Origin of the sequence: Turicimonas muris (genome assembly GCF_002221595.1) — a bacterium.
Classification (GTDB): Bacteria; Pseudomonadota; Gammaproteobacteria; order Burkholderiales; family Burkholderiaceae_F; genus Turicimonas; species Turicimonas muris.
The window spans coordinates 1-57,671 of record NZ_NHMP01000011.1 but is presented as its reverse complement, the minus strand read 5'-3'; the positions used below and the strand labels follow the sequence as shown (position 1 = coordinate 57,671).

At 44.7% G+C, this 57,671-nt stretch carries 49 protein-coding genes, 1 tRNA gene and 1 pseudogene (1 of these 51 running past the window's edge); 16 read left to right on the top strand and 35 right to left on the bottom strand.

From position 1 onward, the window contains the following. From ADH67_RS12130 to tnpA, 6 genes and pseudogenes are all read right to left on the bottom strand, one after another. On the bottom strand, positions 1 to 689 hold the 5' portion of the coding sequence (locus ADH67_RS12130; protein WP_066593590.1) for a helix-turn-helix transcriptional regulator. The gene continues 307 nt to the left of window position 1, outside the view; 689 of the gene's 996 nt are visible here — the first part of the coding sequence; the start codon lies at positions 687 to 689; its stop codon lies beyond the left edge, outside the window. A gap of 180 nt (positions 690 to 869) precedes the next feature. Next, complete coding sequence (gene thrC, locus ADH67_RS12125; RefSeq protein ID WP_066593592.1) at positions 870 to 2,294, bottom strand: threonine synthase; 1,425 nt, start codon at positions 2,292 to 2,294, stop codon at positions 870 to 872. Beyond that, a complete protein-coding gene (locus ADH67_RS12120; protein ID WP_066593594.1) occupies positions 2,294 to 3,604 on the bottom strand; it encodes a homoserine dehydrogenase in 1,311 nt (436 codons plus the stop codon). Before ADH67_RS12120 ends, thrC begins: the two co-directional genes overlap by 1 nt. Before the next feature lie 261 nt (positions 3,605 to 3,865). Further along, positions 3,866 to 5,053 (bottom strand): annotated as a pseudogene (alaC, locus tag ADH67_RS12115) (alanine transaminase); the annotation flags it as partial. 178 nt (positions 5,054 to 5,231) lie between these two features. Continuing rightward, on the bottom strand, positions 5,232 to 6,902 hold the full coding sequence (locus ADH67_RS12110; RefSeq protein ID WP_066593604.1) for a PhoH family protein: 1,671 nt from the start codon (positions 6,900 to 6,902) through the stop codon (positions 5,232 to 5,234). Between the two features lie 67 nt (positions 6,903 to 6,969). Beyond that, positions 6,970 to 7,383, bottom strand: coding sequence for an IS200/IS605 family transposase (gene tnpA / locus ADH67_RS13830; RefSeq protein WP_066593606.1), 414 nt, complete (start codon positions 7,381 to 7,383; stop codon positions 6,970 to 6,972). Position 7,384: 1 nt separating this feature from the next. Here tnpA and ADH67_RS12100 point away from each other — a divergent pair, with 1 nt between their 5' ends. After that, entirely contained in the window at positions 7,385 to 8,713 is a 1,329-nt protein-coding gene (locus ADH67_RS12100) for an RNA-guided endonuclease InsQ/TnpB family protein (protein ID WP_066593608.1), read from the top strand. 13 nt (positions 8,714 to 8,726) lie between these two features. On the opposite strand, the gene ADH67_RS12095 is transcribed toward ADH67_RS12100, so the two are convergent. Beyond that, positions 8,727 to 9,212, bottom strand: a complete 486-nt coding sequence (locus ADH67_RS12095; RefSeq protein WP_066593610.1) for a DUF456 domain-containing protein — start codon at positions 9,210 to 9,212, stop codon at positions 8,727 to 8,729. Between the two features lie 7 nt (positions 9,213 to 9,219). Continuing rightward, the gene (gene dnaB, locus ADH67_RS12090; RefSeq protein WP_066593611.1) at positions 9,220 to 10,626 is read right to left on the bottom strand and encodes a replicative DNA helicase; all 1,407 of its coding nucleotides are present in this window, start codon (positions 10,624 to 10,626) and stop codon (positions 9,220 to 9,222) included. A gap of 650 nt (positions 10,627 to 11,276) precedes the next feature. Between dnaB and ADH67_RS12085 the strand changes: the two genes are divergently transcribed. From ADH67_RS12085 to ADH67_RS12075, 3 genes are all read left to right on the top strand, one after another. Beyond that, a complete protein-coding gene (locus ADH67_RS12085; RefSeq protein ID WP_158212645.1) occupies positions 11,277 to 12,104 on the top strand; it encodes an AraC family transcriptional regulator in 828 nt (275 codons plus the stop codon). Positions 12,105 to 12,233: 129 nt separating this feature from the next. Continuing rightward, positions 12,234 to 14,534 (top strand): molybdopterin-containing oxidoreductase family protein, encoded by a 2,301-nt coding sequence (locus ADH67_RS12080; protein ID WP_084081503.1) that lies wholly within the window; start codon positions 12,234 to 12,236, stop codon positions 14,532 to 14,534. Positions 14,535 to 14,536: 2 nt separating this feature from the next. After that, positions 14,537 to 15,079 (top strand): 4Fe-4S dicluster domain-containing protein, encoded by a 543-nt coding sequence (locus tag ADH67_RS12075; protein ID WP_066593616.1) that lies wholly within the window; start codon positions 14,537 to 14,539, stop codon positions 15,077 to 15,079. A 46-nt stretch (positions 15,080 to 15,125) separates the two neighbouring features. Here ADH67_RS12075 and ADH67_RS12070 read toward each other — a convergent pair whose 3' ends face one another. Further along, a complete protein-coding gene (locus ADH67_RS12070; protein ID WP_066593618.1) occupies positions 15,126 to 15,842 on the bottom strand; it encodes a potassium channel family protein in 717 nt (238 codons plus the stop codon). Between the two features lie 10 nt (positions 15,843 to 15,852). After that, the gene (locus tag ADH67_RS12065) at positions 15,853 to 17,700 is read right to left on the bottom strand and encodes a TrkH family potassium uptake protein (RefSeq protein WP_084081504.1); all 1,848 of its coding nucleotides are present in this window, start codon (positions 17,698 to 17,700) and stop codon (positions 15,853 to 15,855) included. A 527-nt stretch (positions 17,701 to 18,227) separates the two neighbouring features. On the opposite strand from ADH67_RS12065, the gene ADH67_RS12060 reads away from it, so the two are divergent. After that, a complete protein-coding gene (locus ADH67_RS12060) occupies positions 18,228 to 20,018 on the top strand; it encodes an IS1634 family transposase (RefSeq protein ID WP_066593622.1) in 1,791 nt (596 codons plus the stop codon). Positions 20,019 to 20,036: 18 nt separating this feature from the next. Here the strand turns inward: ADH67_RS12060 and rplI are convergent, their stop codons facing one another. From rplI to rnr, 6 genes are all read right to left on the bottom strand, one after another. Further along, positions 20,037 to 20,486 carry a 50S ribosomal protein L9 gene (gene rplI, locus ADH67_RS12055; protein WP_066593624.1) on the bottom strand — a complete coding sequence of 150 codons (450 nt, stop codon included), beginning with the start codon at positions 20,484 to 20,486 and terminating at the stop codon, positions 20,037 to 20,039. 14 nt (positions 20,487 to 20,500) lie between these two features. Beyond that, positions 20,501 to 20,773, bottom strand: a complete 273-nt coding sequence (rpsR, locus tag ADH67_RS12050) for a 30S ribosomal protein S18 (protein ID WP_066593626.1) — start codon at positions 20,771 to 20,773, stop codon at positions 20,501 to 20,503. Positions 20,774 to 20,775: 2 nt separating this feature from the next. After that, complete coding sequence (locus tag ADH67_RS12045; protein WP_066593628.1) at positions 20,776 to 21,069, bottom strand: primosomal replication protein N; 294 nt, start codon at positions 21,067 to 21,069, stop codon at positions 20,776 to 20,778. Between the two features lie 14 nt (positions 21,070 to 21,083). Continuing rightward, positions 21,084 to 21,506 carry a 30S ribosomal protein S6 gene (gene rpsF / locus ADH67_RS12040; protein ID WP_066593631.1) on the bottom strand — a complete coding sequence of 141 codons (423 nt, stop codon included), beginning with the start codon at positions 21,504 to 21,506 and terminating at the stop codon, positions 21,084 to 21,086. A gap of 126 nt (positions 21,507 to 21,632) precedes the next feature. Continuing rightward, positions 21,633 to 22,373 (bottom strand): 23S rRNA (guanosine(2251)-2'-O)-methyltransferase RlmB, encoded by a 741-nt coding sequence (gene rlmB / locus ADH67_RS12035; RefSeq protein WP_066593634.1) that lies wholly within the window; start codon positions 22,371 to 22,373, stop codon positions 21,633 to 21,635. A gap of 17 nt (positions 22,374 to 22,390) precedes the next feature. Beyond that, entirely contained in the window at positions 22,391 to 24,712 is a 2,322-nt protein-coding gene (gene rnr / locus ADH67_RS12030) for a ribonuclease R (protein WP_255202400.1), read from the bottom strand. 312 nt (positions 24,713 to 25,024) lie between these two features. On the opposite strand from rnr, the gene ADH67_RS12025 reads away from it, so the two are divergent. Both ADH67_RS12025 and ADH67_RS12020 read left to right on the top strand, forming a co-directional pair. Further along, a tRNA-Leu gene (locus ADH67_RS12025) sits at positions 25,025 to 25,111 on the top strand. Positions 25,112 to 25,423: 312 nt separating this feature from the next. Next, complete coding sequence (locus tag ADH67_RS12020) at positions 25,424 to 26,710, top strand: C40 family peptidase (RefSeq protein WP_066593638.1); 1,287 nt, start codon at positions 25,424 to 25,426, stop codon at positions 26,708 to 26,710. A 65-nt stretch (positions 26,711 to 26,775) separates the two neighbouring features. Here the strand turns inward: ADH67_RS12020 and ppk1 are convergent, their stop codons facing one another. From ppk1 to ADH67_RS12000, 4 genes are all read right to left on the bottom strand, one after another. Beyond that, on the bottom strand, positions 26,776 to 29,145 hold the full coding sequence (gene ppk1, locus ADH67_RS12015; RefSeq protein ID WP_066593640.1) for a polyphosphate kinase 1: 2,370 nt from the start codon (positions 29,143 to 29,145) through the stop codon (positions 26,776 to 26,778). Between the two features lie 218 nt (positions 29,146 to 29,363). Beyond that, the gene (locus ADH67_RS12010; RefSeq protein ID WP_066593647.1) at positions 29,364 to 30,413 is read right to left on the bottom strand and encodes an FUSC family protein; all 1,050 of its coding nucleotides are present in this window, start codon (positions 30,411 to 30,413) and stop codon (positions 29,364 to 29,366) included. A gap of 129 nt (positions 30,414 to 30,542) precedes the next feature. After that, the gene (moaD, locus tag ADH67_RS12005; protein ID WP_066593650.1) at positions 30,543 to 30,800 is read right to left on the bottom strand and encodes a molybdopterin converting factor subunit 1; all 258 of its coding nucleotides are present in this window, start codon (positions 30,798 to 30,800) and stop codon (positions 30,543 to 30,545) included. Further along, positions 30,801 to 31,547, bottom strand: coding sequence for a HesA/MoeB/ThiF family protein (locus tag ADH67_RS12000; RefSeq protein WP_066593651.1), 747 nt, complete (start codon positions 31,545 to 31,547; stop codon positions 30,801 to 30,803). A 170-nt stretch (positions 31,548 to 31,717) separates the two neighbouring features. Between ADH67_RS12000 and ADH67_RS11995 the strand changes: the two genes are divergently transcribed. The 3 genes from ADH67_RS11995 (at position 31,718) to ADH67_RS11985 (ending at position 34,064) form a co-directional block, all read left to right on the top strand. Beyond that, entirely contained in the window at positions 31,718 to 32,485 is a 768-nt protein-coding gene (locus ADH67_RS11995) for a basic amino acid ABC transporter substrate-binding protein (RefSeq protein ID WP_066593653.1), read from the top strand. Positions 32,486 to 32,604: 119 nt separating this feature from the next. Then, a complete protein-coding gene (locus ADH67_RS11990) occupies positions 32,605 to 33,309 on the top strand; it encodes an amino acid ABC transporter permease (protein ID WP_236578591.1) in 705 nt (234 codons plus the stop codon). Then, positions 33,306 to 34,064, top strand: a complete 759-nt coding sequence (locus ADH67_RS11985; protein WP_066593657.1) for an amino acid ABC transporter ATP-binding protein — start codon at positions 33,306 to 33,308, stop codon at positions 34,062 to 34,064. Before ADH67_RS11990 ends, ADH67_RS11985 begins: the two co-directional genes overlap by 4 nt. Before the next feature lie 260 nt (positions 34,065 to 34,324). Here the strand turns inward: ADH67_RS11985 and ADH67_RS11975 are convergent, their stop codons facing one another. Beyond that, a complete protein-coding gene (locus tag ADH67_RS11975) occupies positions 34,325 to 35,836 on the bottom strand; it encodes an FAD-dependent oxidoreductase (RefSeq protein ID WP_066593662.1) in 1,512 nt (503 codons plus the stop codon). Positions 35,837 to 36,009: 173 nt separating this feature from the next. On the opposite strand from ADH67_RS11975, the gene ADH67_RS11970 reads away from it, so the two are divergent. Continuing rightward, on the top strand, positions 36,010 to 36,840 hold the full coding sequence (locus ADH67_RS11970; protein WP_066593665.1) for a Crp/Fnr family transcriptional regulator: 831 nt from the start codon (positions 36,010 to 36,012) through the stop codon (positions 36,838 to 36,840). A gap of 128 nt (positions 36,841 to 36,968) precedes the next feature. Here ADH67_RS11970 and panC read toward each other — a convergent pair whose 3' ends face one another. Genes panC through ADH67_RS11940 form a run of 6 tightly spaced genes read right to left on the bottom strand, consistent with a single transcriptional unit; the run spans position 36,969 to position 42,184 of the window. After that, positions 36,969 to 37,829: a pantoate--beta-alanine ligase gene (gene panC, locus ADH67_RS11965; protein WP_066593677.1), complete on the bottom strand. Its 861-nt coding sequence runs from the start codon at positions 37,827 to 37,829 to the stop codon at positions 36,969 to 36,971. A gap of 11 nt (positions 37,830 to 37,840) precedes the next feature. Beyond that, a complete protein-coding gene (gene panB, locus ADH67_RS11960; protein ID WP_066593679.1) occupies positions 37,841 to 38,656 on the bottom strand; it encodes a 3-methyl-2-oxobutanoate hydroxymethyltransferase in 816 nt (271 codons plus the stop codon). Positions 38,657 to 38,671: 15 nt separating this feature from the next. Continuing rightward, complete coding sequence (gene folK, locus ADH67_RS11955; protein ID WP_066593680.1) at positions 38,672 to 39,178, bottom strand: 2-amino-4-hydroxy-6-hydroxymethyldihydropteridine diphosphokinase; 507 nt, start codon at positions 39,176 to 39,178, stop codon at positions 38,672 to 38,674. Beyond that, complete coding sequence (gene pcnB / locus ADH67_RS11950; RefSeq protein WP_066593681.1) at positions 39,175 to 40,800, bottom strand: polynucleotide adenylyltransferase PcnB; 1,626 nt, start codon at positions 40,798 to 40,800, stop codon at positions 39,175 to 39,177. Before pcnB ends, folK begins: the two co-directional genes overlap by 4 nt. Continuing rightward, positions 40,797 to 41,522 (bottom strand): HAD family hydrolase, encoded by a 726-nt coding sequence (locus tag ADH67_RS11945; RefSeq protein ID WP_066593690.1) that lies wholly within the window; start codon positions 41,520 to 41,522, stop codon positions 40,797 to 40,799. The genes pcnB and ADH67_RS11945 overlap by 4 nt, the downstream gene beginning before the upstream one ends. Before the next feature lie 2 nt (positions 41,523 to 41,524). Next, complete coding sequence (locus tag ADH67_RS11940) at positions 41,525 to 42,184, bottom strand: HdaA/DnaA family protein (protein ID WP_066593692.1); 660 nt, start codon at positions 42,182 to 42,184, stop codon at positions 41,525 to 41,527. A 207-nt stretch (positions 42,185 to 42,391) separates the two neighbouring features. Here ADH67_RS11940 and ADH67_RS11935 point away from each other — a divergent pair, with 207 nt between their 5' ends. Beyond that, positions 42,392 to 42,832, top strand: a complete 441-nt coding sequence (locus ADH67_RS11935) for a DsbC family protein (protein WP_066593694.1) — start codon at positions 42,392 to 42,394, stop codon at positions 42,830 to 42,832. Positions 42,833 to 42,924: 92 nt separating this feature from the next. Here the strand turns inward: ADH67_RS11935 and ADH67_RS11930 are convergent, their stop codons facing one another. From ADH67_RS11930 to ADH67_RS11895, 8 genes are read right to left on the bottom strand one after another with little or no spacing between them, the layout of a single operon-like run. Then, a complete protein-coding gene (locus tag ADH67_RS11930; RefSeq protein WP_066593696.1) occupies positions 42,925 to 43,992 on the bottom strand; it encodes a 4Fe-4S binding protein in 1,068 nt (355 codons plus the stop codon). Beyond that, entirely contained in the window at positions 43,989 to 46,208 is a 2,220-nt protein-coding gene (locus tag ADH67_RS11925; protein ID WP_066593699.1) for an FAD-dependent oxidoreductase, read from the bottom strand. The genes ADH67_RS11930 and ADH67_RS11925 overlap by 4 nt, the downstream gene beginning before the upstream one ends. Continuing rightward, a complete protein-coding gene (locus ADH67_RS11920) occupies positions 46,195 to 46,839 on the bottom strand; it encodes a 4Fe-4S dicluster domain-containing protein (RefSeq protein ID WP_066593706.1) in 645 nt (214 codons plus the stop codon). The genes ADH67_RS11925 and ADH67_RS11920 overlap by 14 nt, the downstream gene beginning before the upstream one ends. Before the next feature lie 7 nt (positions 46,840 to 46,846). Further along, a complete protein-coding gene (locus ADH67_RS11915) occupies positions 46,847 to 47,491 on the bottom strand; it encodes a TorD/DmsD family molecular chaperone (protein ID WP_066593708.1) in 645 nt (214 codons plus the stop codon). 30 nt (positions 47,492 to 47,521) lie between these two features. Then, positions 47,522 to 48,346 (bottom strand): hypothetical protein, encoded by an 825-nt coding sequence (locus ADH67_RS11910; protein WP_066593709.1) that lies wholly within the window; start codon positions 48,344 to 48,346, stop codon positions 47,522 to 47,524. A 12-nt stretch (positions 48,347 to 48,358) separates the two neighbouring features. Continuing rightward, complete coding sequence (locus tag ADH67_RS11905; RefSeq protein ID WP_066593710.1) at positions 48,359 to 48,952, bottom strand: 4Fe-4S dicluster domain-containing protein; 594 nt, start codon at positions 48,950 to 48,952, stop codon at positions 48,359 to 48,361. Continuing rightward, the gene (locus ADH67_RS11900) at positions 48,952 to 51,654 is read right to left on the bottom strand and encodes a molybdopterin-containing oxidoreductase family protein (protein ID WP_066593711.1); all 2,703 of its coding nucleotides are present in this window, start codon (positions 51,652 to 51,654) and stop codon (positions 48,952 to 48,954) included. The genes ADH67_RS11905 and ADH67_RS11900 overlap by 1 nt, the downstream gene beginning before the upstream one ends. 47 nt (positions 51,655 to 51,701) lie before the next feature. Further along, on the bottom strand, positions 51,702 to 52,754 hold the full coding sequence (locus ADH67_RS11895) for a porin (protein WP_066593713.1): 1,053 nt from the start codon (positions 52,752 to 52,754) through the stop codon (positions 51,702 to 51,704). A 416-nt stretch (positions 52,755 to 53,170) separates the two neighbouring features. On the opposite strand from ADH67_RS11895, the gene ADH67_RS11890 reads away from it, so the two are divergent. From ADH67_RS11890 to ADH67_RS11875, 4 genes are all read left to right on the top strand, one after another. Further along, positions 53,171 to 54,160 (top strand): LysR family transcriptional regulator, encoded by a 990-nt coding sequence (locus tag ADH67_RS11890; protein ID WP_066593719.1) that lies wholly within the window; start codon positions 53,171 to 53,173, stop codon positions 54,158 to 54,160. A 240-nt stretch (positions 54,161 to 54,400) separates the two neighbouring features. Then, positions 54,401 to 54,610 (top strand): hypothetical protein, encoded by a 210-nt coding sequence (locus ADH67_RS11885; protein ID WP_066593721.1) that lies wholly within the window; start codon positions 54,401 to 54,403, stop codon positions 54,608 to 54,610. Between the two features lie 104 nt (positions 54,611 to 54,714). Beyond that, complete coding sequence (purM, locus tag ADH67_RS11880; protein WP_066593723.1) at positions 54,715 to 55,746, top strand: phosphoribosylformylglycinamidine cyclo-ligase; 1,032 nt, start codon at positions 54,715 to 54,717, stop codon at positions 55,744 to 55,746. Between the two features lie 173 nt (positions 55,747 to 55,919). Further along, the gene (locus tag ADH67_RS11875) at positions 55,920 to 57,431 is read left to right on the top strand and encodes an alanine/glycine:cation symporter family protein (RefSeq protein ID WP_066593726.1); all 1,512 of its coding nucleotides are present in this window, start codon (positions 55,920 to 55,922) and stop codon (positions 57,429 to 57,431) included. The last annotated feature ends 240 nt before the right edge of the window (positions 57,432 to 57,671 follow it).

Sequence of the window (57,671 nt, the reverse complement as noted above, 5' to 3'; positions counted from 1 at the left end):
GCCTGCATGTCCACGATTCGAACATCTTTCATACGATGAAGAGCAAAATGCCGCAGTTCGCCGCTCCCAACGTACTCACAAACTAGATAAAGCCGCACTTCCTGCTGGACTAGTCCTAAGGGAGAGACTCGAACCTGCTTATCTTTTCCGTCACTAGTGGTGTAACTGATGTCAAGCTGTTTGCCTTCGAAAAGTCCGGCAGCTACTTCATTGAAGATACGAGTGAGGATCTTCGGAGGCATCATGGGAATGGAGCCGGAGACAACCGCAACCTTATCCAGCCATTTTTGACGGAGCTTGTCTTCGCTGCCCCGGCCTGGATCGTCTGACTCAGAAAACAAATAATCTAGAGAATTACTAACTTCAGGTGGAAGCTGATACTTTAACTGCTCTTTGGCAAGGTTAAGAAGCAGTTTGGCGTTGTTGTCCAGCCTTAAGGTTTCAAGGCTGGTGACTGTTTTCGTCCTTCTATATCCGAACGGCTTTGAAGAACTATCACACATGATTCCGCAATCGGCCTCAACCAACTCTTTCAAATACCGCTGAAAAGTCCGTTTGTTAACGGTGAATCCGGAATTTTCCAGAACTGTCAGCAGCTCTGTGCTAGATATTTTTCGATCAGAGGGGATCCTTTTCAGAATTTCTAAAAGAAGCCTTACTTCTCCGGCTCCTGTAGTGGTTCTTGCCATATTTTCTTGTCCGAATTTGGTTGCTGAGGATATTTTACCTGGCCTATTGATCGTTTAGGTGGGTATACGCTTTTAGCGCTAGGAACTCCTGGAAAAACCCATATTCCGGATCCGCAAATAAAAACTCCCGCGATAACTCCTTCAAGGCTTCATCAACGAGAGTTTTGTCTACCGTTCAAATTAGGTGTTCTGTTCAATGAATTCTTTAACTAATTGAACATTTGCCGGCATATCCACGACCTTTTGCGGCTTTTCCGATATGCCTTCATATCCGTTAGGAACCGGGGGTTCAAAGCCCACTGCCTCAACGATAGTCTTTCCGAATTTGGCCGGAAGAGCGGTTTCAAGACAAATTGTTTTGACGCCGTCAATCTTCATCTTGTAGGCGGCATTTAAGCCATCTGCCGTGTGAGGATCAACCAAAAACTGATGTTCGTACCAGCTCTTTCGGATTCTCTCGATGCGTTCCTCATGAGTGCTGCGGGCAGAGCAAACTCCGCTAGCCTTTACACGCTCCCATTCGGGGCCATCCAACAAGAATTCACCTTTGGTCTTCAATTCATTCCAAAGTTCGCAAACTCTTTCCGGATCTTTGCCGCAGATGTCGTACACATAACGTTCAAAATTGGACGCTTTGGAAATATCCATGGATGGAGAACTTGTCACGTAAGTATGAGCAGAATCTCTGACCTTATAGCGTCCGGTCTTGAAGAACTCGTAAAGAACATCATTCTCGTTAGTCGCGACGATAAGTTGTCTAATCGGCAAACCCATTTGCTTAGCAATCCAACCGGCTAAAACGTCACCGAAGTTTCCGCTTGGAACAGAAAAAGCCACTTCTTCGTCTTCGTTTTCAGCAGCCTGAAGCCAGCCGCTGAAGTAATAGACGACCTGTGCAGCGATACGGGCCCAGTTAATGGAGTTAACGGTTCCGATGGAATATTTGGTTTTGAATTCCAAATCAGCCGAAACAGCTTTCACGATATCCTGAGCGTCATCGAAACTTCCTTCGACGGCAATATTGAAGATGTTGCCATCAAGCAAAGAATACATCTGAGCTCTTTGGAAATCACTCATACGGCCTTTAGGAGACAGCATGAATACTTTGATACCTTCACGGCCTCTCATCGCATATTCAGCTGCGCTGCCGGTATCTCCGCTCGTTGCACCGAGAATATTGAGCTTTTCCTGACGTTTAGACAAAACGCATTCAAACAAGGCGCCGAGATACTGCATTGCCATGTCTTTAAATGCCAATGTCGGTCCGTTGGACAACTCAAGAATGCCGACTTCTTTGTCAAGCCAGACTAGAGGAACAATCTTCGAAAAATCAGTTCCCTCTCTGCCGTGGTCATAAGTTTCCGACGTATAAGTAGACTCGCAAAGATGCGCAATTGTTGAGCGGTTCATGTCTTTGGCAAACAAGGCGGTAACCGCTGTTGCCAATTGAGCATAGTTCAAACCTCTCCACGACTTCAGAGTTTCTTTAGAAACCTGAGGATATTGGACGGGCACAAAAAGTCCTCCGTCCTTGGCTAGACCTTGGAGAATGATCTCCGTATAAGTAGCGGCAGGAACGCCGCCTCGTGTAGAAACGTACTGCATTAGTGAAGTTCCTCTTTACGCAGCAAGACAATTGGTCCGCGAACACTGGAAAGTTCCTGCATGGTTCTGATAGCCTTTTGAACGTCAGCTTCCTTAGTGGTATGAGTCATCATGATGACTTCAGTCTGATGAACCTTCTGAGGAGCTTCTTTCTGGATCAAGGACTCAATGGAAATCTTGTTGTCCGCGATGATTCTAGTGATTTCAGCCAATACGCCCGGTTTGTCTTCCACGGGAATTCTCATGTAATAAGAGCAGACGGTATCGCCGAAATCAGCCCATGGATTAGCGTTATGTTTTGAGTCAACGGTCGGCATCTTCGGTCTTTCAGAGACGTCAACGGAAGCTGTACGGGCGATATCAATCAAGTCTGCAATAACGGCGCTTCCCGTAGGTTCGCCGCCGGCACCTTTACCGTAGTAAAGAGAACTTTCTGCTGCATCGCCTTTAACGACAACAGCGTTCATTGCTCCTTCCACATTAGCCAGAAGTCTTCTGTTCGGCACCAAAGCGGGATGAACACGGACTTCAACGCCGTAATTCGTATTCTTGGTGATACCGAGCAGCTTGATTCTGAAACCGAGCTCTTCTGCATACTTGATATCTTTGGCTTCAAGCTTGCTGATGCCTTCAATATGAACTTTCTGCATATTGACAGGCACTCCGAAGGCAATAGCTGCCAAAAGCATGATCTTGTGCGCAGTATCGATACCCTCGATATCAAAAGTTGGATCTGCTTCCGCATAGCCTAACTGCTGTGCTTCTGCCAACACGTCTGCAAAACTTCTTCCGGTATCACGCATGGTGGAAAGAATGAAGTTGCAGGTGCCGTTGATGATGCCGGCAATCCATTTAACATCGTTAGCGGCAAGACCTTCTCTCAAACCCTTAACGATAGGAATGGAACCTGCGACGGCAGCTTCAAATGCTACGTTGACGCCCGCCTTCTCGGCAGCAGCAAAAATTTCATTACCGTATTCAGCCAAAAGAGCTTTGTTAGCGGTAACAACGTGCTTGCCTTTGGAAATGGCTTCAAGAATAAGAGAACGAGCCGGCTCAATGCCGCCCATCACTTCGACCACAACGTTGATGTCGGGATCGTTGACAATGTCTTTCCAATCGGAGGAGACGATAACGTCTTCAGCAACGAGCGGAACGACTCTGGCGGTATTTCTGGCAACGACTCGCTTGACGGAAATATCCGTACCGGATCTTTTAACGATCAAGTCCTTGTTTCTTTGAAGAACATCGTATGTTCCTTTACCCACATTGCCGAAACCGGCAAGACCAACTTTAATTGAAGTTGCCATTCTCAGTTATCCTTATTTCTTTGAAGATTTGGAGGTTTTTGCTGGTTTTGCCGCCTTTTCCTTTGCTTTCTTTGCTGCAGGCTCTGCTTTAGCGACAGTAACTTTTTTGCCTTTTTTCTTTAATCCTTCAGACTTAGTTGTAATGTGCGGAACTTCTTCCGGCTTAAGCGTAACTTTTGGTTTTGCGTTAGCTTCAGCTTCAGAAGGCATATGAGCGCCTTTCCAGCGGCGAGTAACGCTCTGACGCTTATGAGAAGCGGTTTCAAGCAAACCGTCTTCAATAAACATCTTCTTGATGCCGCGCAATGCCTGTCTGATACGGTCAACATTTTCAATCAGAGCAATACGGACAAAGCCCTCTCCGTATTCACCGAAACCGACGCCGGGAGAAACGGCAACTTTAGCCTTGTCCAACAGATGGTTTGCGAACTCAACGCTGCCCATCGGTTTGTAATGATCCGGCAATTCTGCCCAGATGTACATAGAAGCCTTCGGATTTTCGACCATCCAACCGATTTCGTGAAGGCCTTTAACCATGACGTCTCTTCTGTGTTCGTATTCTTTTCTGACCTCTTCAACACAATCCTGAGGGCCGTTCAAAGCTTCGATAGCACCAACCTGAATAGGAGTAAATGTTCCGTAATCGTGATAGCTCTTAATTCTTGTTAGAGCGGAAACCAATTCTTTGTTTCCGACCATGAAACCGATACGCCAGCCGGCCATGTTGTAGCTCTTACTCATGGTGAAGAATTCAACGGCAACATCACGGGCACCCGGAACCTGCATAATGGAAGGGGCCTTATAGTCGTCATAAACGATATCGGCATAAGCCAAATCATGAACGATGTAGACGCCGTACTTCTTAGCCAAAGCAACCAATCGCTCGAAGAAGCTGATATCAACGCACTGAGCGGTCGGATTGCTTGGGAAACCTAAAATCATCAGCTTAGGTTTTGGAGTCGTTTCAATAACAGCTTTCTCAAATTCGGCAAAGAAGTCTGTTCCCGGGGCCATCTTCACGCTGCGGACGTCAGCACCGGCAATAATTGCACCGTAGATATGAATCGGATAGCTTGGGTTCGGAACCAAGATAGTATCGCCTCTGTCCAAAGTGGCGAGCATCAAGTGAGCAATACCTTCTTTAGAACCAATCGTAACAATAGCTTCTTTATCCGGATCAAGATCCACATCAAATTTGCGCTTGTACCAGTCACAAATAGCTTTTCTCAAACGAGGAATACCTTTAGAAGCAGAGTAGCCGTGGGTTCCCGGACGCAGAGCTACTTCAACGAGCTTATCGACAATGTGCTTAGGAGTGTCTCCGTCAGGATTTCCCATGCTCAAATCGATAATATCTTCTCCTCTGTGTCTTGCCGCCATCTTCTTCTCATTAGTGATGTTGAAGACATAAGGAGGAAGACGTTTAATACGCGGAAAATCATTATTCATTTAAGGATCCTTCGATTTTTTGATTACCTGGACCTGCGTCCAATCCATTGAGATCTTATGAATTTACCATTATGAGAGATTCAATAACGTGAATTGGATGGATTTTCAACGAGCAGGCAAAAGAAAACGGATCCGAGAAAATTTTCACGGATCCGCTTTCTTTTGAATTGAAAGAACTTTACAAGACGTCAGTTGCGTAATCTGCAAGTCTTGAACGTTCGCCTCTTTGCATAGTGATGTGACCGGAGTGTTCCCAACCTTTGAAGCGGTCAACAACATAAGTCAAACCGGAAGAACCTTCGGTTAAATAAGGCGTATCGATCTGAGCAATATTGCCTAAGCAGACGATCTTAGAGCCTGGGCCTGCACGCGTGATCAAAGTCTTCATTTGTTTCGGGGTCAAGTTCTGAGCTTCATCGATAATGACAAGTTTGTTCATGAAAGTGCGCCCTCTCATGAAACTCATAGATTTAATGCGGATTCGAGAACGAATCAAATCATTGGAAGCCCTCCGGCCCCATTCGGAGTCGTTAGCGCTGCCTCTGTTGAGAACTTCAAGGTTGTCGTCGATAGCGCCAAGCCACGGAGTCATCTTCTCTTCTTCAGTACCCGGAAGGAAACCGATATCTTCTCCGACGGAAACCGTCGCGCGAGTGACAATAATCTCATTGAAGCGTCTCATTTCCATTGTCTGGGTCAAAGCAGCCGCTAAAGCCAAAAGGGTCTTGCCGGTACCGGCCTGCCCTAACAAGGTCACGAAATCAATTTCCGGATCCATCAAAAGGCTTAAAGCAAAACCTTGCTCACGGTTTCTGGCCGTAATTCCCCAAACGGAATTTTTCTGGGAAGTGTAGTCAGGAAGGACTCTAACGATCGCAGTGTTTCTGTCTACACTCTTAACCTGGCCATAGAACGGTGTTCCTTCTCCCTCGTGCCAAATAAATTCATTGACAATGAAGGAAGAGACAAGTGGTCCGGTAATTTCGTACCAGGTATAACCGTCTTGCTGCCAAGATCTCAAATTCTTTCCGTGAGCTTCCCAGAAGTTTGCCGGCAGCTGTTTTGTACCGCTGTAAAGAATGTCGCTGTCTTCAATCATCTTGTCGTTGAAGTAATCTTCAGCTTCAAGATTGAGAGCTGCGGCTTTCAGACGCATATTAATATCCTTAGAGACAAGGATAACTTGCTCGGACGGACGGCTTTCCTTTAATCCTCTGACGACGGCCAAAATTTGGTTATCTGCCTTTCCTGCCGGAAGCATCGGAAGCTGAGTAGAAAAAGGCGTCGTTTGAACGTAGAGTCTGCCGAGACACTCTTTACTGCCGAGCACGGAAAGAGGAATGCCTTCCTCAATCGGACCTTCAAGATGCTGAAGAATTGCATCCAACGTTCTGCTGACCTGTCTGGCATTGCGTGCCACATCGGTCATGCCGCTCTTATGGTTGTCAAGCTCTTCCAACGTAATCATCGGAAGATAAACGTCATGCTCCTCGAAACGGAACATACTTGTCGGATCATGAAGAAGGACATTGGTATCCAAAACATAGAGCTTGCGTCCCTCAGAGGCCCCGGCTTTGCTGCGTTTCAGTTTTGGCTTGTGAGCGTTTTCAGACAAAGATGGAACAGGAGCAGCCTTGACAGCTTTTTTAGCCGCACGGGCAACGACTTTCTTTTCTGTGCTCTGAGCAGCTTCAGTCATAACTTCCGCTGTTTGAGCAGTTACCGGCTCTACAGTGCTCTTGGCCTTAACCGTTCTTTTTCTTTTTGGTTTTTCCTGCTTAATTTCAAGCTGAGCCGGAATATCTTTAACAATTGAACCCGGTTTTGTTGGTGCTGAAGGTAATGGCATATTTTTTCCTGTTTTTAACGAAAGACCCCGGAATTCCGCAGGCTTCAGCCTGCGGATAGATAGGGGCTTAATTGTTTGTAGGGCATTTTTGTTTCTGAATGTATTTCTCAATGACTTGTGTCGGGGCTCCATCGCCCACAGAAATCACGCAGTAACTTCTCGTCCAAAACCTCTTTCCCCATAGGTAGTGACGAATTTGTTGACTGAACTCTTGTCGAATTTTTCCAGAGGAGACAGATTTTAGAGTCCTCACTAAATCTGAAATTCTTACTGAAGGAGAAATTTCCACCAATAAGTGAACGTGATCCGATTCCCCCGAAAATTCTCGAAGTTCATCATTATAGTCTTGGCACACCTCTTTGAAGATTTCACCCATTCGTGTCAAAATGGACTCCGAAATCACCTTTTTTCTATAAGCAACGACGAAGACGAGATGAATTCTCAGATTGAAAACGCAATGTGCTGAAGAAGAGAAATCCATAATGCCTCAAAGAGTAGAACGAATTATTATCAACCGTAGCCATCCCAACTGGACGGCAAGCGCTCGTTTGTGCTCATTAGCCAGGAAGCTGGGCAATTGTGCTTCATATATCTTACGTCATCGTCTTTTCGATAAGAAGGCTCCGTATACCCGAGCAGAGCTTGATCGAGCATTGCGAGAACAATACCCTCAGGATTACCGAGCAATGCCTTCGGCAGCTTCGGCTCAAAGGCAAGGTCAGATTGTTGTCAAGCAGTTCAAGTCCTTTGCCAAAGCGTCTGCGGAGTATAAAAAGCATCCGGAGAAATTTTTAGGTAAACCAAAACTGCCTGGCTACCGAAACAAATATCGTACATTTTGCGTGGGAAGAAACGGCTATAAGATTGAGAACCATCGCCTGATTATTACGGGAGCCGATACAGTCGGCTTCAATCCGATAATAGTCAGGAGTTGTTCGAATCAGTCGTTCAACGCAAAAGCTACAGGCAGTTTAGCGGGAGACTTGAGAATTATCCCCAAAGGAAACAGTTTCGTTGTAGAACTGACCTATCAAATTAAGGAGAATGAGAGAACAGTCTCGTTGAATCGTCAAGAAGCAGTCTGTATTGATTTAGGCGTCAATAACTTCGCAGCTATCGTATCGACCAAACCCGGAACAAGACCGATTTTGGTTAAAGGCGGGTTTTTGAAAATGCTCAATCAAAGCTACAACAAGCGTGCAGCTCAACTACGATCCAAGGGACATTTGAAACATCTGGCATCAGTATCGTTCAAACGACAGAGAAGAATTGATGATGCCTTGCACAAAATAAGTCGGACCATTATAGATTTTTGCGTATTACAAGACATCGGTCGTATCATCATTGGGAAAAACAAATTTTGGAAGCAGTTGAGTAATATGGGTCGAAGAAATAATCAGAACTTCGTAAATCTTCCGCATTCCAAATTGATCGAACAGCTTATCTATAAAGGTCAGGAGTACGGAATAGAAGTCAGTCTAGTTTCTGAGAGTTACACATCCAAAGCAAGTGCTTTAGATTTTGACGATATACCGGATTATGAGAAGGGAGTAAAGAAAACTTTCAGTGGTAAACGTATCAAGCGAGGCTTATATCTGACTAAACAAGGGGTACAAATTAACGCTGATACGAATTCTGCCATAAATATTGGACGCAACGAACTCGGGGATGAGTGGCTGAAAAAGTTGCTCGGACTCGATGAGGGTGTTTTTGTGAACACGCCCACGGTGTTTCGAACTCCTTATGGAGAGAGAAGATCGTTAGAAGCCGGAGTACGCTCCGGAGAAGCCGCAGACTTCAGTCTGCGGTAGTTCACTATTTCTTTTAGATAAACCAGGCAGCAATCAAAATCCCGACCATAGTGAAAGCCAAACCAAGCTTGACTACAGTGCCGATTATCATCCCGATCCAAGTGGCAACTCCAACCTTGCCGCTTCTGATCATATCCTGATGGTCAATGAATTCGCCGATTGCCGCCCCAATTAAAGGCATAAAAAGCAATCCCCAAAGACCAGTAAAAATTCCAACGAAAGTTCCGATCATGGAACCGATAATTCCAAGTTTCGTTGCCCCCGCTTTCTTTGCCCCGAGTGACTGTCCGACCCAATCAATAATCAGGCCGATAACCGTCAGTACGCCGATAATGACAATTGGAGTGACTCCAATTTTTTGATAATCATCAATGTATCCGGCCAGCCAAGCTCCGAAGAAAATCATCGGCAAACCCGGAAGAGCCGGAATAATAGTGCCGGCCAATCCGACAATGATCAGCAGCACGGCCACTATCCATAAAATAATGCTAAGCCACATATTCCTTTTAATCCTGCGGTTGGTACTCTTCTTGGTACCCGTATGCTTTACTCTTGAATCGAGTAAATTCTCCTTCGAAGATCATACCTATTGTGCCGGTAGGGCCGCTTCTTTGTTTGCCGATAATGAGTTCAGCATCTCTTTCATTTCCTTCGACTTTGTTATAAACACAGTCTCTGTATAAGAAAAGGATCAAGTCAGCATCCTGTTCGATAGCACCGGATTCTCTCAAGTCGCTCATCATCGGTCTTTTATCCCCGCGTTTTTCCAAATCACGGTTCAGCTGAGACAAAGCCATAACAGGGACTCCCAGTTCTCTGGCCAGGGCCTTGAGTCCGCGGGAAATCGCACTGACTTCAACCGCACGGTTTTCTGACATAACTCCCCCGCTGGTTGCGCTGGCCAACTGCAAATAGTCAATGACGATAAGGCCTAATTTGCCGTAACGGCTCTTAAGTTTTCTTGCACGAGAACGGATGTTCATCACTGACAAGTCATTGCCTTGATCAATAAGCAGGTTGAGATCTTTCATGGTTTGGACGCCATTGTAGAAACGGCCCCATTGGTCTGCATCCAAACGTCCGGTTTTAAGATTGTCCTGAGGAATTTCTGCAAGACAGCTGATCATACGGTTAGCGAGCTGATCCGCACCCATTTCCAAAGAGAAAATCCCGACCGGCAAACCGTCCAATGCCACTTGAAGAGCAACGTTCAAAGCAAAAGCTGTTTTGCCCATGGCAGGACGACCTGCAACAATAATGAGTTCACCATCATGCATACCGTCGGTCATCTTATCCAGATCGGCAAAACCTGTTCGAATACCTCTGAACTGGCCCTCCGGAACCGGATTTTCCATCAGTTCCTTGAGCTGTTCTTCAAGAGTTTTAAGAGCTGCACCTAAAGAAATAAAATCGCCTGAGCTTCTCTCCAGATCTTCCGAAATAGCCAAAACCTTTGCTTCGGCCTGATCCAGTAAGTCCTCGGCCTGCAATCCTTCAGGAGTAAAGGCTTGGGCAGAAATTTCTGATCCTACTGAAATTAATTTTCTTCGGATAGAACGATCTCGAAGAATTTCTGCGTAGCGAATTAGGTTAGCAGAACCGGGAGAATAGTCGGCCAGACGATTGAGGTATTCAATTCCACCGGTCTCTTTCTCCTGATTCATCTCTTTCAGACTGTCAGCAACGGTAATGACATCTGCAGGATGATCATTTTCGACAAGTTTAAGGATGTGTTCGAAAATGAGCCTATTGCCGTAGTCATAGAAGTCGTTGGCATTGATTTTGTCAGAAATGATATCCAGGGCACTGTTGTCGACCAACAATGCGCCGAGGATACTGTCTTCAGCCTCTTTTGAGAAAGGAGGAAGTCTCAGTTCTTTTAATTCATTAGCAGGTGCAGACGGATTTTCCATTTAAATACCTTATAACTACTTCTTTTTATAAAAAACAACTAACCTGTCTCAACCTTCCGGAAGAGACCTGATTTCACTTCATAGCTTACTGACGGATCTTACAATTTCAGCCACCAAAGAATGACAAATGGGCTGTCATCGTTAAGCGATTTTCTTTGAGTTTTGTCGAATGATTTGGAAGTGGAACAGGATCATACATCTACAAAAAAACAAAGTCTTTCTGAGCGTTATTTTTGGGTTTCCACGGGAGCTTATTTCTTCCTCTAGTTTTCATAAGAAAACAGCTGAAAGACTTTTATTCAAGAGTTTTTTTAACGTGGACTTCAGCAGACTAAAATCCGCTGTAATCCAATCTTACACTCTAGGAAAATATCTGTTTCCTTCAGTTCAGCTGAATCAAAGGCTAATAAGATAATCGGTTGCGATTACAATGAATAATAATCTCCACTTTAGATAAAAATTCACTTCCTTTCAAGATAATGAAATCTAGTCCGAGTTCAAAATCCAATTGTCGAGGAGAAACCTCTGACCGGCTCCATAAAACAGAAAATCCTTTCTTAGAATTTCTGGAGAGCATAAGACATAATCTCATATCTTTTAATCTTCTTGAATGCCGTCAGAACACAAACCACCATTTCAAATATAAGGTTTTGCAGGAAAAAATTAGCCTGGGAGTTATCAACCGCATTTCTTGTGATGCATGCAACTTAAGCTTCCAAGCCAAATCTTTTGAGATTCAGAACCATTGCCTGTTCTTCATTTATATCTTCCGAGGAGACTGCGAGATTGCGGAAGGTAACCAGTCCCCGGAAGATATCCGAGAAGGAGAATTTGTCTTTTACGAGGCACTTCAAAAAATTACTATCAAAAGTGATAAACGAGTCGACTTCATCCTGGCTCTTCTATCCGAACCCTATGTATTGACTCACACGAAACATGATCCGGAGCTCTACTGCGGAAGAATTTTCAAATCCAAAAGTGCAGCAAACAAATTATTTTCTTCTGTCTTGACGACCACCTTCAAATCCCTTCCTTTCCTCCCGCTAGATACGCATGAATTAGTGCTTGACGGTCTGTTCTCTTACCTTCGTCCCAGTTTCAAAGAGCTGGAAGTCAATACTGCTTTGACGACTCAAACGCATCTAGACTTTCTGTGGTACAAGGGAAACGAAGTGATAAGAAGAAGATTCAAAGATCCATCTCTTCAACTCAGCGATATCGCCGCCGAACTAACCGTGTCAAAACAATATCTCTCGCAAGCCTTCCGCCAACGAGGAACTACTGTTCACAAACAATTAATGGGTTTCCGCCTAAAACGTGCAAGCGTAATGTTGAGTGAAGAACATTGCCGGCATTTTTCAGTGGAGGAAATAGCAAAAAGAAATGGTTTTAAGCAGGTTTCTCACTTCTCTCGTCTATTTAAAGAAGAGTTCGGAATAACTCCTTCAGAAAAAAGAAACCAATCCGTTTTTTACTAAATTTTATTCTTGTATAGATAAAGGCTTTTTCTCTTTAAGATAAATAAATACAGATATTCCTTATTAACCATTACATCGTTTTCTCCTACACTAATTCTGCAGACTTTCTGCTTAAACCAAGGAAAGACGATGAAAAAACTACCCAAAATTAATCGTCGCGACTTTCTCACCCTCTTCGGGCTCACCTCTGCAGCAGCGGGTTGCCCGGCGATGGCCAGCGCGATGCAAGCCTCCGATCCAGATAAGCAATATAAAACTTTCCAGGCAACCTGCTCAATGGAATGTCTCCACTGCAATTTACGTGCTTATGTAAAAGACGGTGTAATTGAAAAAATTGGAAATGCAAATGCCTTTGACGGAAAACCTTGTGCTAGAGGTCTTTCTCGAATCAAATGGGTTTACGCCAAAGACAGAATTCTTTATCCGATGAAGCGTGTTGGAGAGAGAGGAGAAGCTAAGTTTGAAAGAATCTCCTGGAATGAAGCCCTAGACACCATCGCAGCAAAAATTAAAGAGGCTATCCAAAAAGGAGGCTCGGAGTCTTTGCTCTTTACGTCCGCCTCTGGAAATATGGACAGTCTATTCAATCCTTCTCAGGTTGCCTTCGGTAACTATTTGGGAGGCACTACAAGAACAGCAGGCTCCTTATGTTGCTCAGCTGTTACCGCCACCATGATGCCTATGGTAGGTAAACGTTATGTGGATACGCGTGACACTATTGATCAAGCAAAATACATCATTTGTTGGGGAAACAATCCGCTTGTGACTATGCAAGCTTATTGGCACTATTATCTAAAGGCAAAAGAAAATGGTGCCAAGATAGTTGTAATTGATCCTCGTAAAAATGAAACTGCCTATCGAGCAGACAAGTGGGTTCCAATTATCCCTGGTACCGACAGTGCGCTTGCCCTGGGTATGATCCGCTGGATTGGGGAAAATAACCTTCTTGACACTAAATTCTTACAAGAACATACTGGCGCAGGCTATTTAGTTGGAAAAGATGGAAAACTTCTTAGAGAAGATCTCAAAGATCCTAACTCTTACTTAGTGCTTGATAGCAAAACAAACAAGTTAGCGCGCCATGATGCCCCCGGTGTAGTCCCGCAACTCCAAGTAAAAGACAACCCAGAATACAAAACTGTTTTGACTATGGTTCTCGAACAAGCGGAACCTTGGACTCCGGAAGCCGTAGAAAAAACAACCAGCGTTCCGGCAGCTACTGTCAAAGAATTAGCCCATGATTATGCAACAAGCAAAGCTTCCATGATCGTTAACAACATGGGCTCTTTCCAAAGAACTGAATTTGGCTCTCAGGCAGTCGGCGGTCAGTACTACCTTGCCTTCCTCACCGGAAATATCGGCAAAGCCGGAACAGGCATATGCGATGCAGGCGGAGCACAGCAAATGGCTAAGTTTGGCGCGCCTATTCCTGCTCCATTAGAAAAACCCAAGAAAGTTGCTCCTATTCCAACCGCAAAGCTTGGTGAATATGTCCTAGCTGGCAAACCCAATAAGATTAACTTCTGGTACACCCAGACTTGCGGCATTGTTGGCCAGTGGCCTAATGCTAATAAGGTAATTGAAGCCGTAAAGAGCGTTCCTTTCTTTGTTGTTGCAGAAAGTATCATGACTCCAACAGCGACCTATGCGGATATCCTTCTTCCGGCCACAACTGTCTTCGAATACGACTCCGTAATGGCAGGCACCAGAAACCATTACGTCCAATTAATTGAAAAAGCAGTAGAACCGCAAGGAGAGGCCAAGCCTGACTATGTCATTTTCGGAGAACTAGCCAAGAGACTTGGCTTTGGTGACCGCTACATCGTGCCGGTCGAGCAGATGATCAGAAATGTTCTTAAACCTTCCGGCATTACCTATGAAGAAATTAAGAAGGGTCCTGTCTGCCCGGTTAAGGGTCCTTGGATTCCTTTCAAAGACGGGAAATTCTATACCCCGACTGGCAAAGCTCATTTGTTCTGCGAACCGTGGGCAGCCAAAGGTTTCTTACCTGTAGTCACCTATCGTCAGGTCAAGGAAAGTCCTGTCGGCAATCCTGAGCTAGCGAAGAAATATCCTCTTATGGCCATCCAGAGAAAGGTTATTCGCAACATTCATACAAGCTTCCAGAATAATGAATGGCTTGATGAACTCTTTGCAAAAGAACCGACAGTCCAGATGCATACCAAAGATGCACAAGCAAGAGGAATTAAACAAGGCGACAAAGTTGTTGTTTACAACGACAGAGGCCAGCACCCGACAGTTGCAATTGTGAATGATGACATCCTCCCTGGCGTTTTATGTCTCGAAAACGGATGGTGGATGGGACAAAACGGATTTAATTCATCTTCTGTTCTCACCAACGATACTGTTGAGGTTCTTGGAACTGGAACCAGTATTTGTTCAACTCTTGTCGATGTTAAAAAGGCGTAATCATGAAAAAATTAGGTTTTGTATTTGATGCACGCCGCTGCAACGGCTGCAGAGCATGTGTAATCGCATGTAAAGAACAACAGAAAACACCGGATGGAGTCTGGCTCAGACAAGTCAAAGAAACTCCCAACCAAATGATGTGGTTAAGTGTTGCATGTAATCATTGCGAAAAACCAGCCTGCGTACCAGCCTGTCCAGTTAAAGCCTACACACAAGAGCCTGACGGACTGGTCGTTCAAGATCATGCAAAATGCATTGGCTGCCAAGCCTGTATTGCTGCTTGTCCCTTTAAAGCACCGGTCTTTGATCCAGCAAGCAAAAAAGTCTTTAAGTGTGACGGCTGCATCAAGCTTCTGGCCGCCGGTAAACAACCAGCTTGCGTACAAGCTTGTACGCAAGGTGCTCTTCAGTTCGGCCCTATTACTGAACTCAAGAAGAAATATCCTGAAGCGGTTGTTGCGGGATTTGAGTGGGCCAATAAATATTTTGGATATCCGGCCAATTCACAGACCGAACCTCATCTTGTCATAGTTCCTCTGAACTAATAGCTTCCTAACAACAGGGTAAGCCTTCTTAGAAGGCTTACTCTTTTCATACAGAAAAGACTGTTGTCTCATCGGCTACTTTTTTAGCAAAATCGATGAAATTGTCTTTTGTACCTACTACCACAATACAGTCACCGACCTCTGCCGTCTCTTCCTGAGCTTTTCGCTCAATATCAAGCAAAATCTCTTCTTCCGTCACTAAACCCAAGAGGTTCTTCGATACTTTTTTCCTAGTGGCAGAAATCAGAATAAGACCGAATCTGGCAAGATTGAAATTCCTATACGGGAACCCGACAAATTTCTTGGGAACTTCCAGCTTTGAGACCAAATACTCCGGCGTAACGCTAAGAGAAGTTACCTGTGAATGAAAGTTCAGCTCGTTTGATAAATCTTCAGCCGCCCGTTTTTCAGGCGTCAGAATCCTGTCTATAGAAAAAGCCTCCAGAATGGATTGATGTAGGTCATCAATCGCGCGAGCAAAGATTCTCTTGACTCCGCCCTCTTTCAAAAGAGCGACCGCCCGCAGACTTGAACGGAAATCCTCTCCGATCGCCACAATGGCTATATCGATATTTTTCAACGGAAGCATATTCAAGGAGTTCTTCTCCGAGCAGTCCATCATGTAGACAGAACTCAATTTGTCTTTAACTGCTTCCAGATTATTTTGTTTGTTATCCACGCCAATAACTTCATTTCCCAAGAGAGTCAGATTTATGGCGAGATTTCTCCCATAAGTTCCCAAGCCAATTACTAAATAACGCATAACCTTCTCCTTAGCTAATAATAACGTTTTCTGTCGGATACGTACTGTCTATTTCTTTCTGTGCTCCTAAAAATCCCATAAGAATTGACAGCAATCCGACTCGGCCTAAGAACATGGCCATACAAAGAGTATATTTAGAGGCAGAAGACAGTTCAGCGGTAATTCCCATTGATGAGCCTACCGTAAACAATGCAGACATCACTTCAAAAATAATGTCTTTAAAACTCATCTGCGGTTCTAAAAACAGAAGTACAAAAGTAAAGAAAAAAACCAATAAAGTCGAAATGACAGCCACGCTGTAGGCTCTGTTTACAGCGGAAGCGGAAATTGTGCGATTAAAGGCGGAAGGTTCTTTATGACCCGTAATCGTTGCCTTCAGGCTCAGTAAAATAACAGCCAATGTATTCACTTTCACGCCGCCGGCCATTGACTGGGAGGAGCCGCCCACCCACATTAAAAGGCAAACCATCAAAACAGTCGGAACAGCAAATTCAGCCGGATTGACGGAAGCAAATCCTGTGGTTCTCGGCAAAATGGCATTAAATAGAGATTGGATGACTTTAGTAGAAAAGTCCATTCCTTTTAAGGTGCCGTTATATTCAAAGATAAAAAAGAAAATGGTTCCTAACGCTACTAATACCAATGACGAAATCAATACAAGTCTGGTATTCAAATCGACTCTAACCTTTGATTCGAATCTTTTGTCTTTCCAGATGGTTCCTTTAATTTTTCCAACTAGCTTGTCTTTATAGTTAATCAAAATCGGAAAACCTATAGAGCCTAAAAACATCAGAAATGAAATCTCTAAATAAAAGCTCTGAGATCCCAACATTAGAGCTGGGTTGCTTAGGCCATCTTTGATAGTGGAAAATCCCGCATTGCAGAAAGCGGACATGGAATGAAAGATCGAAAAAATCAATCGATCATGCGGGGACGCAAAAAGTTCGGAAGGCACCGACATGTAAATTGCAAATGCTCCAAGGCTTTCTATCACTAAGGTGAATCCAAGCATATACAGCACAGTCGGCAGAACGGCATCCATGGATTTTGAATAAATCGCGTCTCTTATCAGCAGTTGGTTGTAAATAGAAGCCGAGCCGGAGTAGAAAATAGAGAATACGCTGGTAAACGCAATAAGCCCTAATCCGCCAACCTGAATCAGAATTGAAAGAATCAACCATCCAAATGGTGTGAACATGGTTGAAATATCAAGCGGAGAAAGCCCTGTAACACAGACGGCACTCGTTGCAATAAAAAATGCGTCTGTATAGCTGATAGGAGCGGTTGTGCTTTTGGGCAGCATGAACAAGAATGAACCAATCAGTATTACAAATAAGAAACTGCTTGCTAAAAGCAAGGAGGGATTGGTCTTCTTTCTGTCAGCTAATTCCAGGCACTTGGCGCTTAAGAAAATAATGGAATAGCTGATAAGCGTAAAGGTCAAAAAATCTTCGCTTTGCAGGTACTCCAGAATGTGATTCTTACTATCAGGAATCAGGAAAGCAATTAAGCACACAAGAACCAAAACATTGACTGCAATTCTCAGCCATCCGCTTTTTATAAAGTACCGTTTAAAGTCGAAAATAAGAGCCAGAACAACAATGAAGCTGAACCAAGCCAAACATATATGAAGACAAATGAGAATTCGGTTCACATCCTTGGCGGTCGTGTTCAAGCCGTATAACGACGCTATCCCGACAAGCGCTCCGATGCAGAAAAAAATAGTTATGGCAATGCAGCTTATTCTGATCGCTTTAAGAATGAAAGACGGATCGTGGAACTTAGAAATCTGCTCATGAGAATGGCGCCACAAAGAACGCTTTATGTTCTTTTCCAACTGGCTAAGTTTCGAATTCATGATTCACCTTTCCTTCCGCTGGGCAATTTCCAAGAAAAAGCCCTCAGAACAGAATTTCCCACAAATCCCGGCACCAAATTCGTAATAATTTCTTGCATCCTTGTTCGTGTAATGTTGCAACGAGAAAAGGATAAGGAAGAAATCGAAAAGAAGAATACTATCGATCCTCAAATCGAGGCCTAGAGTTCAGAACTGAAGAAAGGAAAAGCTGCTGAGTAAAATTCTTTGTACAGAAATTTTTGAAATTAAAGATATAGATTCAGCAGGTTGAAAGTTTCACCCAATGGGTGTTTGTTATCCGTCGGCCGCCAACTATTTTGGTCACACAAAATATAGCGAAAAGAAATATCTCTCGGTTCTCAGAGATAGAGTTATTAAAAAAGACCTCTCAGCGTAAACCCTGAATTCCCGTTAATCTAGGTGCATATTTAACAATTTCTTGCTTTTTCTTAATAACTTGCTGATTTAGTGCTCTTTTTGAGTTACGAATCAGCTTTTTTATATTTCATAGGTGATAATTATCTCCTATGAAAACCGATACTTCTCAAACAAATTTTGATCCTTCGGCTCAAGAAAACTATTTCATTAAGTCAGGAGTTATCTCACCCATTTTTATTAAGAACAATCATGGGATTAGATACGCGATTTTCTACAGAAATAAATGGGAAGGCTCCACTTGCCAGAAACAATTCCAGAAAACGGTAGGAAGAATTTTTGATGATGACTCAGTAGAGCTAGGAAAGAAATTCTTAAGTCAGTTTCCTGCTTTAAAGGACTGCAAGGCCACCTTATCTGGAAGAACAATACGTCTTGCCGGTCCAAATATTGCGGTGCTTCCACCTCTTGAGCCCATGGCTCAACAACGTCAGGCTTTCTTTGATGAACTCGATCAGAACACTCGACTTTCTGCCGGAGCCTCCTATGTCTTGTGGCAAATAGCCCAACAAAACCATCTGCTGACTGATCTTGAGGATGTATTTGGGAAAAACCGTGCGGCAGTTCTTCTGTCTTTGGCTATTTTCTTTGCCTCCGATCCGGGCGCCGTTGCCTCAGAATTTGAGATCTACAGCCATCACACTTGGCTGCCTTGCTCTCCCTTGAGCTCTCAGGAAGTCTCCGAAGTTTTTCAAAGCATCTTAAATCCAGAAGTCATGCGATTTCTTCACAAAAGGATTCAACACTCTAAATCTTCCGAGCAGAATTCTCTTTATTGGAGCTTTGACACCACCTCTATCTCTTCTTACTCTGAAACCATCCGAAAAACTGCCTATGGTTACAGCAAAGAAAATCCAGAACTGCCTCAGTTAAACTTGGGTCTGATCGTTTCCGAAAATTCCGGAGAACCCCTGTATTACAAAGTTCTGGAAGGTTCAATTTCTGATCCTCTGGCTTTAAGGCAGTTGTTGGTAGACACCGCTCAATTGGATACCTCCAACGTTAGCTTAGTCATGGATAGAGCCTTTAGCTCACCTTCTTTGCTTGACCAACTTTATAAAAACAATCTTGGATTTATCTGCGGCTCTAAGACCAACCTTAATTACTGCAAATCGGTTATTAACAGTTTTGCCAGGGAATTGCAGTTAGGAGGCGTGGATACATTCTTAGAAGAATATGGACTGCAAGCCAAAACATCTTCAACTACTTGGTCTTACTACGATCCTTCAACAGGTTATCGTGAAAGGAAGCCACTGTATATCCATGTTTATCTTGACCCATTCCGTGCCGCCGGAGAAAGAGAAACATTGTTGAAAAAGCTGAAAAAACTGCAGAAAAAAATTAAAGCTAAATCTCCCTTAAATAAACCGGAAGCAGACTTGCGTAAACAGTTCTTTATCAAGGGCTCTCTAGGATGGGCTTACGACAAAGAACTGTGGCAGCAAAATGAAAAACTACTAGGGCTATTCGTATTGGTGTCCAGCTCAGTATCTTCGGCAGCTGAAGCTTTGAGAATTTACCGGCAAAGAGACATCGTGGAGAAGAACTTCAATAACCTCAAAGAGAGATGTTCGGGACGCCGCATGCGTTGCCAGGAAAGCGCTTTAGAAGGAAAAGTATTTGTTCTATTTCTAAGCTTGATTTTGCTGATGAATTTAAAAATGCGTTTCCACCGGGCAAGAGAAGAAGAAAACTGTCAGGAAGAAAAAGCAAAATTTTTGCCTGACGATGTCCCCGACTTCTTAAGAAGCCTGAGTGTGATAGATGTCACAAGCCGGAAATCAGAAAACAATCAATTCTTTTATTGGGACTTAATTCCAAAGAAAATAAGATTAACTTTGGAAGCCATAGGAATCAAAGAACCTCCTAGATTTATCACCTAGGAGGTCCGGAATTCAGGATTAAGCTTCAGCGACAACCTTAACTACTACATCAGCAATGATGTCGTGATGAAGGTCGATCTGGAGTGTGTATTCACCAATAGCCTTGATTGCGCCCAATGGAGTGCGAACCTGGCTCTTGTGGATTTCGTGGCCGAGCTTGTCGAGAGCTTCAGCAACATCCATATTAGTAACAGAACCGAACAAACGTCCGTCAACACCAGCCTTAGAAGCAATTGTAAGAACGATACCGTTGATCTTTTCTTTCAATTCTTCAGCCTTAGCAAGACGTTCTGCCTGAGCGCGTTCGAGCTCAGCACGCTTTGCATTAAATTCGTCCAAAGCAGCCTGTGTAGCACGTTTGGCTTTCTTTGTAGGAATCAAGTAGTTGCGGGCAAAACCATCTTTAACTTTGACGACGTCGCCAAGCTGACCAACATGAGGAATTGTTTCAAGAAGAATAACTTGCATCTTTTTTCCTCCGATTACTGGTTGTCAGTGTAAGCAAGAAGAGCAAGGAAGCGAGCGCGCTTAATTGCTGTATCAAGCTGACGTTGATAACGTGCCTTAGTACCAGTCAAACGTGCAGGCATAATCTTGCCGTTTTCTTGGATGAAGTCACGAAGTGTGTCGATATCTTTGTAGTCGATCTGTTCAACATGATCAACTGTGAAGCGGCAGAATTTTTTGCGTTTGAAGAGCGCATTCTGCTGATTAGGGTTACGAGGTTTACCCTTTCCTTTGGCGCCAAAAGCCATGATTAAACTCCTTTATCGTATTCCGTAATGTGTAGAACTAGCTTAGATGAACGTACTGAAGAAGTAGCGATGAATCCTCGAAGAATTAACTGAGAACCAAGCTCTTCTTTACTGAGAACCTCTCCAATCTTGCCCAGCGCAACTGCGGTAAATTTGAAATTGTTCTTTCTGTCGCTGTCAGCTTCTTGAGTCACACCGGTATGCTGGAATCCGCATTCACAGACCGCAACACCGGCCAAGGTGTATCTCAAAGCCTCTCGGCTGATTAACTGAGCTGACAGTTGAAAGCCGTTCACCTAGAACCTCAGAATTAGGCCTGTAGTTCTTCAGCTTTTTCTGCAGGTTCAGCAGCGGCTGGTTCTTCTGCCTTCTTAGCAGCTTCAGCAGCAGCGGCCTTGCGAGCCTCTTCTTTTTCAACAGCCTTCATCATTGGAGAAGGTTCTGTTTCAGCTTTCTTCATCTTGACTGTGAGGTGACGAAGAACGGCGTCGTTAAAACGGAAACCATTTTCGATTTCATCAAGGACATCTGGACCGCATTCGATGTTCATAAGAACATAGTGAGCTTTAACAAGCTTTTCGATCGGGTAAGCCAACTGACGACGGCCCCAATCTTCAACACGGTGTACTTTTCCTCCGTGGCTTTCCACGAAAGTCTTATGACGTTCAATCATTGCCGGAACTTGTTCGCTTTGATCCGGGTGAACGATGAAACAAATCTCGTAATGACGCATTTAGCCTCCTTATGGTTTTTAGTCGCCCGGAGCGTCTTCCGGTGTGACAAGGACTTCGAAAACGCAAAATTCTACACCTTTTTACACTTAAATAAAAAAAGTTGAAATCGCGGTTTTGTAAATAAATTAAGCAGTTCTTTGACGAACCGTCTCATAAAGACAGATTCCGGCAGCAACGGAAACGTTCAAACTTTCCACACTGCCGAACATCGGAATACTAGCAAGGTCAGAACAGCGTTTTCTGGTCAACTGGCGCAATCCGTCGCCTTCGGCTCCGAGAACCCATGCGAACGGACCCGTCTGATTGAATTCAAAAATTGTCTTGGTAGCTTCCCCGGCCGTACCAACCACTTCAACACCGGCATCCTTTAACTCAACAATACTGGCGGCAAGGTTGGTCACTCTAACGAGAGGAATGCTTTCTGACGCCCCGGCACTTGCTTTGATAGCGGCCGGGGTCAAATCTGCAGATCTATCTTTAGGCACAACGACAGCCTGAACACCAGTTGCGTCCGCAACTCTTAAACACGCACCGAGATTTCTCGGATCTGTAACGCCGTCCAGGATCAGCAAAAGAGTTTTCGGATTAATTGCGTCCATCAGATCATCAAAACTCATCGCGCTTTCGATAGGCTTTGCTAAAGCCACCAATCCTTGATGAGGAATACCTCCTGACAATCCTTCCAATCTTTGGTGGTCAGCCTTCATGACACGCACACCGGCTTTTGCCAGTTGCTCAAGAATCTGCTTCATGCGTGCGTCACGACGATTGGGATCGGCGTAAACAGCTTCAATAGTTGAAGGATCTTTTTTCAATCTTGCGCTGACTGCATGAAAGCCAGTCAGCACAGTATCATTTTTTGCCATTATTCAACTCTGCCTTCTTATTTGGTTTTCGCAGCCGAAGCTCTTTTGGAGCGCGCCGAAGTCCTTTTCGGCGCCTTTTCTTCTTTTGCAGGCTCGGCTTTTGTTTTTTCTTTAGATGCTCTGGATCTAGAGTTAGCAGAAGATGCTTTAGCTACCTTCTTGGCAGGAGCATCCTCAACCAGAATAAATTCTATTCTGCGGTTCTCTAAGTCACATCGCATTAGTTTAACTCTAACCGGTGTGCCTAATTTATAGATCTTGCCTGAGTAGGAGCCTTTCAGCTGATTCAGTTTTTCGTCGTAGACAAAGTAATCAGCTCCGAGTTCGGCGACGTGGATCGAACCTTCTACGTAGTAGTCGTTCAAAGTAACAAAGATCGCAAATGGAGCTACTCCGGTCACCACACCGCTGAATGTCTGTCCGATAAAGTCTCTCATGTAATAGCACTTTAACCAGGCCATGACATCGTAGCTGGCTTCATCTGCCCTTCTTTCATACTCAGAGCACAGCAAACCAAGTTTTTCCCATGTTTCAATGTGAGGGATCTTCTTTGCACCTTCTTCAGGTTCTGCCTCCGCTTTTCTAAGCTGGAGGGTTGTTTCAGACAGATCGGGCTCAACCAACAGTTTCGGAACGTAATGTTTACCAGCCAAAATTCCTCTGATAGCTCTATGCACCAACAAATCCGGATAACGTCTGATCGGAGAAGTAAAGTGAGTGTATGCCTGATAGGCCAATCCGAAGTGTCCAAGATTATGAGGACTATAAACCGCCTGCTGCATGGATCTCAGAAGCAGCATCTGAAGAGGAACCTTATCCGGTCTGTCTTTAATCTTATCCAGAACTTTGCAGTAATCTGCAGGTGTCGGCTTATCTCCTCCTTCCAAAACTAATCCGAAAGGCGCAAGGCTGGCTCTGACCTTCCCCAACCTGTCTTCGCTGGGCGGTTCATGAACTCTGTAAAGACACGGAGCTTTATTTAACTGCAAAAGATCTGCAGCGCATGTATTTGCCACCAGCATCATCTCTTCAATCAAGCGATGTGCATCGTTTCTCTCCCTTGGGAGAATTTTTTCAATCTTTCCCTGAGCATCGGCAACGATGTAAGTCTCGACGGTTTCAAAGTCCATCGCTCCTCGGTACTCCCGGGAAGTCAACAAAATTTTGAAGAGGTCATAAAGATCTTTTACATGAGGGTAAACATCCTTCATTGCAAGGGCTGCCGGACCATTCGGATCTTGCAAAGCGAGCCAAACATTGTCATAAATTAATCGGGCAGCCGAACAAATGACTGCCGGGTAGAACTGATAGGCGATCACTTCTCCCTTACGGCCGAGAACGGCATCGCACACCAAAGTACACCGATCTACATTCGGATTTAAAGAACACAACCCATTAGAGAGCTCCTCAGGAAGCATAGGAATAACTTTCGTTGGAAAGTACACACTGGTCGTTCTTTCCTGTGCGTCTTTATCAATTGCAGAGCCTGGTTTTACATAGTGTGAGACGTCAGCAATAGCAACGAGCAAGCGGTAGCTTCCGTCTTTTCCTATGGGTTCGCAATAAACCGCATCATCGAAGTCTTTTGCATCAGGACCGTCAATTGTCACAAACGGAATGTCTCTTAAATCGACACGATTTCTTAAATCAGTTTTAGTGACGTGATCGGAAAACTTTTTGACGGCCTCAAGAGTTGCTTCAGAAAATTTATGCGGAACGCCAAACTTTCTAACGGCAATCTCGATCTCCATGCCCTTGTCTTCCGGCTTCCCAATCACTTCCTTCATTGTCGCATGAGGGCGCAAGGACAAGAAACCGGCATCTTTCAGTTCAATTTCGACGACATCACCCGGACTAGCATTCTGAGTGTCTCCGTCAATAATAAAATCCTGCTGAATTCGCGGATCTTCGGGCTTAACAATCTTCCTGCCTTTTACGGTTTCGTACACTCCGACGATAGTCTTGAGTTTTCTTGAGACTACCTTATGCACGGAAGCGATCATCTTATCTTTATAGTCGAAACCAATGCATGTAGCCTCAACTCTGTCGTCAGGAAGCAGTTTTTCCATTTCTTCATCAGGGATGAAGAGATCAGGCACATCCTCGTCGCAAATTAAAAAACCAAAACCGTTCTTATGAGCCTGAACCACGCCGGTATAGATTTTTTTGTCTCCGATGTAGCTAATCTTATTAACGTGATCACGTTTAATCTGTCCGTCTTTAACGAGCTGCTCAAGGACGTCTTTAACAAATGATGCGCTCACGCCGAATTTTTTAATCAGACGAGTTATGAGGATCGACATTCCTATTTCACCTTGGCAGGAGCAAAGGTAATTCAAAAAACTCTCTTTGGCCTCACCAATAGTTGAAATCGGTTCGAAGTCTTCTTCCCATCTTGTTTCTTTAGATTTTTTTCTCGAAGTAATTTTGGGTTCCTCTTCAAGCAAATTTATATGATTTGAAAATTGTAACTTCTATAAATCGAGGAGACATCTAAAAACCGCTCAGACTGGAGAAAGTCTCGCTCCGAGCCGTAAATTCCAGTTCAAAGAGTTCGGTGCCGCACGACGGACTCGAACTCGAATCTCCACAAGTTTCTTACGGGCTTATATTTGACAACCGGATTTGTTTGTGTAAAATCTTGGGTTCGTGCCCATGTGGCGAAATTGGTAGACGCACCAGCTTCAGGTGCTGGCGCCTTCACGGGCGTGCTGGTTCGAGTCCAGTCGTGGGCACCAAGGATTTCATCTGGAAAAGGGATTCGGAAAACTCGAGTCCCTTTTCCATTTCTTTTTCAAATTATCTTTTCCCGATATTTCGTACGCGACTTAGCTCCCTGATTTAGCCATTGACGCTCTTGACATTTACAAATTATTTTTTCAATTTCGTAAAAATTACTTTCAACTGTAACCAAAATCTGGTACTGTTACGCGCTTATTTTGTTTTCATTCAAGCGATAACAGAAACTTCCATAGAATTCTGTAAAATATCCTGTTACAAATTATCTTTAGACTTTTCGACACTTGGTATAAGGCTTTTCGGTACCACAAATGAATTTTAAGAGTAGGTTAGGCACCATTATTTTTGGCGTATTGATTGGAAGTTCTCTTTGCGCCTCTCCCGCCTTTTCAGCTACGTCTTCTTGCGAAAACCAACTGGCAGTTGCTCGTGAATTAGTTCTCAAAACAAACTTTGATCGCCGGACCGAAGTTGTTGAAATAATTCCTGCCTGTGTTAACGGAAAACTAGTATTAAACGGAAAAACATCAGCCGAAGGAGTTTTGAGGAGCATCCTCGACGAACTCCTTCAAAAAAATATTAATTTCACCGATCAGGTTGTCATTCTTCCCGTAGAAGATGAAATTATTGAAAAGAGCTGGGGCTTAATCAACGTACCTGTTGCTTCGATGCACGCTCAGCCCAAATTTGCTTCGGCTTTGGTAACTCAAGCCGTTTTAGGTACACCTATTAGAAAAATCCAGTCCCGCGGTGCTTGGGTACAAGTTCAGACCCCTGACGGCTATATGGGCTGGCTTCACAAAAAACAATTTAAATCTTTGAGTACCAGCGGACTGAGCAAATGGAATAGTTCAGAACTAGTCATTGTTACTAATCTGCATCTTGAGCTCAACGGGGTCAATAACGCTAAGAAGATGTTCCTCCCGGCAGGCTCTATTCTGAAGAAAATATCAGAAAGTAAAAACACCGTTACCGTTGCCCTCCCTTCCGGGATGATGGGAACTGTGAACAAAGAAGGAATTCAGGACTTTCATCAATGGGCTGCTGAAAAAGCGAAAGAAATTAATGAAGATCCGACCAAATTTATGGACAATGTTTTAAAGACTGCGGAAAGTCTTTTGGGCACTCCATATATGTGGGGCGGAAATACGGCTTCGGGCTTGGACTGCTCAGGTTTCATTAATACTATTTTCCGCTTGAACGGATTAATACTTCCTCGAGACAGCGATCAGCTCACCAATCTCAAAGGAAAAGTTAAAAGAAACCAAGCCTTTAAGAAATACGAGCTCCTATTCTTTGGTAAAGAGGAAAATGGCTTAGCAGAAATCCAGCACGTTGCCATTGCCAAAAACTCTAATGAATTTCTTCATGCTCTGGGAGATGTACATGAGACAAGTTTTGAAAAGGACTCTCCCAACTTTGAACAATACGAAAAAGATCGATTTATGTTCTCGATGGAGCTGCCTGAAAAGTTAACGGACGGAACATGCTCGACAACTTTTAAAGACAATCCTTTTTTTGCAAAAGTTCCGAGAACTTTGCGCTATTGCATACCGATTGATCTTTCTTTTCAGCGCCAGCCGAGCAGAAATTATTAAATTTAAGACTAACAAAGGGTAGTAGGAGGAAGAGCCGCGAATCGCGGCTCTTGTCATTTGTTGGGTTAGGCTTTCTGCAAATTCAGATGTTTAGCGATTTCTTCCTGAGAATCGTAAATCTTTTCTCCCTTGGCTGGAGAAAGCTTCTTATAAGAACCGTCGGAAAGCAAGACCCAAGCATGGATATTGTCTTTAAGCTGCGGTTCAATAATCTGCTTCATCACATTAGTGCGAAGAACAGGATCCAGAATCGGAGTCAGAACTTCGATACGCCCTGATAAGTTACGTGTCATCATGTCAGCACTGCCGAAGTAAACTTCAGGCTTGCCGCCATTATGGAAGTAATACACGCGTGCATGCTCCAATAAACGTCCGACGATGGAACGAACACTGAGAGTTTCGGATACTCCGGAGACTCCTGGACGCAAACCGCAAATACCGCGGACGATACACTCAACCTTAACTCCGGCTCTGCAGGCCTCGTAGATTTCTTTCATCATCTCAGCGTCAACTAGCTGGTTGCATTTGATAATGATGTGGCCGTTACCTTCCTTCTTATGAATAGCAACTTCGCGGCGGATGTGCTCGACGAGTTTGCCTCTCAGGGTGTTAGGAGAAACCAAGAGTTCACGGTAATGCTTAACTCGACCATAACCGGTCATTACGTTGAACAAATCTTGAATATCGTCGCAGATTGCTCTGTTTGCAGTAAACAGCCCAAGGTCGGTGTAAATCTTGGCGGAAGCTGCGTTATAGTTCCCTGATCCGATGTGAGCGTATCTAACCAAGGATCCGTGCTCACGTCTGATGACAAAGCATAATTTTGCGTGAATCTTCAGGCCGGCAAAACCGTATACAACGTTAACACCGTTGCGTTCCATTTCTTCAGCCCAGTTCATGTTCTGCTCTTCGTCAAAGCGTGCTTTCAATTCGACCACAGCAGTAACCTGTTTGCCTCTTCTGCGGGCTTCGAGCAGCCATTTAGCAACCGGAGAATCACTGCCGCAGCGATAAAGGGTTTGTTTAATAGCTACAACGTTCGGATCCAAAGCTGCTTGACGAAGGAATTCTAAAACGCAATTAAAAGAATCATATGGATGGTAGACCATCAAATCTTTTTTGCGAATTTCCGTGAAGCAGTTTCTATCAGGCTCGAATTCCTTCGGTGTTCTCGGATGCGTTTCAGGATACTTCAAACCCGGACGATCGATACGCATCAGTCTTCCGAAGTCTGAGAAGCCGAGCGGAATGCTGTAGCGGTAAATTTGAACTTGAATCAAATCCAAGTGGTCAACAAGGAAGTCTTGGAGACGCTGAGGCATGCCTCGTTCGATTTCCAAGCGGACAACGGAACCGAATCTTCTTTGTTCCACATAATCTCTAACAGCAGCTAACAAATCGTCTGCTTCGTCTTCTTCGATTTCTCCGTCCGTATTACGAGTAATTCTGAATAAGCCGGAAGTAATTACACGATAGCCCGGAAACAGAGTCTCGAGTCTGTTAGCGATGAGATCTTCAGAAAGAATCAGAACGCCTTCGCTGACTGTGACTCCCAAGTTTGGTGTAACTGTAGAATCTTTGTTAGAGACAAAGAGGAAACGAGGAACATTGTTCGGACACTTAACACGTGCGTAACGGACTTTTCCTTCCTTGCCGATTTCTTCCAGTTCAATTACAAAGTTCAAACTGGTATTGGAAATCATCGGAAAAGGACGGCCTGCGTCTACACCTTGCGGAGTCAAAACCGGAAAAATATCTTCATCGTAGTAACGGTTCAGATTTTCTTGCTGTTCTTTTGTCAGATCTGCATACTTCGCAATAACAATATCTTTTTTAGCAAGAGCAGGTTTTAACTGGTCAAGCCACAAATCTTCGGCTTGATCGACAATTTCTAAAACTTTTCTTCTAATTTCAGAAAGCTGTTTTGCCGGAGAAAGCTTATCCGGACCGGTCGGTTCGGCTCCGCTTCTGGCCTGCTTCTGCAAATTCATAACACGGACCATGTAGAACTCGTCCAGGTTATTGAAGAAAATGGAAAGGAACAGCACTCTATTCAACAGAGGAATAGCCGGATCCATGGCAGTTTCCAGAACTTTTCTGTCAAATTCAATCCAACTAAGTTCACGGTTGGTATAGAGAGCAGGATCTTCTAGTGAAATGTGCTTAGGAGCCGGCAACTCCTGAATTGCTTCAGCAACCGGTTTCTTTGCAGAAGTACTAGCCCGTCTTGGAGTTCTAGCAACAGGAGTTTTTGCGGCAGCTGCCTTGGAAGCTGCAGGTTTCTTGACTGCTGTAGTTCTTACACGCGGTTTTCTTGCAGGTTTTGCTGCAGGCTGCTCAGCCTTTGGTGTTTCCTGGACCGGTGTCTCAGGTTTAGTTTGCTCTGGAAGTTGAGTTGTTTCGGTTGCTGTGGTCTCTGTTTTGTTGGCGGCCATAAAATTGACATCCTCGTTGTAATTTAGCGGGCAAAAAGATGAAGTTTTTCTCGGAATAAAAGAGTGTTAAACCACATTCCTCCCCGATAGCATTAAATTTATAGGATATTTTAATGTTAGCAAATAGTTATTGTACGTCACCCCTCAAATACTCGTGCTAACATCTTTCAGTGTTAGTTTGATAGGAAAAACCCTATCTGTCAATTAGTTATCGTTAATCAGCATCGTTTTTGTAATGCAAACGATACTTTTATCAGTAAGAGTCCTAAGAGAGAACAAATCACGCCGTAAATTGTATCGATAAGGCGCCACGCAATCATGTATCCGTCACCTCCATAGGCGAGAAGAAGCCAATCCAGCGCAAAGAGAATAAAGGCCGTAATTGCCGTATTAGCAAAAAGATAATTCGTAGGAAGAAACACAGGAATTAGCATTCCTGACAAAACTATCAAAATTCCCAAGAAAGCGTAATGATTGGCATAAGGAAAGATAGCCACAACTAAGAGATAGCCGAATAAAGTCCCGAAAATTCTTTGATAGCTTCTCTTAAATCCCATAGATACCCGAGTGTTAAGCAGATAAATAACACTCATACCGACCCATGCCGGCTGCATGAAATGAAAGAGTTGGGCCGACCATAAAGAAAACACCACAATAATCGCTGAAATGACGGCAAAAAAAAGCGGATTTCTGGTGCCTCCTATAAACTCTTTGAGTTGGTCCATTGGTCTGCGTCCGAGATTATCAGCACGCCAGAGATAATGGTCAACAATTATTACCACACCGGAAAGAGCAAAGCCTGCGGAGTATCCGATGACAGCGCTTTCAGTCGGAGTAAAGTCAAAAAGAGAGATCAATAAAAAGATTAGAGAATACTTGCCTAACAGCCACCAAAACTGCTCCACAAAAGGAAGCAAAGCGGAGCCGAAAACACAGAGTCCTAGGATCAGCCATTTGCCGTGAGGTAAGTCTTTGAGCACGTATCCGAGCCATGCTGAAAACATGACGCAGAGGAAGGTCAATAGAAGTCCGAGTAAACGAGACGATAAAGAATTCTTATCGTCTGACAAAAGCGCCATAAAACAAGCCAAACAGGCAAAGCCTCCGACTTTCTCATCATGAAATACAAAAGATAACGAAAGAGCAGCTGACAAAGCGACAAAGAATCGTAAAGCGGCCATCGCTAAGGCTTTCTTTGAAGGGTTCGGAGGCCTCCTGCTCAAGAAGGAATCTTGGGTACTCGCTGGAACATTGCTTGATTGAGACATCTGCTCCTCTTCTTCAGGCGCTGCAGTAAGAAGAAAGTATTTGTCAGCAGAAAATACTTACTGTGTCGGTCACGTGCTCTCAAGGCCTGGAATACGGGAGATTGCAGACCTTGAAATAAGTTCAATCCATTAACCACCGGTTACAGGAGGGAAGAAAGCAACTTCATCACCATCTTTAACATGATGACGATCGGTTGCCATTTCCTGGTTTACCGAGCATCTCAAACGAGGCATTTTTTCAAAAGCCTCTTTAAGAAGAGGATCTTTTTCAGAAAGATAATTCTTCAATCTTTCGACCGTTGTGATATCCGCCGAAAGATCAATCTCGTCTTGTCCCCTGAGCATATGTTCTCTAAGGGAAGCAAAATACAAAACCTTTACGCTCATTTATTCATCCTTATGTCCGCATAATGGACATTCATCAGACTGACTGTATCTGAACTCTTGCCACTGCATGGTTCGTGCATCCAACATCAAGAGTCTGCCAGTCAACACTTTTCCAAATTCACCGACAATTTTAAGGGCCTCAGCAGCCTGCATGCATCCAAGTATTCCCACTAAAGGCGCAAATACTCCTTTCGTAGAAGCCTTTTCGTCTTTTCCCTCGTGATTGGGAAATAAACAGGCATAACAAGGAGAATTTTCCTGGCGGAAATCCAGAACGGTTATCTGCCCGTCAAAGGCCACTGCCCCTGCTGTCACAAGCGGTTTCTTCTCTGCTTTGCATACTTCGTTCAAAAGATAACGAGAGTCCGTGTTATCAGTACAGTCCAGAACGACATCATGTTCTCTAACCAAATTTGACAGCAACTCTTTGCCCGGCCGAATCATTAAAGGCACTACGCGCACATCCGGATTCATTTCTTGAAGGGTAACCTTGGCACTAAGAACTTTAGGCAGCCCGAGAGTAGACATTCTATGGATAACTTGCCTCTGAAGATTTGTTAAATCAACGGTGTCTTCATCCACAATCGTGAGCTTTCCGACACCTGCACTGGCAAGATACATGGCAGCTGGAGAGCCCAATCCGCCTGCACCAATAACCAAAACTTTAGACAATCTGATTTTTTGATTTCCCTCGACTCCAACTTCTTTTAAAAGTTCATGTCGAGAGTATCGATTTTGCATTTCCATCTGTAATTTTCCTACAGCGTAAACAATTATTAATTTCTTCGATGTCCTCCCATATTACCTAGGGATTTCACGCAAAAACGAAGTTATTCTGGGAATCTTGCTCAGTTCCTTCCCTGTTTGTGAGATCATGGAGAATGGAATTATTTAGTCATGATCCTAGGAGATTTTTGATGTTTTTAAAGAAAGCACTGCTTGCTTCTTGCGCTGTCTTAGCTTTTGCCGCCTCCGGCGCATTTGCAGCCGAACAATACATTGTCGGTACAGGAGCAACATATCGTCCGTTTGAATACGAAACACCTCAGAAGGAATTAGTCGGATTTGACGTTGACTTAATGCGCGCCATTGCCAAAGCCGAAGGTTTTGAAGTTAAGTTTATCAACACTCCGTGGGAAGGCATTTTTGCCACTGTTGACAAAGGCGACCGCGACATCATCATGTCCGGCATCACTATTACAGATAAGAGAAAAGAAGCCGTTGACTTCTCTAAACCTTACTTCTTGGCTCACCAGCTGATCCTTACTCAAAAAGACACTAAGATTGAAAAACTCGGCGACTTGAAGAAAGGCAACGTGGCTGTTGTAAACGGTTCTGCCGGCGACATCGCCGCCAGCACTGAATTCGGTAAAGCTTCCACAAGAATCCGTCGTTTCGACAACACACCTTTGGCTCTTGAAGAATTGAACCAAGGCGGTGTAGCAGCCGTTATCGGTGACGTCGGTGTTTTGAACTTCTATTCTTTGAACAATCCTGACAAGCACTTTAATGCCGCTCGTGACCCGGCTTTCAAAGAACAATACTTCGGTATCGCCGTCAAGAAAGGCAACAAGGCATTAATTGATAAAATCAATGCCGGTTTAGATAAGGTTATCGCCAACGGCGAATACGATAAGATTTATCGTAAATGGTTTGGTACAGCTGCTCCTAAGCTTCCACAGTAACCTTTAGTTCTTAATCCGATTCTCTCCGTGAGAATCGGTTTTTTTTAACTTGAATTTGTTGGAGAAATGTCGTGGGTGGATTTCGTTATGAAGTCATAACTGAGTACTGGCCCTTATTTATGGAAGGCGCTCGAATGACCATTCAGATCACGATTATCTGCGTGGTTTTGGGCGTTATTTTAGGAATGGCATTAGGTATGGCCAGATTGGCTAATGCCCGTCACTCCCCTTGGCGTGAAATTCTGAAGTACTGCGTCCGTTGGCCGGTAACTGTCTATGTAAGTTTCTTCCGCGGTACGCCATTATTTGTGCAAATCCTGTTAATGCAGTTTGCCATTCTGCCGTTCTTTATCCATCCTACCGAAGGGGTTCTGCTCTCCGGCGATATCGCCAGAGAAATCCGTTCTACCTATGGCGCAATGCTTGCCGGTATCGTTGCTATTACGTTGAATGCAGGTGCTTATCTTTCTGAAGTTTTCCGTGCCGGTATCCAATCCTTAGACAAGGGTCAAATGGAAGCAGCACGTTCAGTCGGTATGACATATTGGCAGGCCATGTTCCACATCATTCTGCCTCAAGCATTTCGCCGTATGCTGCCTCCGTTAGGTAACAATGCCATTGCCATCCTCAAGGACTCCTCTCTGGTTTCCGCCATCGGTTTGGCAGAACTTGCTTACGCCGCCAGAACCGTTGCCGGAGCTTCTGCTCGTTACTGGGAGCCGTACATTACTATTTCGTTAATGTATTGGGTAATGACTCTCGGACTTGCCTATTTGGTCAAGAAGATGGAAGAACATTTAGGTAAAGGAGATGATGTTAAATGAGTGAAGTAAAACCTCTGATTAAGATTCGTGATCTCCATAAGTATTTCGGAGACAATCAAGTTCTCAAGGGTATTGACTTGGATATCATGCCCGGAGAGAAAGTCGTTATTCTCGGGCCGTCGGGTTCCGGAAAGTCCACGATGCTTCGCTGCATTAATGCATTAGAAGAAACAACGAGTGGCCATATCTACGTTAACGATATTGACATTACCTCTCCGAAAACCGACATTAATAAAGTGCGTGAGCATTTAGGAATGGTTTTCCAGCGCTTTAATCTTTGGCCGCACAAAACCGTTCTTGAAAACGTTGCTCTTGCTCCCAAACTCGTCAGCAAAGTGGATAAAGCGACGGCCGAGAAGCGTGCCCATGAAATGCTGAAGCGCGTCGGACTGGCAGAAAAAGCTGACGCTTATCCTGCAAGCCTTTCCGGCGGCCAGCAGCAGCGTGTTGCTATCGCCAGAGGCTTAGCCATGGAACCGAAGGCCATGTTGTTTGATGAACCAACATCCGCCCTTGACCCGGAACTTGTCGGAGAAGTTCTGAAAGTGATGACAGATCTTGCTAAATCCGGTATGACAATGGCTGTGGTTACCCATGAAATTTCATTCGCCCGTGAAGTTGCTGATCGCGTAATTTTCATGGACGGCGGCAAGATCGTGGAACAAGGCAAACCGGAAGATGTTCTTATGCATCCGAAGGAAGAAAGAACTAAAGCTTTCTTAAAACGTGTTTTACCGCAAGAAAGCACAAATTAGTATTTCTCCAGTATTTTGAAGGCGAGCCGAGAGGCCGCCTTTTTCATTTCTCTTTTGCAAACATGTGACGGATATAAAGACAGCTCTGGAAGCTCCTCAATATCGTCTGCTCCTGGCTGGCTTCTCTCCATACCAGGGTCTCTCCAAGCTCCGGCATAATGACTTTTGAGAAGCACAAATTTTTTCGAAACCTCCGGACGAAAAAAATCCTGCACCAACCGAAGCGATGCAGAAAAAATGCTCAAATTCCAAGGAGAAAATTATTTAGCAGCTTTATTTTTTGCAACGATATCTTCAACAGCCATTCTGCCGGAGTTGATAGCAAAGGAAGAAGCAGTACCTTCACCAACCTTTAAGTCGTAGGAGTCACCGTATACACCGCCGGCGTCATGACCGATAGCATACAATCCGGGAATCGGACGATCATGCTTATCGAGAACCTGCAAACCTTCATTTACTTTGACACCATTTAAGCTGGTTAATGCATTGATCTTGCCTCTGACGATATAGAAAGGCCCTTGATCGATAGCTCGCAGGTAGTACGGATCTTTACCAAACTGTTCATCTTTGCCTTGCTTTGCAAACTTCGTCATATTGGCGGCTGTCTTCTTGAGAACTTCGGGATCCATGCCTGCTTTCTTCGCGGCTTCTTCAATAGTGTTGCCGATGAAAACGTTGCCTAATTTTTCATTAGCTTTCAGCAAGTCATCCAGCTGAGTTGCTGCCTGATGTCTTTGGATGAAGTTGCCGCAAGGATTTGGATAGCCTTTGCCTTTGGTAGAGAATTCTTTCTTTGTGTTTTCATCAAAAACGATGTAGGTGTATTCGCCTGTACGAGCAATAGCATTGGATGCTTGCGGCCAGTCGATTGTCAATTCTTCATTGAAGAAGCGGTTGCCGACACCGTCAACATACAGCAAACCTTGACGGAACATGGCACGCAGCTCTTTGTTTGGACCATTGCAAATGGCTTCTCCTGCCGCCGGCATAAATGCACCATTCATCATCATTGGGCCCATATTGTCTCCGACAGCACCGACTGCCATAGCCATCTTAATACCGTCACCGGTTCTGCCTGGAGCACCAACCGGAACCATGTCGATACCAGTTAAGTCCTTAACCATTTTTTCATCAAAGTTATAGCCGCCTGTCGCAAGGATGACATTGGGTGCATATACAGTTACTTTTTCTTTCTTGACATTAACAGCTTCAACACCAACAACCTTGCCGTCTTTGACGATTAATTTTTGTGCAGGTGTAGAGGTAAGGAGAGTGCCGCCCTTTTCTTTAAAAATTTTGGTCATGGCGGCAGGCAGTGAGCCGGCTTTCGGATAAATGTGCCAGGTCATTTCCGGCTTGTCTCTCCATGCTGTCTTAACTTCCTTCCAATGCACTCCATGATCGTCGACCCACTGAATAGTTTCACCGGATTTGTCAACGAATTTCTTAAGCAAAGGAGCGTTAATTCTCCAATGATGGTATTGAGCCATATTGTTGAAAGCTTCAATCGGAGTAAGTTTTATGCCTTTTGCCTTCTGCAAGGGAGATTCCACGGCGAAAGAACCTTCCATAAAATTACCGGCGCCGCCTGTATAGCCGTTTTTTTCTAAAAGAACGGTTTTGAGGCCATTTTCGACTGCGCTAACGGCGGCAACTGTACCGCCTGCACCTGCACCCACAACTACAACGTCTGAATGCAGAGTTTCATCTGCATAAACTTGAAAAGCCAACAGAAGTGCTACAGGTGTGAGAATGAATTTCAGTTTTATCATGATGTGCTCCTTGATGAATTAAGGTCAGTCTAAGGAAGGACAATTTTTTGAGAAATATCAATTGATACGCCTCAGGCTCTGGTATCTACTAATAGCGCCTAACCCAAGGAATAGGAAAATTAGAAGAAAAAAATCTAAGAACCGAGCCAAATTACAACGAACATGAGGAATGTATGAATTATCAATCACCAGCTTGGCAGGCAGCTTTGCCGCGTCCACGTGAAAGGAAGTGGGAGCTTCCTTATGGCGCTGACGAACCGTTAATGCCTTGGATTGCGCCTCCTCTTCCGGAGAATTTAAAGAAGCTTTTCTTATCTATAGGCGCTGAGTATGAAGCCCAACCAGGCCAGCTCATTTACAGAGTAAACAATGATCTTAATTCTATGACGTTAATAACGCACGGCATTGCGGGACGCTCCTTTGGAAATCCTTACAACCAGTCCAAATATGCCATGGCAATTGCTATTCCCGGAAGAATTGCAGGAGGCAATCACACATTTTTCTCACGTCGACCTGGAAACGGCAGCTATTTTGCAGTCTCTCCGGTAAGGTGCAGGAAGCTCAGAAATGACACCTTAAAGGCACTAATGAAGGAAGACAAAGACTTCCACGAGCAAATGTGCGTGCATTTAGAGTGCCTTATTCAATCAGATCGCATCGGATTGGCTGCGAATATGAGCTTACCTGTCCGGGACAGAATTTTCTTATTTTTCCTTACCTGGAGCTTTGCTTACGGAAGATTGATTGAAATCAACGGAACGGAATATGTCGAATGCGATGTATGCATTAATCAGACCGAAGTGGCAAAAGTGGTAGCAGCAAGCATCATCCAAGTCCGCCGAGAAATTGGACTTCTCAAAGAAAGCAATTTTTATCATAAGGAGAATGACACAATAAGATTCAGATCGGATGCTCTCGACCCGGCGTGGTTGTGGTTATGCGGTAATGAGGAAGGAGGAAACCTGTATCAGCGAAATAAGGATTGGCGTTCTTACCTAACTTAGATATGCAGGGGGCAGAACTTCGGAGAAAAATCTACTGATTTGACTGCTTACGAAACACTAACGGCATAGTTGAGAAAACCTCGGAAGCATTTACACATTCCGAGGTTTTCTCCTTGCAAGAGCCAAGATTAGGCGAGTTTGCCGAATACTTCTACGTTATCAATTAAACGAGTAGTACCGATTTTTGCTGCACCCAAGATGACCAGAGGTTCTTTGTTGAACAAGTCATCTCTTGTCGGAGTAAGCAAGTCTTTCTGGCGAGCAACTACGATGTAGTCAGGCTTCCAGCCAGCTTCTTCAAGCCTTTTGACGGCACTATTTTCCAAGCCGGTGATATCAATAGCTCCAGCTTCGAGGGAGGATTTAACGCCATGAAGAGTTCTGTACAAATGAGTTGCTTCTTTGAGCTCTTCTGCGTTTAGATAGCGATTGCGGGAAGATAAAGCCAAGCCGGTTTCCGGATTTCTTTGAAGTTCCATCGGAATAATCTTCAATGGCATTCCGAACTGCTTGACCATGCTCTGAATAATCTTTAACTGCTGATAGTCTTTCTTACCGAAGACAGCGACATTCGGGCGCACGATAGAAAAGAGCTTGTTCACTACGGTTGCAACACCGTCAAAGAATCCGGGACGATAGAAACCTTCCAGAATTTCAGACAAATTAGGATCCGGTCTGACCATAAAAGTCTGTTTTTCGGGATACATGTCTTTTTCAGAAGGAGCAAAAACAATATCAACGGCTCCTTGCTTTTCCAATTTCTCCAAGTCTTCCTGGAGTGTGCGCGGGTAGGTATCAAAATCTTCATTAGGCCCGAACTGCAGACGGTTAACAAAGATTGAGGCCACTACTGTCGGTGCATGTTTCTTTGCTTCTGCCATTAAGGCTAAATGGCCGTCGTGAAGATTGCCCATAGTCGGAACGAGAGCAATTCCGTCCTTACCTCTGAGAGCGTTCTGAAGCTCTTCGATTGTATGTACAACTAACAACTTTGTATCCTTTAAAAAGAATGAGATTGAGTGGGGAAATCTTTAGATTTAACTGCCTTTACGTAATTCTCAACCGCTCCTTGAATAGAATCGGCTCCTTCCATAAAGTTCTTCGAGAATTTGGGCTTTCTTCCGGCATAGATATTGAGAATGTCCTGAAGAACCAGAACCTGTCCCGATGTGCCGGAACCCGCACCAATACCAATGGTAGGAACATGGAGAAGCTGGGTAACTTCCGCAGCAATATCAGCGGGAACCATTTCAAAGAGAACCATAGCTGCACCGGCTTCTTGTAAAGCTAAGGCTTCACGTTTGAGTTTTTCTTTACCGCTGTCGCTCTTGCCTTGAACAAAAAAACCGCCGATCGTGTTGATTGACTGAGGTGTAAATCCAATATGACCGCAAACAGGAACGCCGGCCGCAGTAAGTCTTCTGACAAGCGGACAGATTTCTTCTCCGCCTTCAAGCTTAACCATATTGGCGCCTGCCTTAATAAGCCTAATGCAGTTGGCCATCCCCTCTTCATCATTGACTTGGTAGCTGCCGAAAGGAAGATCCGTCAAAATGAATGCTGTCTTATTTCCCTTGGCGACACAGCGAGTGTGATATTCCATATCTTCAACGGACACCGGAATGGTCGTGGAATTACCTTGCACGGTCATCCCTAAGGAGTCTCCTACCAAAAGCATGTCCACGCCTGCTTCATCCAACAGATGAGCAAAGGAGGCGTCATAGCAAGTCAACATGACGATAGGTTCGCCGTTTTCATGCATTTTCTTCAGCGTTGAAAGCCTAACCTGCTTTCTTGGTTCTTTTTGATCTGTCATTGTTTCTCCATGGAGTTACAGCCAGTCGCGGGCTTCGAATAATTTTATTATCGATTGATCCTTAACTGAGTCCAAAAATTCTACCGCTTTTCCTTTCCCTGGGATTTCAACGGAAGAATCTACTTCCACTAAAGGAACAAGCACGAATGCTCTCTCGGTCATTCGTGGGTGAGGAAGCACAAGCTTGGGTGTCGAAGATTCTTCCTTTCCGCATAGCAGAAGATCACAATCAATCACGCGCGGAGCATTATGAATACCCGCAGGTCTTACTCGGCCGAGTTGATTTTCAATATCAAGAAGTCTGTCCAAAAGACTTTCGGCTGAAATCTCATCTGAGATCTCAGCCTTCAGCACGGCATTCAAATAATCCGGCCCCGAAGAATCAATAGGAGCCGTTGAATAAAGCCCGGAGGCCTCAACAGAGGCCACACCGTCCAAGTCTTTAATCTTTTCAGCTGCTTTTCTTAGACTCTCCTTTGGGTTTCCAAGGTTGGCCCCTAGGGCTATGTATGCAGTTTTCATTGTTTTTTTGGGGTTGTCAGAAGAACAGATTTTGCTTTTGGTTTTCTTCTAGCCGGTCGCTCCGCCGCCTCTGTATAGCTATTCTTCCTCTGTTCTGCCTGCAGTTTTTCCTGGGAAGGAATACTGCGCGGAGTTTCATGCTTCTTTTCTACCGCCGGCTTTTCCGGCGTTTCTCCGCTATTTACCTGCGGAGGCTCTGACTTAACGACAGGACTTTCAGTTGCATCTGATGATGCCTGAGGTGCCTCAAGAGAAGAAACAACAGCCGGTTTGCGTTTTCTTGTTCTTCTTCTCTTCTTCGGCTCTTCCAATCCGCCTTTTATTTGTCCTTCACGGGAACGGCTGCGGGTTTGCCGTGCTAAATCTTGGAGCATGTCTTTTCTTTCATCGGCCGGAGCTTCTTCGAAAGCCGTCCACCAATCAGCCAGTTCGTGAGGAACCTCGCCGCAAGATGCACGAATAAGCAGGAAGTCATAAGCCGCCCTGAAACGAGGATGCTCAATCAGCTTGAATGCTACGGATGCAGTTCTGCGGTCAAACCTAGGCTGCAGTCTCCAGATATCTTCCATATCGCGGAAAAATCTTCTCTGAACTCCTTTCAGCAGAGGACTTTCCGTTACACGGGCAATAGCCATCTGCCATTGTCTAGGAATCGTGACATCCGGCACTTCTTTCTTAACTTTTTCAACTTCTTTCTTAACCAAACTCCAGAAGAGAGTTGCAAAAATAAAGCTTTGCGAAATAGGTTTGCCATGAGCTACACGGGCATCAGATTTTTCCATTGCCTTCAGCAAGAAAGGATCGTTTTTTGCACTCAAATATTCCTTAAGCAATGGAATATTAACGTTAACGCCTTCCTCATCCAACAGGCTCATGCATTCCACGGAAGCACCGCTCATGAGCATCTTCATGATCTCATCGAACAGACGCGGTTCAGGAACAGCCAATAAAAGCTTCTGCATTTCTCGGATAGGCTTTGAAGTTTTAGGATCTATCTTGAATCCTAACTTTGCTCCAATACGAATAGCTCTTAAGATGCGCACCGGATCTTCACGATATCTGAGTTCAGGATCTCCAATCATGCGGATACGTTTTTTCTTGATATCCAGCAAACCGTTATGGTAATCGTAGACCTCTTCTTCGAGAGGGTCGTAATACATCGCGTTAACTGTAAAATCTCGGCGTGCCGCGTCTTCAAACTGTTCACCGAATACGTTATCGTCAATCACTCGGCCTTGACGATCCTTTTCAACTCCATCCTGTCTTAGTCCGCGGAAAGTTGCGACTTCAATTGTCTCAGCACCGCGAGTAACATGAACTAAGCGGAAACGCCGGCCAATAATAATTGCACGGCGGGTAATTTTTTTTATTTGTTCAGGCGTTGCGTCGGTAGCGACGTCAAAATCCTTCGGAGTGTGATCAATCAAAAGATCTCGAACCGCACCTCCGACAATGAAAGCTTTGAATCCGGCGTCTTTAAGTTTTTGACAGACAGAGACGGCAAAAGGGCTGACTTTGTTGATATCAATCTGATGTTCTTCTTTTGTCAGAATTCTAGGCTTGCGTCTAATTTTTCGTGTTCCGAATAAATTTTGGACACTTTCAACAATTTCTTGAATCACGGAGTTTTCTCCACAACTTCCTCATAAGTGGGCTCTTCAACCTGAAATAAACTCAAAATCTTCCACCCTCTTTGTTTTGCAATTCGACTTAAAAATTTGTCGGGATTAGTGGCTACAGCCGTTCCGCCATGTTCAGCAACAAAAGACAATAGCGGAAGATCATTTATAGAGTCAGAATAAAAGCTCGAACTCTTCAATGTCTCCAAACCGCCTCTGTCAGCAACATATTTTTCAACAGCCGTCACCTTCCCTTGCGCAAATGTATGCCGAAGCCATCCTCCGGTAAATTGCCCATCAGCGTCCTCCTCCGGCTCCGCAGCAATCAAACCGTCAGCATCTAATAATTTGGCTATCGGCTCCACAACAAATCGATAAGTCGCAGTAACTATCACAACTTTATCACCTGCTTCCTTGTGCTTTTGGACTAACTCAACCGCGTTGGGCCTTATGTTGGGCTTAATATAGGTCGCAATATATTCCTTTCTGTACTCCTCAAGCTGGGCCCTAGAAAAGAGAGAGAGGAGGTGCATCTCAAAATCCATGAACTGATTGATGTCCAAAACACCGTTGAAGTAGTCCAAATCAAACTGCTTTTGACGGCGCTCAAACTCTTGTTTACGGTCACTGCACTTAGAAATTAAAAAGTAGGCCCAAAGCCCGCTGCTGTCGACCGGAAGTAAAGTATGGTCTAAATCAAAAAATGCAAAAGAATTGGTAGTCATCTTTAGAAAGATTGATGTGTTTTAGCCAGCCATTCTTTAATTAAAGGAATGGTCAGACGTCTATTTTTTGACAGAGAGTAAGCGTCGAGTTCTTCGAGGAGACGCGACAAAGTCCGCATATCTCTAGGAAGATAGGCCGACATCCATTGCATCACTTCCGGGCTTAGCTCCAAACCCTTCGAGTGCGCCCTGTTGATAAATACCTGCTGTTTTTCTTCCTCAGACAAGGGAGCCAGTTCAACAACCGTCCCCCAGCCAAGACGGCTTGTAACGTCCACTCGCATCCCTCGAGAGCGAAGCGCAGAAGGACTTTTATCGCCCGCTACGATCAAGTGTGTCCCGGAATGTGCCCGCACTTGATTAGCAAGTTCAAATAAAGCGGCAAGCTCCTCTTCGCTCAGATCTTGAACATCGTCAACCACAAAGATTTTCTTTTCAGAGTCAAAAACTGGAACTGTCGGCCCGGGTTTCTCCAGTGTGGTAAGAAGGTGAGTCTTACCCGTCCCGGATTCTCCGAAAAGATAAACAATCTGCGGACCTCTGCCTTCTGAAAGCTCTTTGACGATGTTAAAAGCTTCGAAATTACTGCCCACAACAAAGGAATCCAGTGTTGGAACCGGCGCAGGAAAAAAGGAAAGAGGCAGCTGATCAGTTTTATCCAATTTCGACCTTTATAAACAGAGTTATGACAGCATTCTAGTCGTTATGAGCAACGCTACGAGATTATAAAGAACATTATTCTTTTCAAGAGTTTCGCAGAATTGGTTATGAGGTTTTTGCGTATTCTAGGACAGCTCAAAAGAGGGTAAAGGCAACCGTATTATTCAGCCAAGGGGGTACCATGGTGCGAACATTGTAAAGGAGCTTTTATGTTTATTTTCAATGAAACTCAGTGGCCTCTTGAGGACGCCATCAAAATTGTTAAAGGCAACGGCTCAGCAAAGATTGCCGTTTTTGAAGATCCGAACTGCAGGTTCTACCAAAGATACGATAGGGAGACTCTGAGCAAGATCAACAACGTAACTATCTATGTTTTCTTGGTGCCATTCCTTAGCGAAGACTCTATGGTTAAAGCTTGTTCCATTTGGAACAGTGTTGACCGTGCAAAAGCTTTTAATGCCTGGATGGTAGAAGGAGTTGAACCTACGGCCAATCCTACAGAACGTGCTGAAATGGTTATGAAACGCAACATTGATCTTATGGAAAGAGTCGGAATTCAGAGCGTCCCGGCAACATTTGTCGCTGACGGCCGCGGTCCGTTCGGCGGAATGCACGCAAGCTCATTAATGCACAAGATGATTCACCTTTAACTTTCAGCAAATACCGGTAAAGCAGCTAGCCTCATCATGAAGCATCGGCTGCTTTTCTTTTTTATTTGAAGTCGTTGTCTAACTGAAAAGTCCTAGCCTCTATATGTCGGACACGTAATCATACTTTTGAGCTTGTCTTCCCAAACATCTTCAAAGAGCCTCTCATTGATGCCTCTAGAAAGGATCGCCTTAGGAGCATTCTTCAGATATTCGGGAGTTATACCGGTTTCCTTAACCTTAATGGCTTCCTGGTAGCATACATCTGCACAAAGACCACAATTTGAACAAGCTTGGGGAAAAGCAACGAATACCATGCCTTCCTCAACTTTTTTGACTAACAACGCAGAAGTCGGGCACACTGACGCACAAAGCAAACATCCCGAGCAAAGTTCCTTGTCGATTACAGGTTCATAAAGAAAAGTCCGCTGATGAGGTTTTGAAGATTTTGCCCCCTCTTGGCGCGCTTTGCTTCTCTTATAAAGCAAAGGAACTGTTCTTCCTAACCTCTGCTGCTTCTCGGGAATCCTTCGCCAAGGATCATTTGTTATTTCTACGCTCTCTTCATGCTCTTTTGGTTCCTCGAGCTCTCCCCTTTTCAAAAGGTTCGTTAAGAAGTGCCTTTTCGAATAATCTACGTTCCATTCGTGCTCTTCATACGATATTGTTAATTTTTTGCCGAAAAGTTCAAAAAACTCATCCGCTTCTATCTTCTTCTCGTCAAGCCAAGATGCATTTCGACACGCTTGGCACTCCGAACACTTTCCGGTATGCAACTCAAGGGTTTCAACTCCGTGTCGAGAGGCTTGAGCCAAATGACTAACATCTATCCTCTGCAAACAATTTACAACGACATTTTCCTGCTGGCACTCAATTCTTTGGCATGAAATTTTGAGAGTTTTACCGCTAGTTTTTCTTCTGATCTCCTCTTCCAACTCTTTATCCGAGATGCCATTACTTAAATAGCAATCTTGAGGGCATACCGCTATACAGCTTTCGCAGCCGATGCACTTATGTGCGAGAAATCCTATTTGCCCTTCTGCAAGAACTAAGGCATCGCTCGGACAAACATCCAGGCATTTAGTGCAGCGGGAAGAGGCATGCCGTAATCGTAAACATCTGGAACGTATAAAGCTCACCGGGTTAAGAGAATTGCCTTTCATTTCTTTGCTTCCCCTAATCGAAGTGCGGAGATCACAGCCTGCGCCGCCTCCTTGCCGTCTTCAATGGCATTAGTCGCTAATCTTGAACCGGTTCTAAATTCCCCTGCCACAAAAATGTTCTTACCTGCCTCATAGTTGTCTTGAGAATTTTTCGAAATGAATTTTTCCAGCCATTCGGGATAAAGAACCCGGAAACCGTAGGCGCACACTATGCGGTCGACCACAAGTTCCCTCGTCTCCGGAGAACCGCCTCTCACATATTGGATGAGGAATTGGTCTTGCTTTCTTTGGATATCCAAAATTTGACACCGATCCAAAACTTCTACTTTTTCCTTTATTGCCAAAGCGAGATCTTTTTTCGAAGCTTTCAGGACATGAAGTTCTTTCCGTGCAATCATGAAGGTTCGGGACGCCCCTTGTCTCGCCGATGTCCTGGAACAGTCAACGGCAGTGTCGCCTCCTCCAAGCACGGCTACGCGTTTACCAACGAAATCTAACGGTTGCGTACCGGTTTCATGGAGTAAAAGTCGGTTAACTGAACCTAAGTAATCCATGGCCGGAATAATGTCTGCCGCTGCCAAATCAGAAAACTGCGGTATGACCGGGGCCGATGCACCTAAGGCAAAAATAACGGCATCGTAGTCTTTAGTTAGTGCAATGAAATTTTTTTCTTCTATCGGAACACCCAGCTTAAATCGGATGCCTTGTTTTTCATATAGTTTGCGTCTTTTGGCAAGAGACTCCTTCTCCAATTTGAAAAAAGGAATTCCATAAGTAAGCAAGCCGCCTATCTCGTGCTCCTTGTCGAAAACCGTCGTATGTACTCCAAAAGAGCAAAGAACATCTGCCGCAGCCAACCCGGCAGGACCGGCGCCAATGATCGCAACCGTCTTTCGTTTCAATTCTCGGGGTTTGGTTACCGAAGCTCTTCTCCAGTTCTTCTTTAGACCCAAATCGCCGCCTAAACTAGTCAAGCGTCCGATTTGAATGGCTCCGCCGTATTCTCTTAAAGGACAAACCGACTCGCATAATTGATCTTGAGGACAAATTCTTCCGCATACTTCCGGCATACTCCCCGAAGCATTTAAAAGCTTAACCGCTTCTTGAGTTCTGCCCTCGGAAAGAAGCCGTATGTAGTCTCTCAAAGGATTCTTCTGCGGACATTTCTCCTCACATGCTCCGCACTGGATACATCTGGAAGCCTCGGCAATGGCTTCTTTTTCCGAAAAAGGAGCAGTTTGATCTAAAACTTGAACCTTTTCTTCCGATGCTATCGATGGTGTTAAAGCTTTTTCTTGAGAGAGAGAATCTTCTGAAGTCTTTCTTGAGAAAAGTGGAAAGTGTATGGCATGCGCAGGACAAGCATCTGCACATTTCCCGCATTTAATACACCGTGACAATTCACGCGATGACGGATTATACAGAAGCTGAATTCCTTCAGGGCACGCGATTGAACAACGGTTGCAATTAAGGCCGCCTTTTAGCTTGTAACACCCGGAACTAACTTTAGGACGAAAACTACGGTTAAAAATCGAGACAAGAGAAATTAGAGCTCCTATCGGACAAAATTGATGGCACCATTTTCTTAGAAAGAAAATTTCCAGAAACAAAAAGGCAAGAATCAAAAGCAGTGTCCAAGAAGCACTTCCGGTGTAAAAAAAGGACCAAACACCCAAAATAACGCCGAATGTAAGACCCACCGGACAAATGAGACAGAAAACAGGAAAACCGAAGACAAGTGCACTGCCTAGCGCAGCAAATAAAACGTAAAAAGGCCCCTTAGGAATAGAACGATCTGTGATTTTTGCGGAAGAAAAAGCCGCCTTTTCTTCCTGCACATCCGCAACTGCGAAGTCTGCCCTTTTTCCTTCTAAGTCAGGTTCGGACTCCTTAGCGCCTTTGGGATAATCTTTTGAGGTTCTTTTCTCCTCCGCACCAAGGACTGAGCGCAAAAGCGGCACAGGGCACATCCAGCCGCAGAACGCTCTTCCGACTATAACCGCAACAACTATAAAAAAGAGGAATGCAAAGAAAACCGAGGGCACAAAAGTTTTAGAGGCTAGAAAAGTCTCTAAGGCCCCGAGAGGACAAATCGCCGCTATCTTGTCAAAGCCAAAAGATGAAACAGTTCCAAGTCCAAGATTAAAAATTAGTCCGCCGGCGACTATCACCAAAAACAGTAATGCTACGGCTGCTCGATATTTACTTGTTCTCATGTGATTCCTCCGTGAATGGACCCTGAATGCTGACGCCTCTCTCAGTGGCATCTCCGAAAGATTGAAGGATCAAAGCCGGACAGACCAAAAAACACTTACCGCATCCGTTGCATTTATCTTCATTTATGGAGAGACGATGAGTCTCACTAATTTCGATGGCGTCGTACGGACATTCTTCATAGCATTTAGTGCAGGCACCTGTTCTAAGAGAAATGCAGTGGGAATTTAATACTGCGGTCCCAATTCTGAAAGTATCCCCTTCGTACGGTTGAAGAGCACCGGTCGGGCACACATCAATACATTTATTGCAAAAGTCACAGCTTCCTAAATGGAAGTCCATCTTCGGGGCTCGAACTGCAAAAATCCCGTCAGATAAGCTTGCCGGCTGAATAATGCCTTGCGGACAAATGCTCATGCACCGGCCGCACCGAAGACACTGGGTAAAGAAGTCCTTCTTAGATTTATGCCCGGGAGGAAGCAAAATGTCTTGTTCTTTCGAAGCTGCCTTTTCGACAGCTCCCAAAGAAAATAACAAACCAAAAGACACTCCGGCGGTCAGAAGTCCCCGCCTATCAATGCAAAAAGTACTCTTTTGTGCCTTATTTTTGCTGTCTTGGGTTTTGGCCTGCATGTCGTCCTCAATTGTCGTTTAAGAAGAACTCCTTTTCCATCTCTAAAAAGCCTTCGGTCACTAAGGCTACGCCTTTATAAAAATCTGTTGCAGGTACACCCTGAATGTCTTTTAAGAAATCCGGAGTCCAATTAAGCAAATGCTTTACTAAAAATGACTGCTGCAAATCAAAGTTAGCTGACAGCTCCGTTTCTTTTCCTTCAGCGGCAAGTTGAGCTGCCTGGGCACAAAGATGCCCCATAAATTCAAGTTCCAAACCGATATGGTCTTCATAGAGGTCTGCATCTATTTTTTCAACGCCGTTAGAGCGGTAAATTCGTAAAACTTGCTCATAGGCATCCTGCATGACCAGACGATCCTTGGATGTATAGACGGACTCAAAAGGAAAAGCTACAAGGCCTTCAGCAATGCCTGCTCCTAAAAAAACTCTTGCATAATCGACGGCCAAGTCATCAAGCAAATTGGAACTGTCTGCGACGACCGATTTCATCTTCTTAAAGCCGTCCTTGACCTTAGCTGACGGAACTTCAGAAAAATCCAGCACTCTCAGCTGTCCCACCAATTCTTCATCAGCTTCCTTCCTGAATAATCTGCCTAAAAGTTTGTATACGGCAGCTCGTGAATTCATAACTTCTGAAAATTTTTCGTCCATGATTGTTCCTTTTTTGTAATAGTTCTTCGGCTATCTCTTAAAAAATTGCCATGACGCTGTGCCAATTACAAGCAAGATTGTCTGGAAGGATGCGGATCCAATAACCGCCGCCAGCAAACCCGCAGCATTGCGGAAAGGAATCTTTCCTAATTTCCTGCAAGCCAACACTGCCGGAACCATTAAGCCTATAACTACGACACCGCACCAAAAAACGACTGCCGGTTCTCCCGTGAGGACTGAAAGCGCCGCTTCTTTTCCGTCGTTAGAACTCGAATACATAATCTGCATTAAATAGCCGCCGAGACAAAGCGCTCCCACCAAACTGAAAATCAGTGCCGGATTGCCTGATTGGAATTCCTTATCAATTGCCCTCTCTGCTGCCGCATAAGCAAAGGCGGCCGCCTCAAGAGCAAAAATAAAAAACAAGGGAACCACTAGCCAGCTGTTTAAAGTTTCGCGCCAGGGCATCACAAAGCTCCGGCCGACTCCAAACAGCAGACATACAGCGCCTGCCGCAGCAAAAACCGCAAAGAATTTCAGAATTGTCTCTGACGAATCTCTCCAAAATGCGATCAACCAGCAAACGGCACCGAAACAGAGCAGAAGAGTGCCGATCAATTCAAAAAAGATACCTGTCCCCGGGTGAGCCAGTGCGCCTAGAAACATCTCGGGTCTGCCGAGACTGACAAGACCCATTGCACCGGCCGCGGTTATCAGCAGAAGAGCTCCTCCGAATTGAAGGGCACCGATTGTTTCCGTCCGGCCCTTCAACTGGAGAAAAGATGCTGAAAAAACCAAACCCGAGCTCAGACAGGCTAATGCTGCAAAACAAATAAGAATTAAATCCATGCCCATCTGAGCTTCTCCTTACAACATCTTCGGAGGTTTCACCTGCCATTCGCCCGTCTTCTTATGAAGAATGTAGCGAACCGTCGGTTTGTTGCCGACATCAGGCATCGAGTGAACGTTTTCGGGTCCGGCAGCCGCAATCGCCTTGGAAACATCGCTTTCAGGATCGTCGATATCTCCGAAGAATCGTGCACCGGCGCAGCAGGCTTTAACACATGCCGGTTTTTCATCGACCTCTTGCAAGTGGCGGCAAAGTGTGCACTTCTCAACTACTTTGCTTTCCGGATTAAATGAACGAGCGCCGTAAGGACATGCTGCGATACACATCTTGCAGCCGATGCACTTCTCTTTGTTTACCAGAATCTGTCCGTCTTCCGTCTTGTAAGTAGCTCCTGTCGGACACACTTTCAAGCAAGGAGCGTCCTTACAGTTTTGACAGACGGTAGGAAGAAAATACTGGTGGATATCCGGATATTTTCCAACAGGTCCGATGGTTAAGACTTTATTGTAGTAAACACCCATCGGAACGTTATTTTCTAATTTACATGCGGCTTCGCATGCATAACATCCAATGCAGCGATCCAAATCAATAACTAAAGTTTTCTGTGCCATTATTTTTTACTCCCATGCTCAGGGTAGGTGGGGACTGAGGTTTCTGAAACATTGTTGGAAGGCATCCAAACTTTGAAATCTTCCGGTTTGCTCCAAACGCCGTCCGGGCCTTTATCGGCTTTAGAAATCTTCACCTGGAATCCTCTCAAGGTATAAGTACCGACTACATCGTTGAAAGGAGGTGTGTTTTTGGTCAACACGTTTACATTCATTTCCTTCCAGCCTCTTGTCGGCGTATTGAGTGTTTCTGGATTCCAGAATCTTTCCTGATAAACAATTCCTTCCGGAATACCTTCGGTTACGCGGCATTTAGCTCTAATCTTGCCTCTGTCGTTTTCGACCCAGGTCCAATCGCCTTGTGCGACGCCATACTTCTTAGCGTCTGCCGGGTTGACCCAGATTTCAGGCAGAGGATAGATTTCTCTGGAAATCGGATTGTTTCTGAGCGTACCGTGGTGATACATAGGAAGACGGCCATTGGTCATCACCAAAGGATACTTCTTGGCGATTTTACGATTAGGACTTTCAGAGGGCTCCATGTAGAACGGAAGCGGAGAGTAATCTTTAGATGCTGCGGGCAGCGGCTTCTTCACATACGGCATTCCCGTGCGTCCTAAATTAATGAAGACCTCGCCGTACAATTCCAACTTCTTAGACGGAGTATGGAAGCCTAACGGAAGATTTGTTTTCGGATTGATCTTCTTGTAGACGTAGTACTGTGCCCATTTTTCCATCGGCATGTACTGGATCGGGTTCTTTCCTTCTTTGACTTCTTTCCAGGTTACGTTATGACGCTTGAGCTTCGCATCAAGAAGTTCTTCCATTGTCTTCCACAGAGGCAGTTCTGCACCCATGAATTCAGGATCTAATGCTTTCTGACAGCCCTCATGTCCCAATTCTGCGCAGCGGCGCAAGATCCAAGACCAGATTAAGGTTTCATCAACGGTTTCATAGGTATGAGTAACGGCTTGACGGGCAAAAACGTAGTTCATGCAGTCAATCAGCATATTGGTTTCAAGCCACTCAGTTGTCGGCAGAAGCATGTCTGCATAAGTGGAGAAGGAAGTCGGGTACATGTACATATGAACCACAAAATCCAACTTCTTGATAGCTGGTTCCCAAGAAGAAGCGTTGCCGAGAACATTGAACTTATTGCCTGATCTTTCGAGCCAGACTTTAAGCGGATAAGGCTTTTCAGTTAAGATGGCATTCAAAATTGCTGTCGGGGATGCGGCATCCCACTGAAGCAGACCTTTAAACTCGGTACCGCCGAGTCTCTTCAAAAGCTGTTCGTGAGGCAAGCAATGCTGAGCTCTAGGAGCCAAGGAACCTGCCGGTGCTGTTCCTCCGGACGGGAAACGCTGCATCATAGTTCCGGGTTTCTCAACATAACCCATTAAACCGTTCAAAATTACAGAACCCATAGCCGCTTCGACTGAGTTCGGGAACTGATCGGTTGCCACACCTAATGCAATACCAGAAGGGCCGTCTGCAAAAATCTTTATTGCTTCTACGATCTTTTCCGGAACAAGCCAGCAAATTTCGGCTGCCTTCTCAATTGTGTAGGGGGCTGCCTGTTCTTTCAGCAATGTGAAGCCAGTCTTGTATTGCTGTCCCTTATATTCAAAAGTTCCTTCTAAGGCCGGGGATAAGTTGTCGTCCCATGGATACGGCATGACTTTCGGGCTTCCGGTCTTAGTATCCCAAACCACGTAGTCCTTAGGATTTCCTCCTTCAACGATCTCATTAGGACGCAAGAACATTTTTGTCTTTGTATTGACCAGATAAGGCAAGTTGGTCCAATGCATCACGAAATCTTGGTCGTACAGCTTGTGCTCGATGATGTAATTGATCCAAGTTAACATCAAGGCCACATCGGTTCCCGGACGAATCGGCAGCCAAACATCGGCCTTCGCCGCATCCGGTGTAAAGCGAGGATCGATGGACACCGATTTGACTCCGCGGGCACGCAGTTCAGCCAAAGCTCTTCCGCCTCCGGCCGGGCAGCTGTAAGACGGATCAGTCCCCCAGCAAACGAAAGATTTCATCGGAGTGTTGGGAACGTAAATTTCTAATGCACTCTCATCTGCGATGGAGGTGGAGGGACCGCCGTACATGATTCCATAAGCCAAAGTACGCGGAAGGTAGCACTGTGCACAGCCCGGTTCATACCAGTTGGGTGTGCCGAAGATATTGCAGAAACGAGCGATGCTTCGGAAGGCCGGATTTCCGCCACCCCCGGTGGAACAGAAGACGCTTTCTGCACCGTATTTTTCACGTGTTTCCATGAGTTTCTTGGCAATGGTGTCGATCGCTTCATCCCAAGAAATTCTCTTCCACTTGTTTTCGCCTCTTTCTCCGACTCGAATCATCGGATACTTGTTGCGGTTCGGATGATACAAAGCATTAAGACCGGACAGCCCTTTTGCACACATGGAGCCCTTGGTCATCGGATATTCCGGATTGCCTTCAAGTTTGACGACTCTGCCGTTTCTAACGTGAGCTAGGACACCGCAATTGAAAATACAGGCTCTACAGTTTGTCTTAATAATCTTGGTTTCATCCTGTTCTGCATTTTTAATTTGAACAGGAGCAGCCTTAGCTTCTTTCAACCCGGAAGACAATGCTCCCAAGGAAAGTACAGCTGAAGAAAAAGCGGCGACTTTATTAAAACTTCTTCTGGTTAATTTTGATAATTCCATTGAAATCTCCAAATTAGCTAACTTGTAAAAACAAGTTCAGAGATGAATTAGAAGAAATGGTGCATGCCGGCATACACCTGCCATGCGTTGTAGATATTCCCGTCATTGGCATAACCATATTCTTTCCAGCCTTTTCCGGATCCTGCGTACCCGGCGGAAGCTTTAAGAACCGTTCTCTTAGAGAGCGGATATTCGTAGGCAACGCCTGTTTGCCAATGATTTACTTTGTCGGTGCCGACAGTAATTCTTTCGTCTTTGCCGAACATATAGGCGGCAGCAACTTTGAAACGTCCTCCGGCATAAGGAACAATCGCGGAAAGGCCGAATTTATGAGCTTTAAGGTTCTTGTCTTGAGTGACAAAACGATAAGTAAACATCGGAGTCCAGCTTCCGGTGTTGTATTCGATGCCATAATTCAGGGCGTATTTAGCTTGGACAGCCGGATCTACTGATTTGTCTTTTGACTCAACTTCAAATATCAACGAGGATTTCACTGCGCCTTTTGCATACTTCACACCGGCGCCGTAATAATGCCAATTGTCTGACCATTTGTTGGTGTCGTCTTTAATACCATTTGAATACATCAAGCCGATTGTCCAACCATTGAGATTAGGAGAGCGGTAAATGATGTTGTTATTGGTACGGAGGAAATTATTCATGCAGTTATCCCAACCGATAAGGCCGTAACCGTTCATAAATGCGTATCCAGTCTGCATATCGTAGGTACCGAGCCCGGAACCTAAAGTTGCTGCACGTCCGAAAGCCAAACGGCCTAAGCTTTCGCTTTGAATCCAAAGGACGGTTTCACGAGTGAATGCATTAGCTCCATAAGTGGTATTAGCCGTGGCACCTGTATCCGGTGAAAAACCTTGTTCGAGCGTAAATCCTACGCTGTAGCCGTTTCCTAAATCTTCTTGTCCGCGAAGACCCCAGCGAGATCCTAAGTCAAAAGCGCTTTTAAGCTGGACCGTTGTATCTTGATGTTTTGGTTTTTGTACCAATACGCCCTCTTCAATGATGCCGTAGAGAGTAACGTTTGTGGTGCAGAAAGCAGCCGAACCGGCAGCAAAACCTGCAAGGGCGAGAAGGATCTTTTTCATTTTTTCTCCTAAGAAATTGATGCCAATTCGTGCTGTAGAATAAAAATTAGCTGCCGATAAGCACGAACCGGCTGATTTAGAGCAAGGTTTCCTTATTCACAGTACGTCCTGGTAAAACTAACTGTGTTGAAAAATCGGCGGCTTTTTATTTGATCTTTAACGGAAAGAGAGCGCTTCCTACAGCTTCAATCTCTTACTTGGGATGAGAAGTAGTTTTTTCATTTTTGGGGACTCTTTTTTGTTTGGGGTGCTTGTATTTTTTCAAAAACGACTTTTTCTGAAATCGTATTTTTGAAAAGAAGTTTGTCGAAATCACAAACTAGTGAGATAATTATTTTTAATCTTTTAATTCAAATAGTTAAAACCACTATTTACGAGAAAAAGAAACTAAGTACAAACCCTCTAAAGGTTTTTCCATGAATATTTCACAAAATCTTGAAGCTTGGGAAGCTCTTGTATTAACTGCTAAAACGGGAAATGTCTCGAAAACCGCCCTGCTGCTGGATATGGACATTCCTAAGGTATCCAGATTGATCTCTTCTTTGGAAAAAGAACTTGGCTACGAATTACTGGATAAAAGCAAACGCCCTTTCAAGCCCACAAAGAAATGTGAAATTATTGTTTCTCTTGCTGAGCCGATCCTCAAAAGCTTCCGCCAGATGCTGGATTTTTCAAGAGGGGTTGCGCCTAAATGTTTAATCCGCATCGGTTCTCCAATTGAGATCATGCAAGAGTTCTATTCTCAGAAACTCTTGGCATACTCGAGGACGCATCCTACGGTCAGCTTTGAAGTCGTTCCTGAAGCCGGGCCTGACGCCCTGATGAATGACGAAGCAGATATACTTGTTGTAAATAAAAAATTAACTGATGAAACAAATTTTGTAGTCCGCCCCTTCATGCAAACCTCAACTCCGGTCCTTTGCTCCCCGGAGTACTTAAGGCGTTACGGCCTTCCCCGCACTGTGGACAATCTCAAGAAACACACGGGATTGCTTCTTAAAACCAAAACTCATCTTCTCACCCGATTCCTTTATAAAGGTTCGCAGCAATCTAATCTTCTGCAATGGAAGACTTTGTTTCTCACTCACGATCAGCTCGCCATTAAAAGACTTCTTCTAAACCATCAAGGAATTACCACCGATTTGTATTTCGGACACTTACTAGAGGAAATTAAGAACGGAGATTTGGTACCCATTCTTCCCGGCTGGGAAAGATCTCCGTGGATTATGAGCCTCGTCACACGTCGAGATAGAGACCTTGAAAACAGCGAACTGAGAAAATTCGCAGATTGGTGGGCACAATCCGAAGCGGACTCTGCTTTGGACCGAGTGGTCAAAGGAAGAAGAATTATCGAACAGGCTCAGAGAAATGCTGCAGAGTTGTTTGAATCCTTACCTTTTTCGTAGCCTCGGGTTGTCGCAATTTTTCCGTTTCTCCACTTCTTTAAACAGCCGTTCAAAAAAGTCTTACAATTTGACGCCGATCCTTCGACGACGGCTCTCACGTCACACCATTTCTTGCTATTCAGTTCTCATTTCGAGAATTGTTGACGTGCAGGGCATTTGACTAAGAGTTTCTACCTAGATAAACTTCCCCTCCGCCTCTGGAGAGGTCGGCTTTTTTGACTATTACTTTAGGAGGCACCTATGTTTGAATCTTGCAGATGGAGCAAGCTCAGCAAAGAGCTGCGGAAGAGAAATGCTGAGGAACCGAAATTCTCGCGTGGGTTTTTCTCTTTATTGAGAAGAAATTTCGGCTCTACTCCAGCCACCATGATCTTTTTAGCCTCTGACAGTAACTTTTTGACTTACAAAGTCGATGAGTCTGTAAAGAACCTCACTTACTTGAAAGACTGAAAAGAATCCAGGCATTCGGAATCGGGGCTATCCGAGGAAAAGTTATTTTTCCTCGGATAGCTTGCTAGAATTGCTTAATCTTTTTAGCTTTTTTCTCAATTCCGATGACAAAACCATTATCTTATGCAGACTCCGGTGTTTCTATTGATGCCGGAGACGAACTGGTTGAAAGAATCAAACCTTTAGCCAAGAAGACTTTAATCCCCGGAGTACTCGGCTCTATCGGCGGATTCGGCGCTATGTTTGAAGTCTCAAAGGATTACAAGGAACCCGTCCTTGTGACCGGCACAGACGGCGTCGGTACAAAGCTTAAGCTTGCCTTCCTTCTCAATAAACATGACTCTGTCGGTCAGGATTTGGTCGGCATGAGCGTCAATGACATCCTCGTTCAGGGTGCCAAACCTTTATTCTTCCTTGACTACTTTGCCTGCGGTCACCTCGATGTCGACGTAGCAGAAAAAGTAGTCGGCGGTGTTGCCCGCGGCTGTGAACTTGCCGGTTGTGCTTTAATCGGCGGTGAAACAGCGGAAATGCCGGGAATGTATCCGGAAGGCGAATATGACTTGGCTGGTTTTGCTGTCGGCGTAGTCGATAAAGCAAATATCATCGACGGAAAATCTATTGTTCCGGGCGACGTGGTTCTTGGTTTAACTTCCAGCGGCCCTCACTCCAACGGTTTCTCTCTTATCCGTAAAGTCATTGAAGTCAGCGGTGCTTCTTGGGAAGAAAAAATCGGAGATAAGACTCTTGCCGATGCCGTCATGGAACCGACAAGAATTTATGTCAAACCGGTTCTTTCCGTTATGGAAAAAGTGGAAATTAAAGGAATGGCCCACATTACCGGAGGCGGTTTGTTGGAAAACGTTCCCAGAATTCTTCCTGACAATACACAGGCAGTTGTCAAAGCCGGTTCATGGCCGCGCCCGGAAATCTTCAATTGGCTTCAAGAAAAAGGCAATATCGAGGATCATGAAATGTACCGCGTATTCAATAACGGTATCGGTATGGCCGTTATTGTTGCGGCTGACAAAGCCGAAGAAGCTATGAAGCTGTTCCGCGAGGCCGGTGAAACCGTGTACCGTATCGGTGAAATTGAGGCTCGTCCTGAAGGAGCCCCGGGCTGCGTAGTTAAATAAACCGGTCCTAACTAACTACCGAGCGAGGCTTTGTCCTCGCTCTTTTTCTTGGAAACTCGTCAGCCTCAGTACTTTCCTTTTTGCAACAAAAAAAGTATTTCAATTTGTGACACGCCCTTTTCATTTGTTGTAATTTTTATGTCATAGATTAACAACCTTGCAAAGGGGAAAAAATGGAATCGATTGTCAACACCGTAAATGCCTGGGTTTGGTCCCCGGCTTTGGTGTATTTATGTTTGGGTGCAGGGTTGTTCTTGTCCTTAAAAGGCGGCTTCCTGCAGCTTCGCCACTTAAAACATATGTGGCAGCTCTTGTTTCAACCTAAAGACACCGTCACCGGCGTCTCTTCTTTCCAGGCTCTGTCCATGACACTTGCGGGCCGTGTAGGTACCGGCAACATTGCCGGTGTTGCTACGGCAATTACCTTCGGAGGTCCGGGCGCTGTTTTCTGGATGTGGATGGTTGCCTTCTTAGGCGCTAGCTCCTCCTTTGTAGAATCCACCCTCGGTCAAATCTACAAGGAAAAAATTAACGGTGAATACCGTGGAGGTCCCGCCTTCTATATCGAACGCGGTCTCGGCGTTAAGTGGTTTGCTTGGTTATTTGCTATCGTCACCATCTTCGCCTGCGGCCTTTTCCTTCCAGGCGTTCAATCCAACGCAATTGCCGTCAGTATGGAAAACGCTTTCGGCATTACTCCGGCAATTTCCGCTGCTGTCGTTGCAGCACTCCTTAGCTTCATTATCTTCGGCGGTGTAAAACGCATTGCCGCCTTCACTGCCCTGGTTGTTCCTTTCATGGCTCAAGCCTATGTGATTGTGGCGTTGGTTATTGTCTTCATGCATGTGGATATGCTTGCAGACATCCTGAAACTTATCGTCAGCAGTGCTTTCGGCATGGATGCAGGTTTCGGTGCCATCCTCGGTATGGCCGTCTCCTGGGGTGTCAAGCGTGGCATCTATTCTAATGAAGCCGGTCAGGGCACAGGTCCTCACGCATCTAGTGCAGCCTCTGTGAGCCATCCCGTTAAACAAGGTTTAGTTCAGGCCTTCTCCGTTTACGTAGATACATTGCTTGTCTGCTCTGCAACCGCTTTCATGATTTTGATTACCGGAAGCTACAACGTAGTCGGCCCGGACAATAATCATATTTTCGAGGGTTTAAAAAACGTAGCGACCGGACCTGCCTACACTCAAGCTGCCGTTGAAAGCTTAATGCCGGGCTTTGGACAGGCTTTCGTTGCTATCGCTTTGTTCTTCTTTGCCTTCACTACAATCTTGGCTTACTTCTATATCGCAGAAACAAACGTTGCATATTTAAACAGAAAGCTCAAGATGCCGACCCTCTACTTCCTTCTTAAGTTCTTATTCTTGTGCGCTACGGTTTTCGGCGCTATCAAGACTGCAGAACTGGCATGGGCAATCGGCGATATCGGTGTAGGTTTAATGGCTTGGCTTAACGTCATTGCTATTCTTCTTATGCACAAGCAAGCTTTTGTCAGTCTCAAGGATTACGAAAAACAAAAGTCAATTGGTTTAGACCCTGTTTTCCATCCGGAAGCTTTAGGCATTAAAAATGCCACTTATTGGACCGGAGGCAGAGCCGAAGAAATCCGCGATAGAGAAAGAAGAAAACTCGAACAAGGTTCGCGCGAAGACCTGGAAGGCAACGTGTTAAACGTTTAATTCTTCTGCTCAAGAAAGCGGCCGCATAAGCGGTCGTTTTCTTTTCGATGGCCGTCCAATCAAAGATTTGACGTTTGTTTGGCTTTGACCTTGCTTGTATACTTAGTCTTATTCCCGTCTTTAGCCATGTAAATTCTTCTCCAACCCTTGTGAATGCTTAATTGTTCCCACTTTTTATAGAAGACAAATTTAACTTATATTTGATTTATATTATACTTAGTTTTTACTTTTGTGGTATAA

Bases quoted from the DNA above. Each gene is read 5' to 3' on its own strand.
- ADH67_RS11895 (WP_066593713.1), bottom strand. From the start codon at position 52,754: ATGAAAAAGATCCTTCTCGCCCTTGCAGGTTTTGCTGCCGGTTCGGCT.
- ADH67_RS12020 (WP_066593638.1), top strand. From the start codon at position 25,424: ATGAATTTTAAGAGTAGGTTAGGCACCATTATTTTTGGCGTATTGATT.
- ADH67_RS12065 (WP_084081504.1), bottom strand. From the start codon at position 17,700: ATGAATTCGAAACTTAGCCAGTTGGAAAAGAACATAAAGCGTTCTTTG.
- dnaB (WP_066593611.1), bottom strand. From the start codon at position 10,626: ATGGAAAATCCGTCTGCACCTGCTAATGAATTAAAAGAACTGAGACTT.
- tnpA (WP_066593606.1), bottom strand. From the start codon at position 7,383: ATGGATTTCTCTTCTTCAGCACATTGCGTTTTCAATCTGAGAATTCAT.
- rpsF (WP_066593631.1), bottom strand. From the start codon at position 21,506: ATGCGTCATTACGAGATTTGTTTCATCGTTCACCCGGATCAAAGCGAA.
- moaD (WP_066593650.1), bottom strand. From the start codon at position 30,800: ATGAGCGTAAAGGTTTTGTATTTTGCTTCCCTTAGAGAACATATGCTC.
- ADH67_RS12000 (WP_066593651.1), bottom strand. From the start codon at position 31,547: ATGGAAATGCAAAATCGATACTCTCGACATGAACTTTTAAAAGAAGTT.
- ppk1 (WP_066593640.1), bottom strand. From the start codon at position 29,145: ATGGCCGCCAACAAAACAGAGACCACAGCAACCGAAACAACTCAACTT.
- ADH67_RS12070 (WP_066593618.1), bottom strand. From the start codon at position 15,842: ATGCGTTATTTAGTAATTGGCTTGGGAACTTATGGGAGAAATCTCGCC.
- purM (WP_066593723.1), top strand. From the start codon at position 54,715: ATGACAAAACCATTATCTTATGCAGACTCCGGTGTTTCTATTGATGCC.
- ADH67_RS11990 (WP_236578591.1), top strand. From the start codon at position 32,605: ATGGAAGGCGCTCGAATGACCATTCAGATCACGATTATCTGCGTGGTT.
- ADH67_RS12110 (WP_066593604.1), bottom strand. From the start codon at position 6,902: ATGCCATTACCTTCAGCACCAACAAAACCGGGTTCAATTGTTAAAGAT.
- ADH67_RS11890 (WP_066593719.1), top strand. From the start codon at position 53,171: ATGAATATTTCACAAAATCTTGAAGCTTGGGAAGCTCTTGTATTAACT.
- ADH67_RS12100 (WP_066593608.1), top strand. From the start codon at position 7,385: ATGCCTCAAAGAGTAGAACGAATTATTATCAACCGTAGCCATCCCAAC.
- ADH67_RS11925 (WP_066593699.1), bottom strand. From the start codon at position 46,208: ATGAGAACAAGTAAATATCGAGCAGCCGTAGCATTACTGTTTTTGGTG.
- ADH67_RS11970 (WP_066593665.1), top strand. From the start codon at position 36,010: ATGAATTATCAATCACCAGCTTGGCAGGCAGCTTTGCCGCGTCCACGT.
- ADH67_RS11945 (WP_066593690.1), bottom strand. From the start codon at position 41,522: ATGACTACCAATTCTTTTGCATTTTTTGATTTAGACCATACTTTACTT.
- folK (WP_066593680.1), bottom strand. From the start codon at position 39,178: ATGAAAACTGCATACATAGCCCTAGGGGCCAACCTTGGAAACCCAAAG.
- panB (WP_066593679.1), bottom strand. From the start codon at position 38,656: ATGACAGATCAAAAAGAACCAAGAAAGCAGGTTAGGCTTTCAACGCTG.
- ADH67_RS12080 (WP_084081503.1), top strand. From the start codon at position 12,234: ATGAAAAAACTACCCAAAATTAATCGTCGCGACTTTCTCACCCTCTTC.
- ADH67_RS11915 (WP_066593708.1), bottom strand. From the start codon at position 47,491: ATGGACGAAAAATTTTCAGAAGTTATGAATTCACGAGCTGCCGTATAC.
- ADH67_RS12010 (WP_066593647.1), bottom strand. From the start codon at position 30,413: ATGTCTCAATCAAGCAATGTTCCAGCGAGTACCCAAGATTCCTTCTTG.
- ADH67_RS12095 (WP_066593610.1), bottom strand. From the start codon at position 9,212: ATGTGGCTTAGCATTATTTTATGGATAGTGGCCGTGCTGCTGATCATT.
- ADH67_RS11995 (WP_066593653.1), top strand. From the start codon at position 31,718: ATGTTTTTAAAGAAAGCACTGCTTGCTTCTTGCGCTGTCTTAGCTTTT.
- ADH67_RS11985 (WP_066593657.1), top strand. From the start codon at position 33,306: ATGAGTGAAGTAAAACCTCTGATTAAGATTCGTGATCTCCATAAGTAT.
- ADH67_RS11905 (WP_066593710.1), bottom strand. From the start codon at position 48,952: ATGGCACAGAAAACTTTAGTTATTGATTTGGATCGCTGCATTGGATGT.
- ADH67_RS12120 (WP_066593594.1), bottom strand. From the start codon at position 3,604: ATGGCAACTTCAATTAAAGTTGGTCTTGCCGGTTTCGGCAATGTGGGT.
- ADH67_RS12075 (WP_066593616.1), top strand. From the start codon at position 14,537: ATGAAAAAATTAGGTTTTGTATTTGATGCACGCCGCTGCAACGGCTGC.
- ADH67_RS11920 (WP_066593706.1), bottom strand. From the start codon at position 46,839: ATGCAGGCCAAAACCCAAGACAGCAAAAATAAGGCACAAAAGAGTACT.
- ADH67_RS11975 (WP_066593662.1), bottom strand. From the start codon at position 35,836: ATGATAAAACTGAAATTCATTCTCACACCTGTAGCACTTCTGTTGGCT.
- ADH67_RS11885 (WP_066593721.1), top strand. From the start codon at position 54,401: ATGTTTGAATCTTGCAGATGGAGCAAGCTCAGCAAAGAGCTGCGGAAG.
- ADH67_RS11910 (WP_066593709.1), bottom strand. From the start codon at position 48,346: ATGGGCATGGATTTAATTCTTATTTGTTTTGCAGCATTAGCCTGTCTG.
- rpsR (WP_066593626.1), bottom strand. From the start codon at position 20,773: ATGGCTTTTGGCGCCAAAGGAAAGGGTAAACCTCGTAACCCTAATCAG.
- ADH67_RS11930 (WP_066593696.1), bottom strand. From the start codon at position 43,992: ATGAAAGGCAATTCTCTTAACCCGGTGAGCTTTATACGTTCCAGATGT.
- ADH67_RS12060 (WP_066593622.1), top strand. From the start codon at position 18,228: ATGAAAACCGATACTTCTCAAACAAATTTTGATCCTTCGGCTCAAGAA.
- rplI (WP_066593624.1), bottom strand. From the start codon at position 20,486: ATGCAAGTTATTCTTCTTGAAACAATTCCTCATGTTGGTCAGCTTGGC.
- ADH67_RS11935 (WP_066593694.1), top strand. From the start codon at position 42,392: ATGTTTATTTTCAATGAAACTCAGTGGCCTCTTGAGGACGCCATCAAA.
- ADH67_RS11875 (WP_066593726.1), top strand. From the start codon at position 55,920: ATGGAATCGATTGTCAACACCGTAAATGCCTGGGTTTGGTCCCCGGCT.
- rlmB (WP_066593634.1), bottom strand. From the start codon at position 22,373: ATGGCAAAAAATGATACTGTGCTGACTGGCTTTCATGCAGTCAGCGCA.
- thrC (WP_066593592.1), bottom strand. From the start codon at position 2,294: ATGCAGTACGTTTCTACACGAGGCGGCGTTCCTGCCGCTACTTATACG.
- ADH67_RS11900 (WP_066593711.1), bottom strand. From the start codon at position 51,654: ATGGAATTATCAAAATTAACCAGAAGAAGTTTTAATAAAGTCGCCGCT.